The sequence below is a fragment of the Mesorhizobium sp. B1-1-6 genome, assembly GCF_006443035.1.
GTDB lineage: Bacteria > Pseudomonadota > Alphaproteobacteria > Rhizobiales > Rhizobiaceae > Mesorhizobium.
In genome coordinates, this window is the sequence record NZ_VFWR01000022.1 from 1 (window position 1) to 55,814 (window position 55,814).

A 55,814-nucleotide genomic window follows, 5' to 3' on the forward strand; every position below is an offset into this window, starting at 1 on the left:
TCATAGCACGTGTAGATGTCGTGGGCGCCGTCCATCAGCACTTCCGGCTCGACGATCGGCACGATGCCGGCTTCCTGGCAAAGGGCCGCATAGCGGGCGAGCGCATGGGTGTTCGCGCTGATCGAGGTGACCGACGGCACGCCCTTTGCCTTGTCGATGTCGATCACGGCACGCCATTTGGCGAAGCGGGCGCCGAGCTTGTAATAGTCGGCGAGCCGCTCGCGCAGGCCGTCGAGGCCCTCGGTGACCGTGTCGCCGGGAAAGCCGGCCAGGGGCTTGGCGCCGGCATCGACCTTGATTCCGGGGATGGCGCCTGAAGCCTTGATGATATCGACCAGCGGCGTGCCATCGGCCGCTTTCTGCCGAATGGTCTCGTCGTAAAGGATGACGCCGGAAATATACCTGGTCATGGCGTCACTGGTGCGGAACATCATCTCGCGGTAGTCGCGCCGGCTGTCCGCGGTCGATTCGACGCCGATGACGTCGAAGCGCTTCTTGATGGTTCCCGAGCTTTCGTCGGCGGCCAGCAGGCCCTTGCCGTTGGCCACCATCGCGGCGGCAATGTCTTCGAGACGTTCGCTCATCGTGCTTCTCCTTGACGGTGTTGTTCTGCGCCTGACAGGACACTACCGCCAAAGGAATGACGCCGGAAAGCTCCAATCGATCGAAACTCCCGGCAACGCCGCGCGCTCGCCTCGAGTTGATCGTCTCAATGCTTGAGCACGTCGACGCCCGGCAGCGGCTTGCCTTCCATCCATTCGAGGAAGGCGCCGCCGGCAGTCGAGACATAGGTGAAATCGTCGGCAACCCCGGCCTGGTTGAGCGCCGCCACGGTATCGCCGCCACCGGCCACCGAAACCAGCTTGCCGGCCTTGGTGCGCGCCGCCGCATGCCTGGCTGCCGCCATCGTCGCGCGATCGAAGGGTTCGATCTCGAACGCGCCGAGCGGCCCGTTCCAGACCAAGGTCGCGGCGCGGTCGATCCAGTCGGCAACGGCCCTCACGGTCTTTTCGCCGACATCGAGGATCATGCCATCCGCAGGCACGTCGGCGATGGCCACGGTTTCGCTGGCCGCACCCGCCTTGAATTCCTTCGCCACGACGCCGTCGACGGGCAGGATGATGGCGCAGCCGGCCTCGGCCGCCTCGATCATGATCTGCTTGGCGGTAGCGGCGAGGTCGTGCTCGCACAGCGACTTGCCGACATCGGTGCCGCGTGCGGCGAGAAAGGTGTTGGCCATGCCGCCGCCGATGACCAGCGCGTCGACTTTCTTGACCAGGTTCATCAGCAGGTCGATCTTGGTCGAGACCTTGGCGCCGCCGACGATGGCGATCACCGGGCGAACAGGATTTCCAAGGCCCTTCTCCAGCGCTTCCAGTTCGGCTTGCATGGTGCGGCCGGCAAAGGCTGGCAACAGATGCGCCAGTCCCTCGGTCGAGGAATGCGCCCGGTGGGCAGCGGAGAAGGCGTCGTTGACGAAGATATCGCCATTGGCGGCGAGCCGTTCGGTGAAGGCCGGGTCGTTCTTCTCCTCGGCCTTGTAGAAGCGGGTGTTCTCGAGCAGCAGCACGTCGCCCTTGTTCATGGCGGCGACCGCACTTCCCGCCGTGTCGCCGACGCAGTCGCCGGCAAAGCCCACGGGACGGCCAAGCACCTCGGCCGTCGCCCTGGCGATCGGCTCCAGCGAGAATTCCGGCGAGGGACCGTCCTTGGGCCGGCCGAAATGGGCGAGCAGGATGACCTTGGCGCCCTTGCCTGACAATTCAGCGATGGTCGGCGCGATGCGTTCGATGCGGGTCGTGTCGGTGACCTTGCCGTCAGCGACGGGAACGTTGAGGTCGACGCGCACCAGCACGCGCTTGCCATTGATGTTGCCGATATCGTCCAGTGTCTTGAAGCTGGCCATGCTGGTTCCTTTCGCTGAGAAATCGCCGGGACCATACCCCGCACCGACGACGATGCAAGACTTGGCTGGGGAGGGCGCGAAATTTTCAAGGCGAAGGCGAAGGCGAAGGCGAAGGCGTCGACGTCGCGAAGCGTCACGGCAGGCGGATGGGTGCGGCGCAAAGGATCGCCGTGTCAGCTTTCGGTCGTTGCCTTTTCCACCGCCGGCTCCGGTTTCTCGTCCGCGTGTGCCTCTGCGATCGGTGTTTCCACCGGCTTGCGCCAGGTTTGGACGAAAGCTTTGATCCGGTCGGCGATCTCGCCGGCGCTGAGGAAGACCGGTACCCGCGCCACGGGCGCGGTCGGTTCGAAGGAGAGGCCCAGGCCTGTGATCCTGCCCTTGTCGTCGACGTCACGCACGATCAGCTCGATCGGGCCGATCAGCACGCGGTCGGCGTATTCGACGTGGCCGCCGAGCCGCGCCGTGACCAGAGCGCCGACGGTCAGGTTCTGTTCCGCCTCGCTCAGGCCCGGCGCGTATGCGGCTTCCAGTTCGGCAGCGGAACGCGCCGGATCGACGGCGAAGGCGCCGAAGAAATCGGCGTCCTCGGGGTCGACGACGGCGCGGCTGGCGAACAGCTTGTCGAGCAGGCGTGGATAGCGGTCCGGCACGAAGATGTAGACCTGGTCGCCGGCGGCAAGCCTGCCCATGTCCTGGAAACGCATCGAGCGTCCATCGCGCAACACCAGCGAGGGCCGCGCCCAGCGAGGGATGCGCTCGCCGCGCGCCACCGGGCTGCCCGGCGCGACGCGGTAGGCGAGGAGCTCGTGATGGGCCGAGCCCGGCAGTTCGAGCTCGACCTTGTCCAGAGGTCCGAGCCGCGCCGGCACGATCAGGCCGAGACGGCGCGCCAGCGGACCAACGGTCCAGCCCTGGATGACGAGCGACACCAGGACGATGATGAAGGCGGCGTTGAAGATGGTGCGGCCATTCTCCAGCCCGCCGAGCAAGGGAGTGATGGCAAGCAGGATCGAGACGGCGCCGCGCAGGCCGACCCAGGAAACGAAGGCGACTTCGGGGCGCGGCAGACGAAACGGGACCAGGCAAAGCCAGACCGCGATCGGCCGGGCGACGAACATCAGGAACAGGCCAAGCAGCACCGCCGGCACCATGATCGCCGGGAATTGCGAGGGCGTCGCGAACAGGCCGAGGATCAGGAACATGATGATCTGCGCCAGCCAGGACATGCCGTCCTGGAAGCGCTTGAGGATGGTGACGGCGCGGATGTCGGAATTACCCGCGATGAGACCGGCAAGATAGACCGCCAGGAAACCGGAGCCGCCGATGGCGCCGGCGGCGGCGAAGACCATCAGCGATAGGGTCAGCACGAAGATCGGCAGCAGGCCATGGTCGAGATTGAGCCGGTCGACGAGGCGCACGATGGCGAGGCCCCCCAGCACGCCGACAATGGCGCCCAGGCCCATGTTAATGAGGAAGCCGAGGACGAGGTTGGTGACCAGGACATTGGCCTCGGGGTCGGCATGGGCGGCTATGATCTCGACCAGGGTGATGGTCAGGAAGATGGCGATCGGATCGTTGGTGCCGGACTCCACCTCCAGCGTGGAGCGCACGCGCTCGCGCAGATTGATCTCGCCGGCGCGCAAAAGGAAGAACACGGCGGCCGCGTCGGTGGAGGCGACGGCGGCACCGAGCAGGAAGGATTCCAGCCAGGTGAGATCGAGCATATAGTAGGCGGCGGCGCCGAACAGGCCGGTGGTGAGGATCACGCCGAATGTGGCCAGCGACAGCGCCGGCCCGGCTGCCTGCCGCAAGGCATTGAGCGGCGTGCCGAAGCCGGAATCGAACAGGATCACCGCCAGCGCCAGTGAGCCGGCAAAATAGGCGATGCGGGCATTGTCGAACTCGATGCCGAGGCCATCGGTCCCGGTGGCGAGCCCGATGCAGAGAAACAGAAGCAGCAGCGGTGCGCCGAAGCGGAAGGCGATCAGGCTCGAAAACGCGGCGACGACGACAAGCGCGGTGCCCACCAGCGTGACGAGATAGATCGCATGCTCCATCCGTGACTTGTCCCCTGCCTCTTCTCTCGATTCAAGGAAGAGTGGGGCGAAGGCATGGCCGGCGCAAGGCGGGAGAGCGGTTTTTTGGGCCGAAGCCCCACAGCTTCATCGTCCTTGGGCTTAGCAGGAGCGAAGCGACGCGTTGCCGAGCACTCCGACGAAAACGCCCGGACGAAACCGGGCGTTTCAAGTCTCTGGAAGATGGGCCCGCGATCAGGCGATGGTCTTGCCGAAGGCGACCGCGGTATCGCCCATGCGATTGGAGAAGCCCCATTCATTGTCGTACCAGGACAGCACCGAAACGAAGTTGCCGTCCATCACCTTGGTCTGGTCGAGCGCCACGATCGAGGAGTGCGGGTCGTGGTTGAAGTCGATCGACACGTTCGGATGATGGGTAACCGACAGGATGCCCTTGAGCTTGCCATTGGAGGCGGCGATCACCGCCTCGTTGATCTCCTGCGCCGACGTCGAGCGCTTGGCGATGAACTTGAAGTCGACGAGCGAGACGTTCGGCGTCGGCACGCGGATCGAGATGCCGTCGAGCTTGCCCTTGAGCTCGGGCAGCACCAGGCCGATGGCCTTGGCGGCACCGGTCGAGGTCGGGATCTGCGAGAGTGCCGCGGCGCGGGCGCGGTAGAGATCCTTGTGCATGGTGTCCAGCGTCGGCTGGTCGCCGGTGTAGGAATGGATCGTCGTCATCATGCCCTTTTCGATGCCGACCGTCTCGTGCAGGACTGCGGCCAGCGGCGCCAGGCAATTGGTGGTGCAGGACGCGTTCGAGATGACGATGTGGTCCTTGTTCAGCTTGTCGTGATTGATGCCGTAGACGACGGTGAGGTCGGCGCCTTCACCGGGCGCCGAAACGAGGACGCGCTTGGCGCCGGCGGTCAGGTGTGCGGCTGCCTTGTCGCGGGCGGTGAAGATGCCGGTGCATTCGAGCGCGATGTCGACGCCGAGCTCCTTCCACGGCAGCTGGGTCGGATCCTTGATCGCGGTGACCTTGAACGTCTCCTTGCCGACGGTGATCTGGTCGCCGGAAACCGATACCTCGTGCGGGAAGCGGCCGTGTACGCTGTCGTAGCGCAGGAGGTGGGCGTTGGTTTCAACCGGGCCGAGGTCGTTGACGGCGACGACGTCGATGTCCTTGCGGCCGGATTCATGGATGGCGCGCAGGATGTTGCGGCCGATGCGGCCGAATCCGTTGATGGCAACTCTGACGGTCATTTTTCTCTCCTTGGGAGCTGGAGGGCAGACGATTGGTCCGCAGCTTCATAGCGGCGGAAGCGGAAAGAATCCAGCCGCGGCGACGTGGATTTAAATCGATTAGGTCAGGCCAGTCCGGCGGAACCGCTGTACGCGGTTTCGCCGAGCGTTCTTGTTTCATACATGTCGCTGTCCCAAAATCGAGATACACTTTTGGGCAACAAGCACGGCCTTACTTGCCATGCAGGCGGGCTTCCGCCGCCTTGGCGGCCGCCTCGGCGGTGATGCCGAAATGCGGATAGAGCTGCTCGATCGTTCCCGAGGCGCCGAAGCCGGTCATGCCGATGAAGATGCCATCGGAGCCGATGAGGTGATCCCAGCCCTGGCGGATGCCGGCTTCGATCGCCATCTTCACCTTCGCATTGCCGATCGTCTTGCGGCGGTAGTCCTCGCTCTGCTTATCGAACAGTTCGAAGCAAGGAACCGAGACGACGCGGGTCGGATGGCCGTGCTTCTCCAGGAGGTCGCGGGCGCCGAGCGCGATCTCGACTTCCGAACCCGTGGCGAAGATCGTCACCGCGGCTTCGCCGCTGGCGGCGGCGAGCTCATAGGCGCCCTGGCTGCTCAGGTTCTTCTCTGTGAATTCGGTGCGCACGGTCGGCAGGTTCTGTCGGGTCAGCGCCAGCGTTGACGGCGTCTTTTCCGATTCAAGGGCCAACTGCCAGCATTCGGCGGTCTCGACCGCGTCCGCCGGACGGAACACGTTGTGGTTGGGGATGGCGCGCAGTGCCGCCACATGCTCGACCGGCTGATGGGTCGGGCCGTCTTCGCCGAGACCGATGGAGTCATGAGTCATGACGAAGATCGAGCGGATGCCCATCAGCGAGGCCAGTCGCATCGAGGGGCGGGCATAGTCTGAGAAGCACAGGAAAGTGCCGCCATAGGCGATCAGGCCGCCATGCAGCGTCAGCCCGTTGATGGCGGCAGCCATGCCGTGTTCGCGGATGCCGTAGTGGACATAGCGCTGGCCGTAGTCGTCCGGGGTGATGTTCTTGGTCTGGCTGGTCTTGGTGTTGTTGGAGCCGGTGAGATCGGCCGAGCCGCCGATGGTTTCGGGCACGGCGCCGTTGATGACTTCCAGCGCCATTTCGGAAGATTTGCGGGTGGCGACCTTCGGCTTGTCGGCGGAGAGCTTCTTTTTGTAGTCGGCAATGACGGCGTCGAAGTTGGACGGCAGCTTGCCGGCAACGCGGCGCTCGAACTCTGCCCTGAGCTTGGCGTCGGCCTTGGCGAGGCGACCTTCCCAGTCGGCGCGCGCCTCGGCGCCGGCCGTGCCGGCCGTGCGCCAGGCATCGAGGATGTCGGCTGGAACCTCGAAGGGGGGTGACTCCCAGTTGAAGAACTTGCGCGCGCCGGCGATCTCGTCGGCGCCGAGGGGCGAGCCGTGCGCCTTGTTGGTGCCGGCCTTGGTCGGGGCGCCGAAGCCGATGGTCGTCTTGCAGGCGATCATCGTCGGCTTGTCGGAATGGCGGGCGGCTTCGATCGCATAGGCGATGGCTTCCGGATCCGTGCCGTCGATGTGGCTGGCGTTCCAACCGGAAGCCTGGAAGCGCGCGACCTGGTCGGTATTGTCAGCCAGCGACACCGGGCCGTCGATCGAGATGTTGTTGTTGTCCCAGAACACGATCAGCTTGTTGAGCTTGAGGTGCCCGGCAAGCGCGATCGCCTCCTGGGAGACACCTTCCATCAGGCAGCCGTCGCCGGCCAGCACATAGGTGTAGTGGCTGACGAGGTCGTTGCCGAAGGCGGCGTTCATGATGCGCTCGCCGAGCGCGAACCCGACAGAATTGGCAAGGCCCTGGCCGAGCGGGCCGGTGGTCGTTTCGATGCCGGCGGCGTGGCCATATTCGGGATGGCCGGCGGTTTTCGAGCCCAACTGGCGGAAGTGCTTGATCTGGTCGATCGTCATGTCTTCGTAGCCGGTCAGGTAGAGCAGCGAGTAGAGCAGCATCGAGCCGTGGCCGGCCGACAGGATGAAGCGGTCGCGGTCGGCCCAATGCGGCGCCTTGGCGTCGAATTTCAGGAAACGGGTGAACAGCACCGTGGCAATGTCGGCGCAGCCCATGGGCAGGCCGGGATGGCCGGAGTTCGCCTTCTCGACCGCGTCCATGGAGAGAAAGCGGATCGCATTGGCCATCCGGTCATGTTGTTCACGCGACGTCATGGTTCCTCCGGGGTGGGGTTTGGGGCCTTGGGAGAGCCCTTGAAAAGCGTGCGCGACACATAGCAGGCGCGCACTTTTAGTCAACAAACCGGTGCGCATTTGCCGGCCTTGTGATGCCGCGGGCAGGCCTATATTAGCGTTAGCAGGGGACAGTCGCGAGAGCTTTGTTGACGTCGCCTTCACCCGGTGCCTAATGTTTCAGAGATAACGCGTTCTGAACGCGAGCGATTCGGTGATGGGCAGGGCACAGGACGAGGCCATGACCGGGGAAACGACACTCAAGGAAGTCATCGCAAGGCTGGGCAAGGCCATGGAAGGCCTGGAAAACGCCGTCGCGGCCAAGCTCGAGCATGAGCGCGATTATTCGGAAGCCGAGGCCGAGGTGCAGCGGATGAATGCCGACCGCTCGCGGCTGGCGCAGGAGCTCGACAGTTCCGAGGCGCGCGCCGAGCGGCTGGAGGAAGCCAACAAGGAAGTGTCGCGACGACTGGTGACCGCCATGGAAACCATCCGCGCTGTGTTGGATAGGTAGGCTGATGGCACAGGTCACGGTTTCCATCGACGGCAAGCAGTATCGGATGGCCTGCGACGAAGGCCAGGAAGAGCATCTGATCGATCTCGCCGAGCGTTTCGACCGCTACGTCTCGCATCTGAAGGATTCATTCGGCGAGATCGGCGACCAGCGGCTGACGGTCATGGCCGGCATCATGGTCATGGATGAACTCTCGGAGCTGCAGAAGCGCGTCAAGGGCATGGAAAGCGAAGTGCTAACCTTGCGCAAGACCCGCGACGAGGCGCTGACCAAGGCCGACAAGAGCGACAGCGTGCTGACCAACGCGCTTGGCGCGCTGGCGCAGCGCATGGAAGATCTTGCGGCGACGCTGGCCGTCAACAAGGCATAAGCGGTCTCCTCGGAAATTCCTGCCGAACTTGGCGGCAAGAAGAGAAATTTTTTCGCGGGCGTGACGGGCGCCTGTGGCTTTAGGCATTTGTGGGTTGCCGCCGAGGTGTTAAAAAGATTTGAGCGCTCGCCAGCCGTTGCCGGCAACATTTCAAGGGTAGGGAAACAACATGAGCCTTCGCATCAACGATATCGCCCCGGATTTCACCGCCGAGACCACGCAAGGACCGATCAGCTTTCACCAGTGGATCGGTGACGGCTGGGCGGTGCTGTTCAGCCACCCGAAGAATTTCACTCCCGTCTGCACGACCGAGTTGGGCACGATGGCGGGGCTCGAGGGCGAGTTCAAGAAGCGCAACGTCAAGATTATCGGCATTTCGGTCGATCCGGTCGAAAGCCACGGCAAATGGCAGGACGACATCAAGACGGCCACCGGCCATTCGGTGAACTATCCGCTGATCGGCGACAAGGATCTCAAGGTCGCCAAGCTCTACGACATGCTGCCTGCTGGTGCAGGCGAGACGTCGGAGGGCCGCACGCCCGCCGACAATGCCACCGTGCGTTCGGTCTATGTCATTGGGCCCGACAAGAAGATCAAGCTGGTGCTGACCTATCCGATGACCACGGGCCGCAACTTTGACGAGATCCTGCGCGCGGTCGATTCCATGCAGTTGACCGCCAAGCACCAGGTGGCGACGCCGGCGAACTGGAAACAGGGCGAGGACGTCATCATCACCGCGGCCGTTTCCAACGAGGACGCCATCAAGCGCTTCGGCGCCTACGAGACCATCCTGCCCTACCTCAGGAAGACCAAGCAGCCTTCCGCGTAAAGCGGCTCTCCGGTTCACGGAAACGGCGAACCATCTCTTTGTTTTTGCGCAATTCCTTGGGCAAAGCGCCACGCGCTTTCCCGGGAAACCGCTTGGAATTGCTCCAGTTGCCTGGCCGGGATTTTTCGACTTCCGTCGCTTTTCTGGCAAGGCGTGCTTGACGGCAGGGCCCCGCTAGACAAGCATGCTCGTATGTTGCTCTGGCAGAGAAAATCATTCCTGTCTGGCTAACGGAGGGGACGTCGGATTGGACATAGGTTCGGCAAAGCCTGAGGTCACCGGTTTCCACGACAAGCCGACCGGCGCCATCCAGTATGTCGTCGCCGACCGGGTGACGAAGCGGTGTGCCATAATCGATCCGGTCCTCGACTTCGACGAGAAGTCCGGCGCAGTTTCGACAGCCAATGCCGATGCGCTGCTGGATTTCGTCAGGGCGGAGGGACTGAGCGTCGAATGGATTCTCGACACCCATCCGCATGCCGATCATTTCTCGGCCGCGCAGTACCTGAAGCAAAGGACCGCGGCGCCGACGGCGATCGGCGAGAGGATCGTCGAGGTCCAGAAATTGTGGAAGGCGATCTACAACTGGCCGGATTTCCCCGCCGACGGCTCGCAGTGGGACCGGCTGTTCGGCGACGGCGAGGTTTTTCGGGTGGGAACGCTTCCAGCAAGGGTGCTTTTCTCGCCCGGGCACACGCTGGCGTCGATCACCTATGTGATCGGGGATGCAGCCTTTGTTCACGACACGCTGTTCATGCCCGACAGCGGCACGGCAAGGACGGATTTTCCCGGCGGCAGCGCCGCGCGCCTGTGGCACTCGATCCAGGGCATTCTGGCCCTGCCGGAGGACACGCGCGTCTTTGTCGGCCATGATTATCAGCCCGGCGGGCGCCAGGCATTATGGGAGAGCACGGTTGCCGCGCAGAAAGCCGACAACATACATCTTGCCGCCGCGCGCGGCGAGGCCGAATTCGTTGCCCTGCGCGAGGCGCGCGACCGGACATTGCCGATGCCGAGGCTGATCCTGCATGCGCTGCAGGTCAACATGAATGGCGGACGCCTGCCGGAACCGGAAGCCAATGGCCGACGGTATCTGAAATTTCCGCTGGATGGGCTTTGAAGCAATCACGGCACCCGCTGCGGTATACAAAAAGGCGGCGCCAGTCTCCTGACGCCGCCGTTCTATCTTGTTGCCGATGCCGGCTTTAAGCCGCCGGCTGCGCCTCGATGGTGCGCAGCGCCTGGGTCTGGCGCTTGGCGGCGGCCTTGACGGCATCCTGAACCTTCTCGAAAGCGCGCACTTCGATCTGGCGCACGCGCTCGCGGCTGATGTCGAACTCAGCCGACAGTTCTTCCAGGGTCAGCGGCTCATCGGCGAGGCGGCGCGCCTCGAAGATGCGCCGTTCGCGTTCGTTGAGCACCGCAAGAGCACCCGACAGCATGCCGCGCCGGTTTTCCAGCTCGTCCTGCTCGATCAGCATCTCTTCCTGGCTTTCGTGGTCGTCGACCAGCCAGTCCTGCCATTCGCCGGACTCGCCTTCCGTCGCCCGGATCGGCGCGTTGAGTGAGGCGTCGCCCGACAGGCGGCGGTTCATCGACACGACTTCCGCTTCCGAGACGTTCAGCCTCGTGGCGATTTCGGCGATCTGGTCGGGCTTGAGGTCGCCGTCGTCAAGCGCCTGGATCTTGCCCTTCACCTTGCGCAGGTTGAAGAACAGACGCTTCTGGTTGGCGGTCGTGCCCATCTTGACCAGGCTCCACGAGCGCAGGATGTATTCCTGGATCGAGGCCTTGATCCACCACATGGCGTAGGTCGCGAGGCGGAAGCCACGCTCTGGCTCGAATTTCTTGACGGCCTGCATCAGGCCGACATTGCCTTCCGAGATCACTTCGCCAATCGGCAGGCCGTAGCCGCGATAGCCCATGGCGATCTTGGCGACGAGCCGCAAATGGCTGGTGACGAGCTTGTGCGCTGCGGAAGTGTCCTCATGCTCGGCATAACGCTTGGCGAGCATGTACTCTTCCTGCGGCTGAAGCATCGGAAAGCGGCGGATCTCTTCCAGGTAGCGGCTGAGGCCGCCTTCGCCGGAAACGATACTGGGTAGTGACTGGGCCATGATAGCGCCCCCTCTCTATTGGAGTGATGCCCCCGAAACGCGGCGGGCATGTGACGCGAGCACCAAAGGCTCGCTCGCGACATCAGATATATACAGGAACAAAACCAGAAAAGACAGGCATTTGTTCAACACGAAACAGTGTGTCACGCTGAAGTGAACAACGCCAGTCAGGTTTGTTGATGGTTGATTTGAAGCTTGCCGGGCGGCGGATTCAAAGACTGCGAAAGCCGCCGACGAGTTCCTCCATGTCCCTCGGTATCGGTGCCTCGAACCTCATCGATAGATGGGTAGTCGGATGGCGAAATTCAAGGAGCCAGGCGTGCAAAGCTTGCCGGGAGAAGGCCTTGACCTGGCTTCTCAGCGGTTCGGGCAACCGGTTGGCCTTGGTGCGAAAGGCTTGGCCGTAATCGGGATCACCGAGCACCGGATGACCGATATGGGCCATGTGGACGCGGATCTGATGGGTGCGGCCGGTCTCCAGCCGGCATTCAACCAGACTTGCGGTTGCGAATTCCTTTTGGTTTTCGCCGAAGCGCTCCTGCACCGCAAAATGGGTGACGGCGTGGCGGGCATCGTCGCGTCCTTCGGGTACTACGGCGCGACGTACACGGTCGGCGGCGCGGCCGAGTGGGGCATCCACCGTTCCGGCCGGCCGCTGCGGTATGCCCCAGACCAGCGCCAGGTAGGCGCGCTCGAGATCGCCTGTCAGGCCGTGATCGGCAAAGGCCTCCGAAAGCGCCTTGTGGGCGCGGTCGGTCTTGGCCACGACCATGACGCCGCTGGTTTGCTTGTCGAGGCGATGAACGATGCCCGGCCGGCGCACGCCGCCGATGCCGGACAGGCTGTCGCCGCAATGATGGATCAGCGCATTGACCAGCGTGCCGGTCCAATTGCCGGCGCCGGGATGGACGACAAGCCCGGCGGGTTTGTTGATGACGATCAGTTCGTCATCTTCATAGAGGATATCGAGGGCGATGTTTTCCCCCTGTGGCTCCGCCGGTTCCGGCTCCGGCATGGCGACCGAGACAGTTTCGCCCGGCGACATCTTGCACTTGGTCTCGACAACGGCCTTGCCGTCGACCAAGACCGCGCCCTGCCTGATCAGCATCTGCACGCGGCTGCGCGACATTTCCGGGCCGAGCCTGCCTGCCAGCCACTGATCGATGCGCTGGCCGGCATCGTCGGCGCCGGCCACGAGCACGATCGGTTCTGCCTGCATGAATTGGTCCTCTATCAATCCGGGGGCCTCTTCGTTATGAGCGCTCATCGAGAATCGTTCCGGAATGTTTGCCATGGCCCGCCCCGCCGCCGACGAAGACGCCGTTGTTGAAGGCGGGGAAAAGCCGCTCAACCCCGAGATCGAAAAGGTGCGCGGCAGGCTCATCCGCTTCATGGCCATCAATCTCGGCCTGCTCTTGCTGGCCCTTATGGTGGTGATCGCGGCGATTGTCTACAAATCACGCAAGGCAGCGCCGGTGAGCCCGCCGCTGGCCGGCGACATCCAGGTGCCCGCCGGCGAACCGCTCAGCGGAGACATCGTGCTGCCGGTCGGCGCCAGGGTGGTCAGCCAGTCGCTATCCGGCAATCGCGTCTCGATCGAGGCCGAACTTGTCGATGGCAGCCGCACGATCTTCGTCTACGATATGGGCGAGCGGCGCATAATCGGCCGCTTCGCGATCCGCAACAAATGAAGCCCGGCGCGCAATGACCGGCTTTGCCGAAAACCGTCATATCGCCACCGTTGCGCTGGTCGTCGACAGCTATGACGAAGCAATCGACTGGTATGTCGAGCGAATGGGCTTTGTGCTCCTGGAGAATGTGGACCTTGGCGGCGGCAAGCGCTGGGTGACGGTCGCGCCGGCCAGCGGGCGCGGCGCGCGGCTGCTTCTGGCCGAGGCCTCCGACGAGGCACAAAGGAAGAGCATCGGCAACCAGACCGGCGGGCGGGTTTTTCTCTTCCTGGAAACCGACAACTTTGCCCGCGATCATGCGGCGATGGTGGCGAAGGGCGTCGAATTTCGCGAGCCACCGCGCTTGGAGCCCTACGGCACGGTGGCGGTTTTCGCCGATCTCCACGGCAATCTATGGGACCTGATCGAGCCAAAACGCTAGCAGCAGCCAGCTTTTTCTTGATCCCGGGAAAGCCGGCGGACCCCAGTTGCTTTTTCTCCGCCGCCAGCCTATATCGCCGGTTCTTGAACGCGCCCATCGTCTAGCGGTCAGGACACCGCCCTCTCACGGCGGGAACAGGGGTTCGATTCCCCTTGGGCGTACCAAGAAGGCGACGGCTCAGCCGTTGATGATCCCTCCAGCATCAAACAATGTTCAAGGCCTCCGCGGAAGCTTCGTCATATGCGCGCATATGACCGCATGGAGCGCTGGCAAAAGCCGGGCTCGGAGCTATGGCATGGCGGCTTCGATTAACGTTTCGTTTACCTATAATCTGTCTATTGGAGACAATTCACCCGCGACCACGGATGTACTGGCGCTGCGGTGAAAACAAAGGTCGGCCCACTGCCGGCCTTTTGTTTTTTGGCCGGCCGCTGCGGGCAGGGCTGCCTCCAATGCTTTCGGCAAGAGCTTTCGCCAAAGCATATTGCCCTTGCCATCTCCAGCCCTACCATCAATCCTGACGATCGCACGCGGGCGGCCGGAAGGGTCGACGGTGGAGGAATTGCAATGAAAAGAACCGCTGGAATGCTCCTGATTAGCGGCGCATTGGCGATTGGCGCCACCTGCCCGTCGGCTGCCGCCCAGCTCAACACGATGGAGGAAGTTGGCACGGCGATCCAGGCATGCTGGACGCCGCCGGCGGATGCTGGAAATTCCATCGTCACTCTGAGCTTCAGCTTCAAGCGCGACGGCACGCTGCTTGGTCCGCCACGGCCGACCGCCGCCAAGGTGGCCGGCGACGACAAGGCGCGAAAGTCGTTCATCGACGCCGCAATGACCGCGGTGAAGAATTGCACGCCGCTCAGCCTTTCGCCGCAACTGGCGCAAGGGATTGCCGGCAACGTGTTCACCTTGCAATTCGTATCTCCCAAGATCGGCCAATAGCTGTTTTCCGCAACTCTCCGCGCAGGGCGCGCCGCGGCTTAATGCGCTAGAGCCGTTCGGCGTTCGGATCGCCGATCCCGCTTCAATTTTTTACGCAATCCTGACGGAAAACGTCTGCCAGCCAGCCGCTCAGGTAGCGACTACCACCAAACCATCTCGCCCAGCACCGCCTTCACCGGTCAGTGGCTGGTACGCCGCGCCTCGGCGTGCCGCGCCAGGTCGGGTGTCTCGAAGACGTAGTCGTTCCAGGCCGATTCCGGGATTTGCCCGGCCAGATAGCATTCCAGCAGCAGGTTTTGCTCGGCGCTCAGGGGCCTCGGATCAAGTCCCAGGGAATGAAAAAGATTTCTTGTCAGTTCCGATACCGTGACCTGGATCGACATCTGCGTTCTCCTTTGCGCTTCAACGCGAAAGGACGGGCAAAGGTTTCAGGGCCCGTTTCCGGTAACGCCGGAGTGATTCGGCAGGCCTGCCAGCCGTCGGTCCGGCTGCATTGTTTTGCAGTTCGTCTCAATCTTGAAATAAAAATGCAATATTGAATTCACAGAGGTTCTTCTATTAAACTAAAGACAAGTCTCTCAATGCATGGAGACTAGAAAGATTAGATAAAACTCATTTAGCGAAAGCTTACCGAAGTCGAAAGAGTTGTCATTCCAGGTTCTCAGCAACAAGGACCGCGTCCTTCCGATGATCCGTTTCTGGTCCCCCATGATGATCGCGTTCGTCACCCTGACCGTGCTCGCGCTCGGCATGTCCAGTTCTTATGCCGACAGTTGCAGTGCAATAAGAAATCAGTTGTCTTCGGCCGGCCGTGGCGGCGGCACGAGCCCCGAGCTTGCCCAGTTGCACCGCCAGCTTGCCGCGATCCAAGGCATCGAGAGGCAGCGCAAGTGTACGGCGAAAAATTCCCTCGGTGGTTTCTTCAACGCATGCGCCGATCTTGCCAGGAACAGGAGCGAGGTGCAGCGCCAGATCGCTGCGGCCTCCAATTCAGGCCGGGACATGTCGGGGCTGCGGGCACGCTTTGTCGCGCTTGGCTGCGCGCCAGCGGCAAAGCGCGCGGCGGCGAAGACCCAATCGGTGTCTGCGGCGGCGCCAGCGGCGAGGGCAACGGGCGCCGGCAACGCGATGCTGTTCTGCGTGCGCCTTTCGGATGGATATTTCTTCCCAGCACCCAAGTCGCAGTTCGCCGGCAGCGACGATGTGAAGGATATGGCCGATCAATGCCGCTACATCTGCGACGAGCCGGGCGTCGACCTCTATACGCTCAGCGACGTCAGCCTCGAAACCGAAAAGATGGTCTCTCTCGACACGCGCAAGCCCTACACCGATCTGCCGACCGCATTCCGCTACCGCGACGACGTCAATTTCAAGGCATGTGACCTAAAACGCTACTACAGCAGGGTCGCCGAATTGAGGGCCCGAACGGTAACGCCCACAAACATGACCAATGCCATCATCCCCTTGCCGTCGGCCAAGCCGGACCTCGGCAGCGTCGCGGCAATTCCCGCGGCGGACGCCGAAGCCTCCGGGGCGGCCCAGCATCAGTCGATAGAGGCCGGCAAGCGGCCGGTGAGAATAGTCGGCCCGGCCTTCTTCCCAGCCGAATGATCATCCGCCCCCGGTTGTAGGCGCCGGTTTCTCAGCCAAGGTCAGTTTTGGGTGGCACCCATCAGTCGCAGACCATGCGAACCCTCTTTCCGGGTTCGCTGACATTCCTGCATGCCAGGGGCTTTTCCTCATCGGAGGACGGCGGAGGTGGCCTCGAAACTCTTGAAAGATGACGTCTCGGTGCGGCGCGCGGCGCGGGCCTGCGCTCGGAAAACCGGGTTGGCGGTTGTGGCGGCGCCGGAAAAGCGCCGTTTTCCATTCCGGACGGCCCGTATTCCACATTGGGCGGCGGCCGGTCCCAGAAACGCCGGGCATCGAGCGGGCGCGGAATGACGACGGTGCCGTCATAGCTGCGCGAACAGCCGCTGCCGAAAAGCAGCGCCGCGCTCAGCAAGCAAGGCACAATCCGTCCAAACATCAGCAACACCCCAATATTGGCTTATAGCGCGGCTTCGATCAGGCCGACAACCGGGCGCAATGGCGCAGGCCAGGGCCCGTCCGGTGCGCAACGGCTTGTTAAGGTTAGCGGATCGTTAATGCTTCTCGGGCACATTCCGCCGACGAACCGCGGAGGGAGGGTTCGGCCTTGGATTCGGGGTGGGGACGGCATGGCTGAAGCGAACGAGACAGCCGGCGTGCGCGGCGAGCGCGGGTCGGGCGAAATGGCGGTGAACGACGCGGCTTCGTTCACCGCAGGCATGGATTTGGCCATGCTACGCCAGCTGGTCGAAACGGGCTCGGACTGGATCTGGGAGACCGACGCCGAGCTGCGCTTTTCCTGGCTTTCGCACAACTACCAGGCGGTCACGGGCATCGACCCGGCCGCCGTGCTCGGCCGCTTCCGTTTCGATTTCCTGAAGCAGGTCCTGAACGGCAACCGCAGCGCGGCAATGCATCTGGAGGATCTGCAGGCACATCGGCCGTTCCGTGACTTTGTCTACGAACTGAAGGGAGGTCGCGCCGATTGCCGCTGGGTGCTGACCTCAGGCTTTCCACGCTTCGATGACGAGGGGAAATTCGCCGGCTATCGTGGCATTGGACGCAATGTCACGGGATTGGCCGTCGCCTTCGAAGAACTGGAGCAGAAGCAGCAAGGAGAGGCGTCTTCGGGAGGCCTTCCCGACCTTCGAACGATGGTCGATTCGATGCCGATCGGGATCATGGTCCTCGACGCCGACCTGCGCGCCGAAGTGATCAACCAGGCCTTCTACAATTTGTGGAAAATCGATCCCCAGCGCGCCGGGATCGGCTCGGGCTTCCGCGAGTTGATGGAGGCCAGCCGCGCCGCCGATTCCTACGGCGCCGACGACGTTGCCTGGCAGCGTCATACCGCCGAGCGCGAGGCCGAGATCAGGGCCGGCGTCGCCGGCTCGAGACAATTGCCGCGCAATGACGGGCGTACCCTGGTTGCATCGCTGGCCCCGCTGGCCGGCGGCAAGCGGCTCATCTCCTATGTCGATGTCACCGACATGAAGGATCGCGAGGCCGAGCTGGCCGACGCGCTGGAAAAGGCGCGACTGGCGGAAGCGGTGATCAACGGCGTCAAGGATCCGATCTTCGTCAAGGACGACGATCTGCGCTTCGTCTTCGTCAACGAAGCGTTTGCGGGCCTGTTCGGCCAGACGCCGCAAACCATGCTTGGCAAGCCCGGCGGCAATTTTCTCGCGCCCGCCGAGGTCGCGCTGTTCGAGGAAAGCGAGCGCGCGGTGCTGGCGACCGGGCGGCCTTACGAGGTGGAGGAAAGTTTCCAGGTCGACGGCGTCAACCGCTCGCGCGTCGTCAGGAAGAACCGCGTTAGAATGGCAAGCGGCCGCAACTACGTGGCCGGCTTCCTCTTCGACGTCTCGGACATGAAGGGCCGTGAGACCGAGGCGCAGGACGCCCGCAAACACCTGGCCAGCGTGCTGGAATCGCTGCCGGCCGCCGTGATCATCTACGACCGCGACGACAATTTCGTTTTCGCCAACCGCAAGATGCAGGACACGCTGCCGGCGCTGAAGCCGGCGTGGCAGCCCGGCCGCACCTTCCGCGACGCGCTGGCACTCGGTCATTCGGCCGGCTATTTCCGCTCGAGCGGCGATCCGCAGGTCGATGCGCTCTATGATGGCGATCTCGATCCCTGGCTGGACAGCATCCTCGCCCGCTACCACCTGCCATACTCATCCTTCGAACGTCTCAATCCCGACGGTCGCTGGTACCAGGTCTACGACATGCGCACCGACGACGGCACGTTCATCGGCGTGCGTGTCGATATCTCCGAGATCAAGAGCCGCGAAAAGGCGCTGCACGATTCGATGCGGCAGATCGACCTGTTCCGGCACGTGCTGGACGAACTGCCCGTGGCCGCCTTCATCAAGGCGCAGGACCTCAGCATCGAGTTCGTCAACAAGGCCTGGTGCGCGATCACCGGGCTCGCCAAGGAAGACGTCATCGGCCGCACCGATCGGCAGCTGTTCGGCGACGGGGATGGAAAGAGCTACAGCCTGGACGACACCGAGGTCGCCCTCACGGGCAGCGTCAGGGAGGTCGAGGAGCCCGTCACCCATCGCGACGGCACGGTGCGGCAGTTGATGACGCGCAAGAACCGGCTGGTGGCGCTGGACGGATCGGTGCATCTGGTCGGCTCCAGCACCGACATCACCGAGGTCAAGGCGCGCGAGCGGGCGCTGGAAGAAAGCATGCGCGAGAACGAGGTATTCCGCAGCCTGATCGACAACGTGCCGGTGTCGATCTATGCCAAAAGCTCCGATCTCAGGCAATTCTACGTCAACAAGGGGTGGTGCGATCTCACCGGCTTCAGCAAGCAGGACGCGATCGGCAAGACCGATATCGAAATTTTCGGGCCCGACGGCGAAGCCTTCGTCAATGGCGACCTCGCGGTGCTGCGCAGCGGCGAAACCCAGGAGGTCGAGGAGACGGTGATGCTCCCGGACGGCAGCGTGCGCCACCAGTTCGCCCGCAAGGGCGCGATGATCGCGTCCGACGGGTCGCTCTACCTGATCGGGTCGACCACCGACATCACCGAATTGAAGCTGCGCGAGGCGGAACTGCGCGAGGCGCGCCAGCGCGCCATACTTGCCGACCGCGCCAAGTCGGAATTCCTCGCCAATATGAGCCATGAGATTCGCACCCCGATGAACGGCGTGCTGGGCATGGCCGAACTCCTGGCCAAATCCGATCTCGATCCGAAGCAGAAGACCTTCACCGACATCATCGTCAAATCGGGCAACGCGCTGCTCACCATCATCAACGATATCCTGGATTTCTCCAAGATCGATGCCGGCCAGTTGGTGCTCGATCCCGCCCCCTTCAATCTCGCCGAGGCGATCGAGGACGTGGCGACGCTGGTGTCGACGCGGGCCAAGGAAAAGGACCTCGAGCTCATCGTGCGCATCGAGCCTGGGCTCGAAAGCCTGTTCATCGGCGATGTCGGCCGCATCCGGCAGATCGTCACCAACCTGCTCGGCAATGCGGTGAAGTTCACCGAAGAAGGCCATGTGCTCGTCGACGTCACCGGCGAAAGTGTGCCGGACGGAACCAGGCTGACGATCTCGGTCACCGACACCGGGATCGGCATCCCTGAGGAAAAGCTGAAACAGGTGTTCGAGAAATTCAGCCAGGTCGACACCTCCTCGACGAGGCGGCATGAGGGCACTGGGCTCGGGCTCGCGATCACCTCGCGGCTGGTCGAATTGATGGGCGGCGACATCGGCGTGGAAAGCGCCGAAGGCAAGGGGTCGACCTTCTGGTTCACGGTCACGCTGCCCAGGGCCGGACAACAGAACGCGCAGCGCATCATGCCGGTGGACGTGACCGGCGCGCGGGTGCTGATCGTCGACGACAATGCCGTCAACCGCGCCATCCTGACCGAGCAGATGACGTCATGGACCTTCGATTCCTGCGCGGCCGAGAGCGGCGCCGAGGGACTGAAAGTGCTGATCGCGGCCGCCGCCTACGGCGTGCCGGTCGATTGCGTCGTGCTCGATTATCAGATGCCCGAGATGAGCGGCGCCGAGATGGCAGGTGTCGTGCGCAACACCGCCGGGCTTGCCGACACGCCGATCATCATGCTGACCTCCGTCGACCAGTCGCTGGCCAACACCAGTTACCGCGATCTCGGCATTGATGCCCAACTCATCAAGCCCGCACGCTCCTCGGTGCTCCTGGAAACGCTGGTCGCCACCATCCAGCGGCATCGCCACGCCACGGATGTCGCCCGGCCGCTTGCTGTCGAGGGAGGCGGCGGGAACAATCCGCAGTCACCGCCACCGGCGGCAGGGCAACGCGCGTTGCTGCAGCCGCCGCCGGTCAGGCCTCGGCTTGCCGCGACTGGCGGCGAGCAGCGGCTGGACATCCTCGTGGCCGAGGACAATGAGGTCAACCAGATGGTCTTCACCCAGATCCTCGGCGAGACCGGCTACGGTTTCGAGATCGTCGGCAATGGCCGCAAGGCGCTGGACGCTTTCGGCAGGCTCAATCCGTGCATGATCCTGATGGACGTCTCGATGCCGGAGATGAACGGGCTCGAGGCAACCGCCGCCATCCGCCGGCTGGAAGAGGAAACCGGCACGCATGTGCCGATCGTCGGGGTCACCGCGCATGCGCTCAAGGGCGATCGCGAACGCTGCCTGGACGCCGGCATGGATGATTATCTGCCCAAGCCGATCAGCCCCAGGGCCCTGCTCGAAAAGGTCGAGCGCTGGGTCGGCGCTGGTCGCCAGGCCCGGCGCAACGCGGGATAGACTTTGCGCCTTCGGCCGGATTGCGGCGAGAATCACCCGGGGCCGGCTGCAGCCCTTCGAGCAAGACTATGGTGCGATCGCACCATATCAAAGCCGGCGTCCAGCCGGGACAATGACGGCATCGAATTTCCGCTCTCTTCTAGTTACGGGCGGGAGCAGCGACCGCCAGTATGAAGCAGCGTCAATCTACCCCAACGGACCTGTTTTTGGCGATGGCCCGGCCAAGACATCCTCTGGCCTCGAGCAACGCGCTCCCGTCCGGCTTTTCTTCGATCAGCGATCCATGCCGAATCCGATGGCTGTTTGGGTGGCCGGATAGCGCAAGTCCCTGATTCCCGAAGGCAAACCGGCGCCATGCCGCAGCCGCTAATCGACATCGCCTTTCCAGGCGCCGGCGACGCGTTACCGGGCTGACACGAAACTGTCATGCGACTGTTATAATCGAACGCTATTGGCCTCAGCGGGCGCTGGCAAGGAATGGCGCCGAGAGACCATCTTCCGAACAGGAGCAGGCCATATGAGACATTTCATCCGCTCGGCGGCCGTTGCGATCGCAATGGCTGCGGCGTCCACCCTCACCCTTTCCGCGGCAATGGCAGCTGACATCTCCGGTGCCGGCGCCACCTTCCCTTACCCGATCTATGCGAAGTGGGCCGATGCCTACAAGAAGGAGACCGGCATCGGTCTCAACTACCAGTCGATCGGCTCGGGCGGCGGCATCAAGCAGATCAAAGCCAAGACCGTCACCTTCGGCGCTTCCGATGCGCCGCTGAAGGGCGAGGATCTCGAATCCACCGGACTTGCACAGTTCCCGATGGTGATGGGCGGCATCGTTCCGGTCGTCAATCTCGAAGGCATCAAGCCGGGCGAACTGGTGCTCGACGGCCCGACGCTGGCCGATATCTTCGTAGGCAAGATCACCAATTGGAACGACGCGGCGATCGCCAAGCTCAATCCCGACGTCAAGCTTCCCGACCAGGCGATCGCCGTCGTGCATCGCTCCGACGGTTCGGGCACCACGTTCAACTTCAGCTACTATCTGGCCGACGTCAGCGCCGACTGGAAGTCGAAGGTCGGCGTCAACACCGCGCTCGAATGGCCGGTCGGTATCGGCGCCAAGGGCAATGAAGGCGTCGCCAACAACGTCTCGCAGACCGGCGGCTCGATCGGCTATGTCGAATACGCCTACGCCAAGCAGAACAAGCTGACCTATGCCGACATGATCAACAAGGACGGCAAGAAGGTCGAGCCGACGGCGGCGGCGTTCTCGGCGGCGGCGGCCAATGCCGACTGGAGCTCGCAGCCGGGTTACGGCGTCATCCTGGCCAACCAGCCGGGCGCCGAATCCTGGCCGATGACGTCGGCGACCTGGATCCTGGTCTACAAGAAGCCCGGCGACGTGGCGGCGACCGGTGAAGCGCTCAAGTTCTTCGCCTGGTCCTACGCCAAGGGCGACGACATGGCCGGCGCGCTGGACTACGTTCCGATCCCCGACGCGGTCGTCAAGAGCGTCGAGGACATGTGGGCCAAGGACATCGTCGGCGAAGACGGCAAGCCGCTCTATTCCGCCATGTAATCCCTGCTGAACGAGGAGGGCGCTTCACGGCGCCCTCCCTGTCTTCCTTGAAACGTGAGGGCCAGATGACCGCCGTCTCCGAAGCCATGCCATCGTCGGCCGCCATGCGGGCCAGGGAAGCGACGGTCCGACGCTTCGCGCTCACCGATACGATTTTCCGAACGGCGACACGCTTTTCCGCCATCCTCGTCCTGCTCATCCTCGGCGGCGTGGCGATTTCGCTGTTTGCCGGCTCGTGGGAAGCGCTGTCGAAATTCGGGTTCTCCTTCCTGACGACCGAATCGTGGAACCCGGTTACCGAGAATTTCGGGGCGCTGGCCCCGATCTACGGAACCATCGTCACCGCCGCCATCGCTATCCTGATCGCCGTTCCCATCGGCATCGGCATCGCCATCTTCCTTACCGAACTCTGCCCGCGGCCACTCCGGCGCCCCATCGGCATCGCCGTCGAGCTGCTTGCCGGCATACCCTCAATCATCTACGGCATCTGGGGCCTGTTCGTGTTCGCGCCGTTCCTGCAGACGACGGTGCAGCCCTTCATCATCAAGCTTTTCCACGACGTGCCGGGACTCTCCAGCCTGTTTGCCGGCCCGCCCTACGGCATCGGCCTTCTGACCTCGGCGATGATCCTTGCCATCATGGTCCTGCCCTTCATCACCTCGATCACCAAGGATGTCTTCGACACGGTGCCGGCGGTGCTGAAGGAATCGGCCTACGGCATCGGCTGCACGACCTGGGAGGTCACGCGCCGCGTCGTCATCCCCTATACCCGCGTCGGCATCATGGGCGGCGTCATGCTCGGCCTCGGCCGCGCGCTCGGCGAAACCATGGCGGTAACCTTCGTCATCGGCAACGCCCACCGCATCAGCGGCTCGCTGTTCGCGCCCGGCACGACGATCTCGGCGACCATCGCCAACGAGTTCACCGAAGCCGACGGCGATCTCTATACGTCTTCGCTGGTGGCGCTCGGCCTGATCCTGTTCGTCATCACTTTCCTGATCCTTGCCCTTGCGCGCTACATGCTGCTGCGCATGGACAGCCGCACGGGAGCCTGACCGATGTCGACGGCCACATCGCTTCACAATCGACGCAAGCGCAGGAATGCCGTGATGATGACGCTATGCGTCACGGCGGCGGGCATCGGCCTGGCCTGGCTGGCGCTCATCCTCGGCGCACTGCTCTATAAGGGCCTGTCGGGTGTTTCGCTCTCTGTGTTCACCGAAATGACACCGCCGCCCGGCGATGCCGGCGGCCTGCTCAATGCCATCTACGGCAGTATCATGATGACAGTCATCGCCGTCATCGTCGGCACGCCGATCGGTGTCCTCGCTGGGACCTACATGGCCGAATATGGCCGCTTCTCGCGCCTCACCACCGTCGTGCGCTTCATCAACGACATCCTGCTGTCGGCACCCTCGATCATCGTCGGCCTGTTCGTCTACGAGCTGCTGGTGCGGCCGATGGGACATTTCTCGGCGATCGCCGGTGCCGTCGCACTGGCCATCCTGGTCATCCCGGTCGTCGTTCGCACCACCGAGGACATGCTCAACCTGGTGCCGAACGCCTTGCGCGAGGCCGGCGCCGCGATCGGCGCGCCGCGCTGGGTGGTCATCCGCTCGGTCGCCTACCGTGCGGCGCTGTCGGGCATCGTCACAGGCATATTGCTGGCCATCGCCCGCATTTCCGGCGAGACGGCGCCGCTGCTCTTCACGGCGCTCAACAACCAGTTCTGGTCGAGTAATCTCAATGCGCCGATGGCCAGCCTGCCCGTCACCATCTTCCAGTTCGCTCTCAGCCCCTACGAGGAATGGCAGCAGCTGGCGTGGACCGGCGCACTCATAATCACCCTTACGGTTCTCGGGCTGAGCATCTTCGCCCGCAGCCTTACCGGACGCAGAGAGGACAGATGAAACCGATGTTGTCCACCGAGTTGAATACGCCCGAAGTCGCGGTCGAGAAAGCCAAGATCGAGGTCAAGGGCCTCAATTTCTACTATGGCCAGTCGAAGGCGCTGAAGGATATCAGCCTGTCGCTGCCCGAGCGCAGCGTCACCGCCTTCATCGGGCCTTCGGGCTGCGGGAAGTCGACGCTGCTGCGCGTCTTCAACCGCATCTACGAGCTCTACCCGAGGCAGAGCGCCGAGGGCCAGGTGCTGCTCGACGGCCAGAATATCCTCGACCGCTCGCAGGACCTCAACCTGCTCAGGACCAAGATCGGCATGGTGTTCCAGAAGCCGACGCCGTTCCCGATGTCGATCTACGAGAACATCGCCTTCGGCGTCAGGCTCTATGAGAAGCTCAGCAAGGCGGAGATGGACGGCCGTGTCGAGCAGGCGCTGAAGCGCGCGGCACTGTGGAGCGAGGTCAAGGACAAGCTCAACGCCAGCGGCCTCAGCCTTTCGGGCGGCCAGCAGCAGCGCCTCTGCATCGCCCGCACGGTGGCGGTGAAGCCGGAGGTCATCCTGCTCGACGAGCCTGCCTCGGCGCTCGATCCGCTGTCGACCGCCAAGATCGAGGAGCTGATCGATGAGCTGCAGGCCGACTATACGATCGTCATCGTCACCCACAACATGCAGCAGGCGGCGCGCGTGTCGAAGCAGACCGCGTTCATGTATCTGGGCGAGTTGGTCGAGTTCGACCGCACCGAGAAGATCTTCACATCGCCCCGCGAGAAGCGCACGCAGGACTATATCACCGGCCGCTTCGGCTGATCCCAGGCATACGAGGACCAAGATCATGGCCGAACACACAGTCGCAGCCTTTGACGAAGATCTCGGACAGATCAGCAGGCTGATCCGCGACATGGGCGATCTCGCCTCATCGATGGTCGGCGGCGCCACCAAGGCGCTCCTGAATTCCGACAACGCGCTCGCCCAGCGCGTCGTCTCCGACGACGCCATCATGGACGCGCGCCAGCGCGAACTCGACGACCGCGCCATCACCCTGATCGCCAAGCGGCAGCCCATGGCGGACGATCTGCGCCATGTCGTCGGCTCGATCCGCATGGCGGGCGATCTCGAACGCATCGGCGATCTCGCCAAGAACATCGCCAAGCGCGTCGGCACCGTCGGCCTTGCCGCCACGCCGCGCGACCTGTCGCACTCCATCGACGCCATGGCGCAGCTTGTGCTGATCCAGGTCCAAGGCGTGATCGAGGAGTATGCGGCGCGCGATGCCGCGGCACTTGCCAAGCTGCGCGCCGACGATGAACGCATCGACGTCAAATACACGTCGGTCTTCCGCGAGCTGCTGACCTACATGATGGAGGATCCGCGCAACATCACCGCCTGCACGCATCTTTTGTTCTGCGCCAAGAATCTCGAGCGCATCGGCGATCACGTGACCAACATTGCCGAAAATGCCTATTATGTGCTGACCGGCACGCAATTGCCCGCCAATCGCCCGAAGCAGGACGAGACGGCGATGTCGGCGCCAGCGGCTTGACGGCAGGGGTGACCAGTCGATGATCGCGCCACGCATCATGGTGGTGGAGGACGAGGAGCCGCTGGGTGTGCTGCTCCGTTACAATCTGGAATCGGAGGGTTATCAGGTAGAGGTGGTGACGCGCGGCGACGAAGCCGAGATCCGCTTGCAGGAGAATGTCCCTGACCTTCTTGTGCTCGACTGGATGGTGCCGGCGGTGTCCGGCATCGAGCTCTGCCGCCGTCTCCGCATGCGGCCCGATACCGAGCGGCTGCCGATCATCATGCTGACGGCGCGCGGCGAGGAAAGCGACCGGGTGCGCGGTCTCTCCACCGGCGCCGACGACTATCTGGTCAAGCCGTTCTCAACGCCGGAATTCATGGCACGCGTCAAGGCGCTGCTGCGCCGCGCCAAGCCCGAAGTTCTGTCCAGCGTGCTCAAGGTCGGCGACATCGTGCTCGACCGTGAATCGCACCGGGTCTACCGCAAGAAAAGCGAGATCCGGCTCGGGCCGACCGAGTTCCGCCTGCTCGAATTCATGATGCGACATCCCGGCCGCGTGTTCTCGCGCAGCCAACTGCTCGACAATGTCTGGGGCGAAACGATCTATATCGACGAGCGCACCGTGGACGTGCATGTCGGCCGGCTGCGCAAGGCGGTCAACAATGGCCGCATGCCTGACGTGATCCGCACCATTCGGGGCGCGGGGTATGCGATTCGCGAAGACTAGGGATATGTCACGCAACGTTCTCGCCCACGCCTGATTTCGCCTGTGCCCCCGGCGCGAAAATCTCCTGGTCGACGAAGGTCAGCGCGCGCATGGCGCAGCCCTCGCGGATCAGTGGCAGTTCGTTCGGCTCGGTGTCGAAGGAAATCGATTTCGAGTGCTGGCCGCCGGCGGTCTGGGCAATCGCCTCGCGCAGAGCCGGCTCGATCAGGTCGAAGGCGGCGGCGCTGACGCCGACCATGGCGACCGGCGCCGGATCGATCAGCGCGAACAGGCTGCCAAGGCCGTAACCCAGCGCCTCGCCGGCCTTGCGGTAGGCTTCGCGCTCCGGCCCGTCCTTTTCGCGCGCCGAGGCCGCCAGGGTGCGCATGTCGGCGTCGCTGACGTCGACAGGCTCGGTGTCCTCGCCAAGCTGCCTCGCGTTGCGCCAGATGGCATAGTTGCCGGCATAGGCCTCGACGCAGCCGCGCCGCCCGCAGCGGCAGAGCGCCCCGCCGGGGCGATGGATCATGTGGCCGAACTCGCCTCCGGATGAATGGGTGCCGGTGAACAGTTCACCCTTCAGCACCAAGCCCATGCCGATGCCGTGCGACAAAAGTATGGCGATGAAGTCGTCGCGGTAGCGCTGGGGATCGCGCCAGCGCAGCGCCACCGCCATCATGTTGCAATCGTTCTCCATGGTGGCGGGAATGCCGAACTCGGCCTCCAGTATGTCGGCGAAGGCGATGTCGGTCTGCGGCGTGATCGGCGACCACAGCATGGCGCGCGCATCCGTGTCGGTGATGCCCTGGATCGCCAGCGCGATACGGGCGATGCTGCCGACGTCGAGGTCGGGATCCTCGAACCGCCGCCTGACGATGGCCACGCATTCGCCGATCAGCGCCTCGCGCGACAGGGTCAGCGTGTCCAGCCGGCGCTGCTCCTCAGATATCACCTGGCCGGCATAGTCGATGACTGCGACGGAGAGGAAATTCAGCGACAGCACAACGGTCATCACCGCCGCGGCTTCAGGGTTGAGGCTGAGGCCGACCTGCGGCCGACCGCGTTTCAGCGCACCGGCCTCGCTCGGCTTGCTCTGCGCCAGGATGCCTTCGCCAATCAGGTCGGAGGAGATCGCCGATATGGTGGAATGGCTGAGCCCGGTGGTCGCGGCAATCTCGGTGCGCGAGGGCTGCCCGGCACGGCGCACGGCCGCGATCACCATCGCCCGGTTGCGTCGGCGCAAATCGTCGTGGCGGATTCCGACCGACATGTTTCTCGCATCCTCCCCGTCGCCGCGTTCTCTCCCCAGGATCCCGACGACCGTCAAATACTGGCAGAACCGGCCTTGGCTGTCATTATTTATTCCGGAGCTCGAAAAAAATTCACGAGGACATCAAAATACATCAGAATCGACGTTGACAGCGTTCCGACGATGGACCAGTGTTTTTTCGAGGCTCGAAAAAATAGAGCCTTTGTGCCGGCCTACGGGCCTGTTTGGTCGCGCCATACGCGGCGCAGGGAGGATTAAGATGAAGAAATTCACAGCCGCCATCCTGGCGGGTGTCGCCATGTCGCTGACGCTCGCGTCGATCGCGCAGGCGAAGGACAAGGTCATCGGCGTTTCCTGGTCGAACTTCCAGGAAGAGCGCTGGAAGACCGACGAGGCCGCCATGAAGAAGGCGATCGAAGCCGCCGGCGACAAGTATATTTCCGCCGACGCCCAGTCCAATCCCGGCAAGCAGCTCACCGACGTCGAGAGCCTGATCTCCCAGGGCGCCAATTCGCTGATCATCCTGGCGCAGGACGCCTCCGCCATCGGCCCGGCGGTGCAGAAGGCGCTCGACGAAGGCATTCCGGTCGTCGGCTATGACCGCCTGATCGAGAACAAGGACGTCTTCTATCTGACCTTCGACAACAAGGAAGTCGGCCGCATGCAGGCCCGCGAAGTGTTCAAGGTGAAGCCGGAAGGCAACTACGTCTTCATCAAGGGCTCGGGTGCCGATCCGAATGCCGATTTCCTGTTCTCGGGCTCCATGGAAGTGCTCAAGGACGCCATCGACAGCGGCAAGATCAAGAATGTCGGCGAAGCCTATACGGATGGCTGGCTGCCGGCCAACGCGCAGAAGAACATGGAGCAGTTCCTGACCGCCAACGACAACAAGGTCGACGCGGTGGTCGCGGCCAATGACGGCACTGCCGGCGGCGTCGTCGCGGCGCTGACGGCTCAAGGCCTGGCCGGTACCGTTCCGGTCTCGGGCCAGGACGGCGACCACGCGGCGCTGAACCGCATCGCGCTCGGCACGCAGACCGTGTCGGTGTGGAAGGACGCGCGTGAACTCGGCAAGAATGCCGCCGAGATCGCCTCGCAGCTGGCCGACGGCAAGAAGATGACCGACATCGCCGGCGTCAAGGACTTCACCACACCCGGCGGGAACACCGTCAAATCGCTGTTCCTCACCCCGGTTGCGATCACCAAGGACAATCTCAACGTCGTCATCGACGCCGGCTGGATCAAGAAAGACGAGGTCTGTGCCGGCGTCGCGGCGGGCAGCGTCGCGGCCTGCAACTGATCTTCCATTTCATGCGATGAACGCCGCGGCTGCCAAGCCGCGGCGTTTTTTCAAGAAGATTTGTTTTTCCGCCCCGGGCGGGTAACTTCTAGGTTGGCTTCCGGCATCCGCATCGGATGGGCAGGCCGGTGGGAGAAAATCATGACCGATACGACGTCCAACCCGCAGGCCGACACCGCGCGTGCGTCGGAACTCGGCGCCGTCGCCCGGTTCCTGAAGGCGACCGAGATCGACACGCGCATGCTCGGCATGATCGGCGCGCTGCTGCTGATCTGGATCGGGTTGCATGTCCTGTCCAGCCTGCGTCTCGGCGTCAATCCGCTCGATTTCGACAGCCGTACCTTCCTCACGCCCCGCAATCTGTGGAACCTGTCGGTGCAGACCTCGGCCGTCGCCATCATGGCCTGCGGCATGGTGCTGGTCATCGTCATGCGCAATATCGATCTGTCCGTCGGTTCCGCCGAAGGGTTGATCGGCATGGTCATGGGTTTCGCCCAGGTGCATTTCCTGGTGCGGATGGTCGGTCTCGAGCTCGGCAATCCATGGATCTGGGTGCTCGCGCTGGTCATCGGCCTGGTGCTCGGCCTTTTGATCGGCGCCTTCCAGGGCTTCGTCATCGCCTATCTCGAAGTGCCGGCCTTCATCGTGACGCTGGGCGGGCTTCTGGTCTGGCGCGGTGCGGCATGGTGGGTTACCAGCGGCCAGACGGTGGCGCCGCTCAACGCGACGTTCCAGCTGATGGGCGGCGGCCCGGCCGGATCGATCGGCGCGACCTGGAGCTGGGTGGTCGGCATCGCCGCCTGCCTTGCGGTGGTGCTTGCGCTGTTCAACGGGCGGGTACAGCGCAAGCGCTTCCGTTTCCCGCTGCGTCCGATCTGGGCCGAGACGCTGATCGGCGTGGTCACCTGCGCCGTCATCATGGGCGCGGTTTGGCTGGCCAATTCCTATCCATGGCCTGTCGGCATCGTGAACAGATATGCAGCCGCCAACAACATAACCGTGCCCGAGGGCGGCCTGTTCATCGCCCACGGCATCGCCATACCGGTGCTGATGGCCATCGCCGTCGGGCTGGTCATGACCTTCATCACCAAACGCACCCGTTTTGGTCGCTATGTCTTTGCCATTGGCGGCAATCCGGAAGCAGCCAACCTCGCCGGCATCAATACGCGCTGGATCACGATGAAAGTGTTCATGATCATGGGCGTGCTGGCCACGATCGCCGCCGCGATCTCGTCGGCCCGGCAGAACTCGGCCACCAACGTGCTCGGAACGCTCGATGAATTGCTGGTGATCGCGGCGGCCGTCATCGGCGGCACGTCGCTCGCCGGCGGTTCGGGAACGATCATCGGCGCCATGCTGGGCGCGCTTCTGATGCAGTCGCTGCAATCCGGCATGGTGCTGCTCGGCGTCGACTCGCCTCTGCAGAGCATCGTCGTCGGCGCCGTGCTGGTCATCGCGGTGTGGCTCGACACCGTCTATCGCAAACGCGTTTGAGGGAGGAGGACAATCATGGCTGACAGGATCGCTCCCGCCGGCAACCCGCTGGTCGACATGCACAACATCTCAATCGCGTTCGGCGGCATTCGCGCCGTCGACGATGCCTCGATCGATCTTTTCCCCGGCGAGGTCGTGGCCCTGCTCGGCCATAACGGCGCCGGCAAGTCGACACTGATCAAGATCCTGTCGGGCGCCTACAAGCGTGACGCGGGCCAAATCTTCGTCAACGGCGAAGAGGCTTCGATCTCCAACCCGCGCGATGCCAAGAAATACGGCATCGAGACGATCTACCAGACCCTGGCGCTCGCCGACAATGTCGACGCCGCCGCCAACCTGTTCCTCGGCCGCGAGCTGAGGACCGCCTGGGGCACGCTCGATGATGTCGCCATGGAGGCCGAGGCGCGCAAGGTGATGGGCAGGCTCAATCCCCGCTTCCAGCGCTTCAAGGAGCCGGTGATCAAGCTGTCGGGCGGACAGCGGCAGTCGGTGGCGATCGCACGCGCGATCCTGTTCAACGCCCGCATCCTGATCATGGACGAGCCGACGGCAGCACTTGGACCGCAGGAAACGGCCCAGGTCGGGGAACTGGTCAGGCAGCTCAAGTCCGACGGCATCGGCATCTTCCTGATCAGCCATGACATTCACGACGTATTCGAACTGGCCGACCGGGTGTGCGTCATGAAAAACGGCCAGGTCGTCGGCACTGCCCGCACCACCGATGTGACCCAGGACGAGGTGCTGGGCATGATCATCCTGGGCAAATGTCCGCCTGGCGCCATTCCCGGACCAGGCGCGTTGAAGATCGCCGCCTGAAGCCTGCTGGCCTGAGCCCGTTACCGATCTGCCGATCAGGTGATATGCCAGCCGGCGGGATGGCTTGGCCTTGCCATTGTGTTGACCGGGCGACTTGCCCATAAAGGGCTCACATGCTGATAGGCCGCATTGTCCGTTGAAGAAGCTTTTTCCAATCGTCGCTTTCGTTGCCGTTGCGCTGATCAGCATGACAATGGCGGGGTTCGCCTATTTCGCGACGCAAGAGGCGGCTCGCATCAAGTTCGACGCGACCGCGGACGATGCGCTCAACCGTATCGAGAGCCGGATCGACCTGCAGCTGTCGCTGCTGCGCTCGTCGCAAGCCTTGTTCGACGCCCGCAATGGCGACATCTCGCAGAGCGAGTTCAAAGCGTTCTTCAATGCCCTCAATGTCGATACCAATTTCGCCGGCCTGCGCGGCATCGGCTTTCTCCGGCTGGTGAAAGCAGGCGACGAGGCAACGGTCGAACGCGACATGCTGCATGACCAGGGCGTCAGGCGTGCGATCTATCCGGATACGACGCAGCCATGGCGCACGCCCGTTGTGCTGTTCGAGCCGCTCGATCCGTCCAACAAGGCCAGCATCGGCTATGACATGTTCACCGAGCCCGTGCGGCGCGCGGCAATCGAGAAGGCAATGGCAGATGACCAGCAGCACGCGAGCGGGCTGGTGCAACTCGGCCAGGACACGGGTGCAGCACAGACCTTCACCGGCTTTCTCGTCTTCGTGCGGCTCAACGTCGAGACCGCACCTGATGCCATAAACGCATCGCGATCCTCGACGGTAGGCTTTCTCTACGCGGCCTTCCGGGCCAGGGAGTTGTTCCAGATCGCGCTCAGCCGCGCGCCGCTGCTGCCGGTCAACACCGAAATCTACGATGGCGGCGTCGATCCGGATCATTTGCTGTTCCGGTCGGAGACGCCGCCCGTGTCGGGCTTTGGCGACAGGCTGTTGGTCACCCGCAAGATCAGCGTGGCGGGCCGTCCGTGGACCGTGCAGTTCAGGCCGACAAGCGCCTTCTCGCAGCCATCGTCGCGGGCCATCCCAGTCATGCTCGGCCTGTTCGGGTTGCTGCTGGCCGGCGCCATCGCGCTTGTCGCGCGCTATCAGGAGCGAGCCTACGAGGCAGCATCGCTGCTGCATGAGACGACGGAAAAGAGCCTGCTCGAAAAGGATTTGATGCTGCAGGAGATGAAGCATCGCATCAAGAATTCGATCACGCGAGTGCTGGCGATCGCGCGCCAGACCGCGTCACGTGCCAGCGACGTCAATGAGTTCTCGGCATCTTTCTCGGCCCGGCTACAGGCAATGGCCGCGTCCCAGGACATGCTGACGCGCTCGCGCTGGCAGAAGGCGGATCTCGGCGATCTCCTGCGCATCGAGCTTGGCCAAGTGTTCGGAAAGGAGCTGCCGGAAGAGCTTTTGTCCGGGCCGGAGGTGCTGCTTGACGAAACCACGACGCAGGCACTGGGCCTCACCTTCCACGAACTGGCAACGAATGCGCTGAAATATGGCGAGGCCGGCAATACGGTCGGCGCCCTCAGGATCGAATGGTCGGTCGAAGGGCGCGGGCGTGACCGGGTCTTGGCTCTGAGCTGGCAGGAAACCGGGCAGAAGAAGGTCGACGCCCCGGCCACGACCGGCTTCGGCACCAAATTGATCGACCTCAATGTCACGCGTGAGCTGCGTGGCACGATCCACCGCGATTATCGCGATGACGGATTGAATGTGGAAATCAGGATTCCGCTGCCGGCGTGAATGCCATCGGGCCTTGGCGGAATCGCTCCAGGCTTCCCGCGGCGGCCAATAAATTGCCGCACCGCTGCCGGGTTCGCGAATGAGCCCGACAGCGGCGATTCAAGTTGCTCGGAGCGGTTCAGCGTCTGATAGATCGCCGATCCGCTCCTTGCTCGCAATTCCGGCGGGAAAACCGCTCCGCGCTTTTCCCGCCCGAATTGCCTTAGTTGCAGCGAGCCGTGTAGATGCGACCCCGATGATCGCGATACTGGCAGTATCCATTGCGCAGGTTGCGGACCAGCAGGCCGGAGCCGGCACCGACGGCCGCGCCGATCAGCGCGCCCTTGCCGCCGCCGACCAAGCCGCCCACGCCGGCGCCGATCAAGCCGCCGCCGACGACATCCTGCTCGGTCGAGGTACAGCCGCTGACGGCGACCACGGCAGCCATGGCAATAAGAATTTTCCGCATAGGGTCACTCCTCACTTCGTGTCCTCACTTTAATAAGCTCCAGCCGTCACTTAGCATGAAAAAACGACCTTTGCTGCTCCAATTTATTGTTGGTGAAGAGAGTCTTTTTCTGGGCGCAGCTTTCCGATGCCTCGGCCGCCGAAAACCCGAGCGATGTGCGCGCGCGAACGTGGGGGCGGGATCAGGCCAGCTGGGACAGGGCGATCAGGACAATTGCCGCGGCCAACGCCGGAGCGACGATGGGCAGGATGCCATGAGCAACCGGCGATGCTGTGGATGTCTCGGGATCCTGGATTTCGCCCATCGAAATGCGAGCGGCATGCTCGAGTCTGTTGATATCGGCGACCGTCAAGGCGCTCCTCCCCACTATGCTGCGGCAAAGCCCTCGAAAGCATGCTCGTCGGCTCGGCAGTTCCATCGGTATCTGGCAAAAACAGCATCTGCTTCTATGGTGAACAGCCGGTTAAAAAATGGCGGTCGCCTACTCCGTCTCGAAATTGCCGTGCGGAACAACGAGATGGTATTCGAGGCGACCATCCGCGATCTCGAGGCGCGCCGTTCCGTTCAGGGAAGAGGGCACTACGCGTTCCAGTGCGACGCTGCCGAAGCGCTTTTTGCCCTCTTGGTTGCTGTCGGTTCCTATGGTTTCGGCCCAGGTCAGCGACAGGGCAATGCCGCCATCGGCGGCGGTGTCGAGGACGGCGGTCACTTCGACGAAGCCCTCCGGCCGCGACAGGGCGCCATAGCTGACCGAGTTGACGGCCAGTTCATGCATCGCAAGGCCGATATGCAGCGCGGCGTTGGGGTTGAGGTAAGGATTTGCGCCGCGGAAGCGAAGGCTGTGCGACGCGTCCGTCCCGTAGCGGCCGACCTGACCGGCGACGAGTTCGCGAAGGGCAGCACCGCGCCAGTTGGAGGAGGTTACCAAATCCTGGGAGGAGGCCAGCGACTGGAGCCGGCCGCGAAAGCGGGTCAGGAAATCGCCGATGCTGTCGGAATAGCGCCCCGTCTGGGTGGCGATGCTCTGGATGATTGCCAGCAAATTCTTCGAGCGGTGCGTGACTTCGCGCAACAGCGTCGTCAGCGTCTGTTCGCGGCGTCGCTGCTCGGTCGTCTCGACCATGGTGGTGACGACACCTTGCACGTCGCCGGCCTCGCCATGGTCGGCGTCGATCCAGACCTGAAACCAGCGCATGCCGTCCTCCATCGGGACGCCGATCTCGAGGCGCTGCGGATCGCCGCTTGCGACGACGTTGCGCTTGGCAGCGCCAATGCGGTCGGCCTGTGCCGGCGGCAGGATGCCGTCGCCCTCGCTGCTGTCGGCGGCCCAGGGCGCACGCATGTTCCGCGCCCAGACCGTTTTCATGTCGCGGTCCTGGTAGAGGACGGAAATGCCGGCATTGTGCAGTGCGTGGAGAAGCGCCCGGCCAAGTTGCATGCCGCTTTCGGCGGGATGCAGGGCGATGACCTCGTCGCCCCGCTCGTTCTTCTTGGTATCTCGAGCCCTGGAACGCATCCGACCTGTTCACCCAACTCAGGCTGAACGGCTCACCGTCCAATGGGTTCCAAGGCAGGTTTTACGGGAACCAGACGCCCAAAAGCGGTCCGCCGGGCGGCGTCCTTGTGGGACACCACCCGGCGGTGGCTGGAAACCGTTTGAGGGGTGCGGCTTCCAGTGTTCGCCTGATAACTCTCAGGCCCGTCTGAACAGGCCGGCGAGAAGCGAAATGATGAGGAAAGCGAGAAAGATGAAGAACAATATCTGCGCTATCCCGGCAGATGTACCGGCAATGCCGCCGAAACCAAGCGCGCCGGCGATGATTGCCACGACAAGAAATACGAGCGCCCAGTAAAGCATGGTTCCATCTCCTTCCAACTATGTGAGAAAAACGTGGGTGGATGCGGTTTGTTCCACTTTTTGCCGAAAAAGACGATCCCCCCGCGCGCCACCGTGGCGCGCAAAAGCAAGGCGCGGCCAGCGGAACCTTCCGGCTGGTCGCGCCCTGCTTTTGCGCGCGTTTGCGGCGACTTCAGTTGCGCATCGCTATGCGGCTGCTTTCGCCTGCCGGTCGAAGAACAGAGCCTGGCTGATCAACGCCTTGACCATGTCCGGGTTGAACGGCTTCGTCACCAGGAAAGCCGGTTCGGGCCGCTCGCCGGTCAGGAGACGCTCGGGAAAGGCGGTGATGAAGATCACCGGCACGGAAGTCGACGACAGAATCTCGTTCACCGCCTCGATGCCCGAGCTGCCGTCGGCGAGTTGGATGTCCGCGAGCACCATCTTCGGCCGCGTCTTGCCGAACATCGTCACCGCTTCGGCATGGGTGCGGGCGGTGCCGACGACCCGATGGCCCAGGCTCTCGACCATCTCCTCTATATCCATGGCGATGAGCGGTTCATCCTCGATGATCAGCACGTCGGTCGCCACCTGGCGGGAAATCTCGTTGCTCGCCTGGGCAAGCAGTTCTGAGAATTCCTGTTCGCCGACGCCAAGAATTTCGGCCGCCTCATCCTCGCTGAAACCCTCGACGGCCACCAGAAGGAAGGCCTGGCGGGGAAGCGGCGCGATCGCATTGAGATTGGCCGCGGCGCGCTGTTCCCATGCCGATTGCGCCTGTTCTTGTGGAACGCGGATGGCGACGGACGTGAACAGTTTGGCGAAGACCTTGTACAGCGCGATTCGGTCGCTGGATGCCTCGGGAAAAATGTCGACATCGGCGATGATGGCCTCGAGCATCGCGGCAACCAGCGCGTCGCCGCTCTCCTGCGATCCCGATACGGCACGCGAGAAGCGGCGCAGGAACGGCAGGTGCGGAGCGATGGTGGCGGATAAACTCATGACGGACGTCTCCCTCAGATGACGTGATTGACTAAAAATGCAGGTCAAGCCCCATTGCAAGCCCCAACGACACAAACGCGGGCTTTCGCAAAAAGTTCCGGCCCCGGGAACTAATACGCCTGAACGGCGTTTGAATTGGGGATGGGCAACCAGACGAGGATGCCGCTTGTGTTGTGTTGAGTTATGTTGAGCGGCTATGGGGCTGGATTAAAGGGCGAAATGAAGGAAATGACGAAAGATGTCTTGACTGGCGCCTCAATCAGGCGCCGGAACGGCGTGGGCGACCCGCTCGGGCCGAATTCCGAAATCGGACGCAAACTCAAGCAGTATTACGACGAGCTGGTCTCCGACGATGTGCCGGATCGTTTCGCGCAGTTGCTCAGCCAACTGGAGCGGGCCGAGCCCGCACAGAAAAAGGACTGAGGCATGGCAACGGTCTCACAAGGCTTCAAGACCGATCTGCTTGGGGCAATACCGAGCTTGCGTGCCTTCGCAGTGTCACTGACGCAGAATGCCGACAAGGCCGACGACCTGGTGCAGGAAACGCTGGTCAAGGCCTGGGACAAGCATGAGAGCTTTCAGCCCGGTACCAACCTGAAGGCATGGCTCTTCACCATCCTGCGCAACGAGTTCTATTCGCAGATGCGCAAACGCGGCCGCGAGGTGCAGGACAGCGACGGCATCATGACAGCCAGGCTTGCGGTGCATCCCGCCCAGCACGGCCAGCTCGACCTCAAGGATTTCCGCGGTGCGCTCGAGCAGCTGCCCGAAGACCAGCGCGAGGCCATCATCCTCATCGGCGCCTCGGGCTTCTCTTACGAGGAGGCGGCCGAGATTTGCGGTTGCGCGGTCGGGACGATCAAGAGCCGCGTCAGCCGAGCCCGCACGCGCCTGCAGGAGATACTGAAAATCTCCGGCGAGGACGAGTACGGTCCCGATGCGATCTCAGCACAGGTCACTGGCACGGCGGCGCACTAAAAAAGCGTCGCATCGAAACGGCTGACAGAATCGCCATCGCATCCGCTCTGACTCTTACGCGATGCGACGTCGTCAGGCGGGCGGGACTCGTCCGCAGGCCCGGGCCACCGCTTCCACAAGATCTTCGCCCGAATAAGGTTTGCTGACCAGCCTTATCCCTGGAAAGGCAACCTTGATCTCGTCCGCATCCGAATAACCGGAGGCAAAGACGAAGGGCACGCCCGTTTCACGCAGGCGCGATGCAAAGTCGAAAGTCGGAGTGCCCCCCAGCATGAGGTCGACGATCGCCGCATCGAATTGGGTGGCAACCTGTCGGCCATCGATCTCGGCCAGGTCACGGACAAGCACCACGTCGTCGGCGCCGTGATCACGGCAAAGCTGCTCGACATCCATGGCGATGAGAAATTCATCTTCCAGGACAAGAATGCGCAATCCGTCAAGCAAAGGCGACACAGGCAATGGCTCCTTGAAACGCAGCGAGTCATGATCGCTATTTGACGCGCTGTCATTTAAAAAAGACATGCCACCGCAGCGGCTGAGCCCGCGGCTCTCGAGGAGCGGTCGAAATGTCAATCCAGAACGGCCTTGCTTCCTCCAGCCGCCGGTACGATTGCGAGAATTGCCCACTGCGGCCGCTGCCGGGTTTCCGCAAATTCGAGAGATCGGAACTGGCCTTCATCGACAAATTGAAGAAAGGCGAGCTCGCGGTCGACAAGGGCGCAACGGTGCTGGTGGAAGGACGCCGCAGCGCCCATCTCTACACGGTGCTGTCGGGCTGGGCTTTCCGTTACAAGCTGTTGTCGGATGGCCGCCGTCAAATCCTCAACTACGCCGTCCCTGGAGATCTCATCGGGCTGCAAGGCGGCGTGATGGGCGAAATGCAGCATTCCGTCGAAGCCTTGTCGCCGATGCTGCTTTGCGTGTTCGAGCGGGAGTCCCTGCATGAGCTTTTCCGCAACCATCCGGGCCTGGCCTATGACATCACCTGGATCGCGTCGCGCGAGGAGCGGATGCTGGACGAGAACCTGCTCAGCGTCGGCCGCCGCAGCGCGATCGAGCGCACCGCCTATCTCATCGCCTTCATCGGCAGCCGGGCCAAGGCCGTTGGCCTCAATGGCGGGCGGTTCACCCGGATCGCGTTCACGCAGCAGCACATCGCCGATACGCTCGGCCTGTCTTTGGTCCATACCAACAAGACGATTCGCAAGCTGATGGATCGCAAGTTGATCGCGTGGCGCGATGGCGGCTGCGAGATCATCGATCATGAAGGGTTGAAGCAGCTTGCCGGCTGGGAGGGGCTGGGCAAGGAACGACGGCCGCTGATCTGACCGGATGCAGGAGGCCCCGTTTTGAGCTAGGGTCCAGATCGATGGAACCGGGACGGCCTCTATCCATTGGATTGAGCGTGATCTTTTGGCAAACCGACACCCGCTTTGCGGGATCATGCCCGTTTATCCGAGGGGCTCGGAACTTTGAGACATGCAGCGCGTTGAAACCAAAGCAATCACAGGGAGTTAAGCGATGGCAGCTGCCGCAGGAAAGAACGCAGGCGAAGCGCGGGCGAACTCGGACCTCGAAGCCGATATCAGGCAGTTGAAGACCGATATCGACAAGCTTACGAAGCAGTTGGCCAAGACAGGCGAGCATGGATACGGCACCGCCCGCCGTGCCGCCGCCGAAGGTGTCGAGCATCTGCGCGCGCAAGGCGAGGCAGCCTTTGACAGCCTGCGCAGCAACACCAGGGATATAGAGGCGCAGATAGCGGCAAGCGTGCGCGAGAAGCCGGTGACTTCATTGGCGATCGCCGCCGGCGTCGGCTTCCTGTTCGCGCTCCTGGCGCGCCGCTAGTCCCGCCCAAATGGGATTGCTGGCTTCCCTTGTCTCGGGCCTGGCTTCGGGCGAAACCGTTGCAGCCATGCGCCGCGCGCGCACGGCTGCAATCGTCTATGCGCTTGCCGCGCTCGCGGCGCTGTGCGGCCTCGGCTTCCTGATCGGGGCCGGCTATATCTGGGCTGCGGGCCGCTATGGTCCGCTCGCGGCGGCGTTGGGATTCGGCGTGGGCTTTCTGATCATCGCGGGCCTGATCTTGCTGATCTATCGCTTCTCGGCCAGCTCCCGCGCACGGCGCCGGGCAGAACGGCGCAAGGCCGACATGACGGCAATCGGCGTCACCGCCGCGCTGGCCGCGCTGCCGGCGCTGCTCAAGGGAAAGGGCGGCCTCGGAGCCATTCTCGGTCCCGCCGTGGCGTTGGCGGCCTATGCCATCTACCGCGAGAACGTGAAACCAGGTCCCGGCGAGCCGGCTGGCGGCGATCCTGATTGAGGCTGAGCTGGATTAAGGCTGGGCCCGGATTAAAGCTGGGCCGGTCACTTGGAGAGATCCTCCAGCGGCATGGATATTTCGGCAAAGACGCCTTCCGGCCGGAACTCGTGCGCCACTTCGCTGGAGATGACCTTGGCCAGGCTGCGGCGGATCAGGATCGAGCCGAAGCCATGCCGCTCGGGCGGGGCAACCGCAGGACCGCCGCTTTCGCGCCAGGTCAGCACAAGGCGCCGGTCGCTTTTTCTGCCTTGTGTCTTCCAGCTCAGATCGACCTTGCCGGATGTCGCCGACAGCGACCCATATTGTAGGGCATTGCTGGCCAGTTCGTGCAAGATCAGGCCCAGCCCCACTGCCTGGTCCGGCGACAGCAACAGATCGGGACCGGTGATCGTCATGCGCAGTTGCTCGGCGGTGTCGAAGGGCCTCACCTCGATCTGGACGAGTTCATGGATGCCGATGCCGCGCCATTCCCGGTCGGACAGCAGATTATGGGCGATGCCGAGTGCCTGGAGCCGGGCGCCGAAGGCTTCCAGGAAAGCGCTCGGCTGCCGGGCATGGCGCACGGTCTGCGTCGCCAGCGCCTGAACGGTCGCCAGCGTGTTCTTGACGCGATGATTGAGTTCGCGAAGCAGCAGCCTTTGCCTTTCCTCCCCAAGCTTGCGTTCGGATATGTCGTAATTGACCCCGAAGATCAGCGTCGGCTTGCCGTCGCCATCGCGCTCGATGACGCGGCCGCGCGTCGCCAGCCAGCGGGGTGGATGGAAGCCTTTCACGCGGTACTCGCCGAAATAGTCGTCGCCGCCGGCCAAGGCGTCGCGGAAGCGGGTTTCGGTTTGATAGACGTCGCGTGGATCTATTGCCATCAGGATGTCGCGCGCCCGCAACCGGTTCGATCGCGGCAGATTGAACAATTCCGGCAGCAAACCATCGCATTCGATCATGTCGGTGCGGATGTCCCAGGCCCAGCTGGCAAGCGATGCCGCGTCGAGCGCTATGGCGCGCCGTTTTTCTTCGCGAACCAGCGCCGCCTCGGCGATGGCGCCGCTGCGCGTCGCATCCTTCAGCGTGAACAGGCTGGCGGCTAGGCCGGCCAGCGCCTTCAACTGGTCGAGCCTGACGCGCGATGGAAAGGGACGGGGCTTGCGGTCGAAAACGCAGAGCGTTCCGATCCTGGCGCCGGCGACGGTCACCGGCGCGCCCGCAAAGAAGCGGATGTGATGCTTGCCCGTGACCAGTGAGTTGGCTTTAAAACGCGGATCCAAGGTCGCGTCGGGTACCACCATCAGTTCGCCGCCCGCGGCAATCGCATGGGCGGAGAAGGAGATGTCGGTTGCGGTCTCGATCTCGTCCAGGCCGACACGCGACTTGAACCATTGCTGCTCGACGTCGACGAGCGTAACCAGCGCGATCGGTGCGCGCATGGCGGCCGCGGCAAGGCGGCTGACGCCGTCGAAGTCGGCGTCAGCCATCGTATCCAGCGCCTGCAAGCCGTGCAGCACGGCCAGCCGGCCGGCGTCGTTGACGACGTGCATTACTTCGGCCGGAAGGCCCGGCGCCAATTTCGCCGCCTTGTTCACCAGCGCCCCCGACGCTTCCTCGCGAGCCCTCCGACTTCGCCTTCCCGACTTGCCGGCGAAGGGCTTGGCCAAACGCGGAACCTTCGTAGCAAGGAACCGTTACCCGAAGATGTTTTGCCAGAGACGCTCAACGCGTCCACATCGCATCGAGGCCGGCTATGCCCAAGACCATTCCTGAAAACAAAGCGCGTCAGGGACACTGGGGCTGGCACGGCTTGCGGATCCTGATTGCGGGACTTCTCCTGGCCTTTGTCGTTTGGGGCATCGTCGAGATTTACGGCGAGTACACGAAATCCCCGACCACCGAACAAGGCAGCGCTCCGAGCGGCTAGTCTTCTGTTCCTCGTCGGCTGCCCCTGCATCAGGCCGCCTTTGCCCGCATGGCGTGCCGCGGCACCAGCACGTTCAAGGCGCCCGGGTGGATTTCGATGGTAATTTCGTCCTCGAGCTTGATAAGTTCACCGTCGAGGACGGCGCGGTATTTCCTGGCCGCCGACCGGATCTTCAGCACAGCCCGCTCTGTCTGATGGATTTCGACATGTTCATTGTCCCGCCATTTGCCACGCGCGACGTTGAAGAAGAACTTGACCAGTTCGGCGCGCTGCCGCGCGACCGTGACATAAATGCCGAGCACGCCGCCCGCCGGATTGTCGGCAAAGGGCAGGTGACCCTCTCCAAACAGGTTGTTGGTGACGCCGACGCCGGTGGTTCGCGCCGTGATCTCGGCCTCGCCAATGGTCAGGGTGACCGTCATCGCCGGCGGATTCTTGATCGTCTGCCAAGCCGCTTTCGCGGATGCCCGCATCTTGCCCAGCCGGGAGCCGAACTCCATGTTCTGGCGTAGCTGCACCATCTTGGCGTGCATGCCGATCGAGAACTGATGCACGAAAGGCCGGCCATTGGCGGTGGCGATGTCCACCGCCATCACCTCGCCATCGGCGAAGGATCGCAAAGCCGCATCGAGCGTCTGCGGGATGCCGAGCCCGCGCGCGAAGAGGTTCATGGTGCCTGCGGGCAATATGGCCAGCGCCTTTTTCTTGCCCATCAGCCGCGCCGCCGCCGCCGATATCGTGCCATCGCCGCCGCCGGCGAGAACCACGTCGATGCCGCGACGCGAAGCCGCGTTGTCCAATGCCGGCACGATGTCCTTGCCGGCAACCACGTCGATATCAATGGAATGGCCTGCCGCCTCCAGCAGGTCGCGCATGCGATCGCGAAAGCCATCCAGGTCGGTGGTGCGCAAGGTGCCACCGTCCCGGTTCAGCACCGCCGCAAACCGCATGTCCCCTCCGTGCTCTCAAAAAAACTCCGAGCCGGAGAAGCTCCAGCCGCCGGCTGAACGGCGCAAGTGGCAAAAAGGTTCCGGATGATGCGGCGAATTTCCCTTTGCAGCACGCAAGTTGCGAGCCGCGTGTGCGGAGAATATGCGTCCTGGCTTTTGTCGGAACAATGGGCGCAGTCACGACGTTGTGATCAGGCGAATGCCGCGTTCGCCCGTCGCCGGTGACGGCGGAGGCCGGTGCGGCATGCATGAAATCAGGCACGAGGAGACACCATCATGATCCGCAATCTTTTAGCCACGACTGCTCTTGCCATGTTCGTGGCGACGGGCGCGCATGCGCAGACAACTCCGACACCGGCTGCGCCTGGCGCGGAGCAACCCGCCGCTCCTGTGGTGCACGCCGAGGGCAGCATCGCCACCAACATCATCGGTGAATCGGTTTATAACGGCACCGGCGACAATGCCGAGAATATCGGCAAAGTAACCGACATCGTCTTCGACAAGGACGGTCAGGCCAAATCCATAGTCATCGGCGTCGGGGGCTTTCTGGGCGTCGGGACGAAGAATGTCGCGTTCGATTACGACAAGCTGCAGTGGGCCGAGAAAAACGGCGACCGCTGGCTGGTCGCCCAGACGACCAAGGACCAGTTGACGGCGCAGCCGGAGTTCGACACCAAGCCCTATGCTCCGGCACCGGCCGCATCGACAGCGGCACAGGCGCCGTCAACATCCGCGCCGAGCGATACCGCCCAGGCGCCAGTCGACATGAACGCGGCTCCGGCGGAACCGGTGAAGCGCGCCGACGGCAATCTCGCCACCAATATCATCGGTGAGAGCGTCTATAACGGGACCGGCGACGATGCGCAGAACATCGGCAACGTCAACGACATCGTCCTGACCAAGGAAGGCAAGGCGCAATCACTGGTCATCGGCGTCGGCGGCTTCCTCGGCATCGGCGAGAAGAACGTCACCTATGATTTCGGCAAGGCCCAGTGGGCCGAGAAAAACGGCGACCGCTGGCTGGTGGCCCAAACCACCAAGGAAGAGCTGCAGGCATTGCCGGACTTCAACCGCAAGGCTTATGATCCGGCTCCGGTCACGACGGCATCGAACGCACCTGCTGCGTCCACCCCGGCCGTCGCGCCGACAACCAATACGGCTCCGATGGACAAGACGGCGCAGGCCCCGTCCGCCTCCACCCCTGATGCGACCGCTCCCGACCAGACGAAGACCGCAGCGATCGACAAATCGAAACTGACCGAAATGCCTGTCGGCGAGGTCAGGGGCGACGATCTCAAGGGTACCACAGTTTATGGCGCCAACGACGTCAAGGTCGGCGAGATCGGCGATGTCGTGCTGACGCCCGACAACAAGACCGACGCGGTCATCGTGGATGTCGGCGGTTTCCTCGGCGTCGGCGAGAAGGAAGTCGCCGTCGGCATGGACAACCTGAAATTCATGACCGACAAGGACGGTAACAAATATCTCTACACGACCTTCACCAAGGAGCAGCTCGAGGCCCAGGCCGCCTATGACAAAGGCAGCTATGCGCAGAACCGCGAGCAGCAGCGGATGATCGTGAGATAGCAACAACGGCAGTAGGGCAGTAGGGCAGTAGGGATTCCCTATTCCCCTACTGCCCTACTTACATAGCCCACAACGCCATCCCTGGTCAGCTCCGCCAGCGCCAGCGACTGGTCGAGATGTTCGGTCCGCCAGGCAAGCAGCCGTTCGGCGAACTCGAGCCTGATCGGGAGATAGGCGGGATCGGCGGCGAGATTGGCGAGCTCGGCGGGATCCTTTTCCAGGTCGAACAGCAATGGCGGCAGGCCGCCGCCGAAATGCACATATTTGAATTTTTCCGTGCGGATCACGGCGAGATTGCACTGGCGCGAGGCAAGGCCGAAATGCCGTTCGGCTTCGCCTTCCGCGATCGAACGGAAATCGAATTCCCAATGCGCGGCGTCGCGCCAGTCCGGCGGCTCCTCGCCGGCGATGAACGGCCGCAGCGAATGACCGTCGAGGTGCGGCGCCGGTTCGCCCCCCAGCAGGTCGAGCAAGGTCGGCAATATGTCCACCGCCTCGGTAAAGCGGTCGACGGCCACGCCTGCGGTGCGGCCGTGACGCGGGTCGCGGATGACCAAGGGGATATGATAGCTGGCGTCGAAGAAGCCGCCTTTGCCCAGCATGAAATGGTCGCCCATCATCTCGGCATGGTCGGAGGTAAGCACAACGATGGTGTCGTCCCACGCGCCCGCCGTCTTGACCGCCTGCCAGATTCGGCCGAGCTGCGCATCGACTTCCGAGATCATGCCGTAATAGATCGCGCGGATGCGGCGGAAATCATCCTCGCTCCAGTCATGTACACTGCCTGCGGCGCCAGGTCGAAACTTGTGCTTTTTCTGCCTGCCGAAATCGTAGGCGAGATAGGGATGGCTGTCCGCCTCTTTCTGCCAGTCTGCCGCACGGCGAAAGTCGGGGCCGTCGGCGGGGTCGTACACGGTGTCGTATGGTGCAGGCACGATGAAAGGCGGATGCGGGCTGATGAAAGAGAGATGCGCGAACCAGGGCGCGGCATGCTCCTGTTCGCCCAGCCATCGGATGAATTCGCCGGCAAGAAAAGCGGTCGGCGTCTGCTCCTTCGAATAGACGGGCGGCGCACTCGTCACGGAGCCGGCATCGCCTGCCCCGTTCGCCGGTCGATGGATCGCGGGGGAGCCGGCGTCGGTATCGATGCCCTGCATTCCCAGCCATGACAGCCACTGCTTCTGATGCTCTGGCAGCAATTGGCGCACCGTGAAACCAGGAAGCACGCCTTCATAGCTTCGCAGCCGCGGATCAGCCGGAGCGAGCCGGCGCGGATCCAGCGATACGTCGGTGTAGCCGAACAGCGTCGGATCGTAGCCCAGCGCGCGCGCCGAAAGCGCTATATTGCCGTGACGGGCATCGAGCGGCGTGCCGTTGCGGCAAACCCGGTTATTCATCTGGTAGAGGCCGGTATAGAGGCAGGCACGGGCCGGCGAGCAGGGTGCCGCGCCGCCATAGTGCCGCTTGAACAATACGCCTTCCGCTGCCAATGCGTCGGCATTCGGCGTCTTCACCAGGGGATGGCCGGCCGCCGAAAGGCAATCGCCGCGCCACTGGTCGCAGGTGATCAGGAGAACGTTCGGACGCCTGCCTTTTCCGGTCACTGGCGATAATCCTTGGCTAATGTTTCGAGCGTCGCTCATGGAACCGAAATCCCGCCCCGGCGCAAGCCCGGGCTGCTGGTGGATCGGTGAACAAATTGCTTTCGATTGTTCACTTCCAGAGTACAGTCCATCCCGCCTTTGCCGCCTTTGACGGGGACAGGCCGATGCTCATATTGGCGGGGGCAGCGGCAGGGGCCGCAATAGAACAAGGGAGCAGCACTCATGCTCGACCAGATCAAGGGTTTGCATCACGTCACCTCGATGGCCAGCGATGCCCGCCAGAACAATGAGTTCTTCACTGGGAAGCTCGGCCTGCGCCGGGTCAAGAAAACGGTCAATTTCGACGCGCCCGACGTCTACCATCTCTACTATGCCGACGAGCTCGGCACGCCGGGTTCGGTGATGACCTATTTTCCGTTTCCCAATATCGGCAAGGGCCGTCACGGCGTCGGCGAAGTCGGCACCACCGCCTATTCGGTGCCGGAAGGCACGCTCGCCTATTGGGAAAGGCGCTTCGCCGAGGAAGGTATCGCCGGCCTTTCGCGCGAAGAGACCTTTGGCGAGAAGCGTCTGGCCTTCGCCGGACCGGACGGCGACGGTTTCGCGCTCGTCGAGGACAGGGCCGACACGCGCGCGCCATGGGCGAAGGGCGGCATTCCCGCCGACGAGGCGATCCGGGGCTTTCACTCCGTGTCGCTGCGCCTGAAGGATGGCGGCGCCACCGAGGAACTCTTGAAGTTCATGGGCTATGAGGAGCTCGACAAATCCGGCAATGTCAGGCGGCTGGCGATCAGGAACGGCAATGGCGCCGACGTCGTCGACATCGAATCGCTACCCGGTGCCGCCTTTGCCGATCTCGGCGCGGGCTCGGTCCATCACGTCGCTTTCGCCGTCGAGGATCGCGCCAGGCAGCTCGAAGTGCGCAAGGCGCTGATGGATACCGGCTACCAGGTGACGCCAGTGATCGACCGCGATTACTTCTGGGCGATCTATTTCCGCACGCCGGGCGGCGTTCTGTTCGAAGTCGCCACCAACGAGCCGGGCTTCGACCGCGACGAGGACACCGCCCATCTCGGTGAAGCTTTGAAGCTGCCGGCGCAGCATCAACACCTGCGGCCCTATCTCGAACAGCATCTGCAGAAGCTGGAAGACCGAGGGGCGGGGTCATGAGCACAGACAGCTACATCCACAAGGTGCTGCCCGGTTCGCCGGGCGGTCCGCTGCTCTTCGTCTTCCATGGCACCGGAGGCGACGAGGGCCAGCTCGTCTCGCTGGGGCGCGATCTCGCGCCCCAGGCAACCATCATCTCGCCACGCGGCGATGTGTCTGAACAAGGCGCTGCGCGCTTTTTCCGTCGCACCGGCGAGGGCGTCTATGACATGCAGGACCTGGCGCGCGCGACTCGGAAGATGGCGGGCTTCGTCAAGGCGCAGATAGCAGCGGCAAAACCGTCGGCGGTCTACGCTCTCGGCTATTCAAACGGCGCCAACATCCTGGCGTCGCTGCTGTTCGAAGCCCCTGACCTGTTCGACGCGGCGGTGCTGATGCACCCGCTGATCCCGTTCGAACCGCAGGTGAACGGGAGTTTTGCCGGGCGCCGCATTCTGGTGACCGCCGGCAGGCGGGATCCGATCTGTCCGCCGAACCTGACTTCGCGGCTCGAAGCCTATTTGCGCGCCGATGGCGCCGATGTCACAGTGGAGTGGCATGAAGGCGGGCACGAAGTGCGGCCGAACGAAATCGAGGCGGCGCGGCGGCTCTTTGCCGGCGTGGCCCAAGGAGTAAGCGATGCCTGACCAACTGCCGGAGATCGAACTCGAAGATCGTGGTTCCAAGGGCCGCTACGTGCTGCGCGGTCCGGGCGGCGCCGAGGCGGAGATGACCTTCACCAGGATCGGCGAGCACCAGATCATCATCGACCACACCGAAGTGCCCGACGCGTTTCGCGGCCAGGGTGCCGGGCTTCGGCTCGTCACCCGCGCCGTCGAGGACGCGCGCGCGGCGGGCAAGAAGATCATCCCGCTCTGTCCCTTTGCCAACGCCCAGTTCCGCCGTCATCCGGAGTGGGCCGACGTGCTGAAGGGGTAGGATCAGCCGGCGCTTTGCCAGTCCGGACCCTCGGGAGTAAAACAGTGTGATAGGCCAGCACGGCTTTGGCATTTGCACGCTCGGCCCATCTTGCCTAAGTAGATATGATATATCGCGGGCGGCGTGCGCACATCGAACCGAATGATCCCTTCATGACCGAAACCGATCTCGTTCCCGTCTTCGACGGCCATAACGACACGCTGCTCAGACTCTATCAGTCGAAAGACCCGGACGTCGAAAAGCTGTTCATGGAAGGGAAATCGGGCGGCCATATCGACCTGCCGCGCGCACGGGCCGGCGGGTTCGCCGGCGGCATGTTCGCGATCTTCCCGCCCCCTGTCGAGAGAGGCCGGCGCGGCGCTGTCCCGTCGACGCCCAGCGATGCCGAGCCGTTGCCGCCCGAACTCCCGCACAGCGATGCGCTGGCCTCGACGATCGCGATGGCCTCGATCCTGTTCAGGCTGGAACGGGCCGGAGCGCTGAGCGTCTGCCGCAATGCCGCAGATGTGCGCGGCGCCATGGTGCGCGACTCGATCGCTGCGGTATTCCATATCGAAGGGGTCGAGGCGATCGATCCCGAACTCACCATGCTCGACGTGCTGCATGCCGCCGGCTTGCGCTCGCTCGGCATCGTCTGGAGCCGCCCGAACGCTTTCGGCCATGGCGTGCCGTTCCGCTTTCCGTCCTCGCCCGATACCGGTCCCGGCTTGACCGATGCCGGCAAGGCGCTGGTCAAGGCCTGCAACCAACTCAGGATCATGATCGACCTGTCGCATCTCAACGAGAAGGGCTTTCGCGATGTCGCCGCGCTCAGCGATGCGCCGCTGGTCGCGACCCATTCCAACGTGCATGCGATCTGCGGCCACTCACGCAATCTCACCGACTGGCAGCTCGGCGCGATTCGCGAAACCGGCGGCATGGTCGGGCTGAACTTCGCCACCGGCTTCCTGCGCGAGGACGGAAAGATGAATGCCGATACCGGCCTCGACATCATGGTGCGCCACATCGATTCCCTGCTGCAGGCGCTGGGTGAGGATGGGGTTGGCCTCGGCTCCGATTTCGACGGAGCCATGATCCCGGCCGTCATTGGCGACGCCGCCGGTCTGCCGAAGCTCATCGATGCGCTCGCCGCACGCGGCTTCGGCCGCGCGCTGATCGAAAAGATCGCCTACCGAAACTGGCTGGCCATGCTGGAAAGAACCATAGGATAGGCAGGTCAGCCGAACCCCATGCGCTTCAGCCAGTCCTTGCCGACGCCGCGGTCGCGGATGATCGGCAGCGGGTTTTCCGAATCGAGCCGCGCGCAGATGCGGTAGACCTCAAGCGTCTCGGCGCTCATCTCGCCGCGCTTGTAGAAGAACATGGCGGCGGCATAGCGTGTGCGGCCCGACCATTTTTCGCCGAGCGGCGTGTTGACCAGTTCCCACTGTTCGGCCGCCTCTTCTTGCTGCTTGTCGGCTTCCTCGTCCATGGTCAGAAATCCGCCGGCGGATTGGCGGTGCGGCGATCGAGCTTGATGAACGGCCGCGGCACCACCTTGGCCCGCTTCATCAGCTTTTGGTATTGCAGCTCGCGCATTGCGTAGATCTCGACCCAGAGGTCGTCGACGACAGTATCACCATATGGTCGCACCAGCGAAGCGATGGCGATGTTGCGCTTGGCCATCGGCGACCACATGGCGGCGCTGACCAGCCCGACCTCCTGGCTCTTTCTGTGATAGACGATGGCGTGTTCGGCCGGGATGTTGCCTTCGATCTCCAGCCCGACCAGCACATGCCGCAGCTTGCGCTTGGCGCGCGCCTCGAAGATGGCGCGACGGCCGTTGAAATGGGCCTTTTCCAGATCAATCATGAAGCCGAGCCCGATCTCGTCGGGCATGCGCAAGCGGTCGGCGCGGATGGCGTGTTCGGCTGTCGTGAAGTCGGCATTGGCGACGATCAGCCCGGCTTCGAGCCGGGCGCGGTTGAGCGCGGTGTAGCCGATGGCGCGGATGCCGCGCAGTTCGCCGGCCGCCATCAGCCGGTCCCACAGGCTAAGCGCCTTGTCGACCGGCATGAACAATTCATAGCCGAGGTCGCCGGTGAAGCCGGTGCGCGAGATGGTGACGGTTTCGCCATCATGCGGGAATTCGGCGAGGTCGAATGCCTTCAGCTTTTCGACATCGGCAAAACCGGCATCACGCAGCACGGCGAAAGAGGTCGGACCTTGCAGTGCCAGGCCCGCGACGGCTTCGGTCTCTTCCTCCACCGTCACATCGAACCCGATGGCGCTGTCGAGCAGCCAAGGCAAATGCCGCTCCTGCGAGCACAGCCGGAACCGCGTTGGCGAGAGCCGGAACAGCGTGCCGTCATCGAGGACGAAGCCCTCGTCGTCGCACCACGCGGTATAATGGACGCGGCCCGGCTTCAGCCTGGTCACGTCGCGCAGCGTGACGCGGTCGAGGAAGGCCTCGGCGTCCGGTCCCTCGACGCGGTATTTGGTCATCGGCGAGATGTCGAAGAGCGCCGACTGGCTGCGAATGGCGAAATATTCGAGCTCCTCGTCCCACAGCGAATGGGGGGCGCGGTAGCCCGCCCAGTTGTACCAATCCTGGGTCTTGGCCAGAGCATCGATGCGCGGCTGGAACGGCGTGCCGAGACGCAACGTGCGGAAGTGGGATTGGGCGGCGATGCGGGCGGATGATGGTTGCTGATTCATGCTGGCGATCCTTCGCCGTAGAACGCGACTGCCGCCAACTGAAACATCGCCTTACCCCTTCATCGCAATGATGCGTCGAGCGGCGTTCAATCCAGGTGCGCCGGAGATGCCGCCGCCGGGATGTGAACCGGCACCGGCGAGAAACAGCCCGTCGAGCGGTGTGTCGTAGCCGGACCAGCCCGAGACCGGGCGCGAGATCAGCATCTGGTCGGCCTGCAACTCGCCGTGGTGCCAGTGGCCGCCCGGCATGCGGTAGCGCGTTTCGATGTCGGCGGGCGTCAAGAGCTCGGTGTGGCGCACCGTCTTGCCGATGCCTGGCGCGTAGGCTTCGAGCTGAGCCATGATTGCCTCCAGGAATTTCGCCTTGCCGGCGCCCCATCCCTCTTTCAGAGCATAGGGCGCGTATTGCACCACCGCCGACAGCACGCAGGCGCCGTCGGGCGCGAGCGATGGATCGGCGAGGCTTGGCAGCGTGATCTCCATCACCGGTTCGGGCGAGAACGCGCCGTATTTGGATGGATTGAAGGCGCGCTCGACATGATCGGGCGAGGGGGCGATAACCAGCCGCCCCCTGTGGCCGGCGGCATCGACATTTGTGAATTGCGGCGGCCTGTCGAGCGCCAGGTGAAGCTTGGCGACATCACCCTTCATGCGGATGTTGTTCACCTTGCGCACGAAGCCGGTGTCGAGTTCGCGTGGACCGACAAGGTCGAGCAAAGTCGTCGCCGGATTTGTCGCGGAGACGATCGTCCTGGCGCGCAGCACCTCGCCATTGTCCAATGCGATACCGACGGCACGGCCTTTCTCGACAATGATCCTTGCGACAGGCGCCGATGTGCGGACGTTCACGCCGGCCTTTTCGGCCGAGGCGCGGATGGCGGCGATCACCGCGCCCATGCCGCCCTTCGGCACTGTCTGCGCGCCGGCCGCACCGCCGGCCTCGCCGGCCAGCCGGTAGTAGAGGCCGAGCAACGAGGTGGGCGAGCGCGGACCGAGATGGCTGCCGAGCGTCGCGTCGAAGGCCAGCAGCCCTTTCAGCCTGATGTCGGCAAGCTGCTCGTCGAGCAGGTCGGCGACGTTCATCAAAAGCACACGCAGGAAATCGCGCATGTCTTCCTTGCCGAGCCTTTTCAGCGCCAGTGCGGCCTGGCCGAACGCCGCCGCCTCCAGCAGCGACATGCCGGCCAGATCGGGCGGACGACGCGAGAGGAGGGGTTCCAGGATGCCGGCGTAGCGAAGCAGTTGCGCGCGCAACTGCTTCCACGCGGATTGCTCGGACAAACTTGCGCCGGTCAGCGTTTCGCCATAGGCGCCGTGCAGGACCAGCGGGGAGCCGTCCATCGACAGCGCAACCGACGGCGCGAAGTCGTCTGGGGTGATCCGCAGGCCATGCTTCTCCAGTTCCAGCGTCTTCACCACGTCGGCATGCAGGCGGTTCAGCAGATGGGCGATCGACGAGACATGAAAACCCGGCGCGAATTCCTCCGTGCGCGCGGCGCCGCCGAGATCGGCTCCCGCTTCCAGCAGCAGCACCTTGCGCCCTGCCTTCGCCAGCGTGACAGCAGTGACGAGGCCATTATGGCCGCCGCCAATGACGATTGCATCATATGACGTCATGGGCCGGGCTCATATGCGAGGTCGATTTGGCGAGATCGCGCAGGATCTCGGCCGCGGCATTTCGGCCGGGCGCGCCCATGACGCCGCCGCCGGGATGGGTCGAGGAGCCGCACATATAAAGACCGCCGACCGGCGAGCGGTATTGCGCGTAGCCCGGCACCGGGCGGTTGAACAGAAGCTGGTCGAAGGTCAGTTCGCCCTGGAAGATGTTGCCTTCGGTGAGCCCGACCTCGGCCTCGATTTCGCGCGGCGTGCGCACCTCCATGTGGACGATGCGGTCGCGAAAGCCGGGCGAGTAGTCGGCAATCTGCGCGATCACGCTTTCGGCGAATCCGTCGCGATCGGCGTCGGACCATTCATGGCCGTTTACCTTGGGCGGCGCGTATTGCACGAAGCAGCTCATGAAGTGTTTTCCCGGCGGCGCCATCGTCGGGTCGAGCGTCGTCGGGATGACCATGTCGAGGAAAGGATCGGCCGACCAGCGCCCGGCCTTCCAGTCGTCATAGGCGCGCTCCATGCGCTCCATCGAATCGGTGAAATGCATGTCGCCGCGATAGACCGGGGAATCCTTCGGCAGAGCCGGGAATTCGGGCATCGAGTCCAGCGCGATGTTGACCTTGCCGGACGAACCTCGGATCTTGAAGTTCCTGACCCGGCGCAGGAAAATCTCGGGCAGTTCCTTTTCCTCGACCAGTTTCAGGAAGGTTCGCTTCACGTCGGCGTTGGAGACGACGAGCTTGCCACGGATCTCCTCACCGCCGGCCAGCACCACACCCTTGGCCTTGCCGCGGCTCACCAGAACATGGTCGACCTCGGCGCCGGTGCGAATGGTTCCACCCGACGCCTTGAAGGATGCCGCCAGCGCTTTTGTCACCGCGCCCATGCCGCCGCGCGCATAGCCCCAGGCGCCGACCGAGCCGTCGACCTCGCCCATATAGTGGTGCAGCAGCACATAAGCCGTGCCGGGCGACATCGGCCCGAGCGCCGTGCCGATGATACCGGACAAAGCGAAATTGGCCTTGATGACATCGGTCTCGAAATATTCATCGAGGAAGTCCGAGATCGACATGGTCCAGAAGCGCAGCGTCAGCGCCATTTCCTCCGCCGACAGGCCCGCGAATTTCTTGCCCAGATAAAGGAGCTCGCCCAGATCCCGCGGCCGCAGACTGGTCGGGTCGGGCGCGGTGCGCATCAACAGCGGCTGGATGAAACGGCACTGGCGCGTCACGTCGCGCGCATAACGGTCGTAGGCTTCGGCATCGCGTTTCGAGAAGCGCGCAAATTCGCGCCGGTGTGCATCATGGTCCCGGTAATTGGCGAGATAATCGCCATCCCTGGTGAACACCGCGCCGCCCTCATAGGAGATAACCTGCAGGCCGAAGCGCGGCAGTTCGAGGTCGCGCATGATTTCAGGGCGAAACAGCGAACAGACATAGGAACAGTTGGAATAGAGGAAGCCCGACGTCAATTCCCGGCTGGTGGCGGCGCCGCCGACCCAGGGATTCTTCTCCACCACCAGCACGTCGAGCCCGGCGCGCTGGAGATAGCAGGCGTTGACCAGTCCGTTGTGTCCGCCGCCGATGACGATCGCATCCCAAGCTTTCATTTTGGCCCAGTCTTTCCATGCGATCCGCTGTTCATTTTGGCGTAATCCGTCCCCTCAATGCGCGAAATTTGGCACGGTAGTCGTCGTTTTGTCCAGCCGTATTGAATGAATGTTCAACAAATAATGTTGCGTTTTCCCAGACCTGGGCTAGGCTTTGCAGGCGTTCGAGACGGACATTCGTCGATTGGGGATCGAGGGTTGATGATCGAAACGGCCGAGGCCGAGCCGGAGTACGACGGAGCCGCCATCCGCTTCCTCGAGGCGCTGTGGGGCGACGGCTACCTGTCGCCGGGCGGGCCCGACGAAGTCGACCGCGTGCTCGAGGGACTTTCGCTCGCAGGCAAGACCGTGCTCGACATCGGCTGCGGGTCCGGAGGCATCACGCTGCATCTGGTCGAACGGCATGGCGCCGCGCACGTCACCGGCTTCGATGTCGAGCGGCCGGTGATCGAAACGGCCAGGCGCCGGGCAGCCTCCCGCGGGCTTGCCGACCGCGCCAGCTTCATCCAGGCGCCGCCTGGGCGGTTGCCTTTCGAGGATCAGTCGTTCGACGTCGTCTTCTCCAAGGATGCGCTGCTGCATGTCGCCGACAAGGATGCGCTGTTTGCGGAGATATTCCGCGTGCTCAAGGCCGGCGGCGCCTTTGCGGCATCAAACTGGATGATCTCGCATGACGGCGAACCATCACCGGAGATGAAGGCCTATGTCGCCGCCGAAGGGCTGTCCTTCGCGATGGCCTCGCCGGCGCGCTACGCACAGGCGATGCGCCAGGCGGGCTTTGCCGAGATCGCGGTTCGCGACCGGAATCCCTGGTACCGCGAGGTGGCGCGGGGCGAACTGGAAAGGCTGAAGGGGCCGCTCTATCCGACGGTCGCGGCGGCAGTGGGCGCCGCCTATGTCGACAAGAACATACGAACCTGGGAGGCCATGCAGAAGGTGCTTGACAGTGGCGAGCACCGTCCCACTCATCTTCGCGGGCAAAAACCGAAGATGGTCGGCTAGCCGGCGATGTGGAGCATGACCGCACCCATGAAAATTGCAGCACGCCAAGAGCAGTCCGCCGAGGCATCGAGCGAACCCGAGAAACGCGGGCGTAAGGCTTCCAAGGAGGTCAGGCAGCTTCAGCTGATCGAGGCGACGATCGATTCGTTGGCCAAGCGCGGCTATTCGGAGACGACGATGGCCGACGTCGCCGATGGCGCGGGCCTGTCGCGCGGCATCGTCAATTTCCATTTCGAGAGCAAGGAAAAACTGCTGATCGCGACCTTGCAACATATGTATGACGAGTACTCGGCGCATTGGCGCAATGCCTTGGAGAAAGCGGGGAACGACCCCGCCGACCAGTTGCGGACCCTGGTCGCGGCCGATTTCGACCGTTCGATCTGCAACAAGCGCAAGCTGGCGGCCTGGTGCGCCTTCTGGGGCGAGGCCAAGTCGCGGCCGACCTATCAGGCGCTGAGCAGCGCCCGCGATGCCGTCTACCAGAACATCTTCATCGAGCTTTGCGCGACGCTCAAGCAAAGCGGCGGCTATGCCTATGAGCCGCAGGTCATGGCGCTGGCGCTCAGCGCGATGCTGGAGGGACTGTGGCTGCGCTTGATGATGGGCACCGAAGACACTACCCGCGAGAGCGCCTTGCAGGCAGCCAACGAATTCCTGTCGGCCGCATTCCCTAAACATTACCAGGGAGCAGCCGCCACCCGTCGCAAGGCATGAAGCAATCGATAAATAAAAGAGGAGGAACAGCAATGAAGACATCAATCCAGCGGCTGACATTGGCCCGACGCCTGACATTGACCCTGGCATTGACCGGCGTGCTGGCGGCCTCGGCCGCAGCCCTGGCGGTTGCCGCCGACAAGGACCTGGTCGTGTTCGACTGGTCCGGCTATGAGGATCCGAGCTTCCATCCGAAATATGTCGAGAAGAACGGCGATTCGCCGACCTTCGCCTTCTTTGGCGACGAGGACGAGGCGTTCGAAAAGGTGCGCTCGGGTTTCAAGGCCGATCTCGGCCATCCCTGCTCGCAGAGCGTGGTGAAATGGCGCGAGGCCGGCCTGCTGCGGCCGCTCGACACATCGAAGATCACAGGCTGGAAAGATCTCAATCCCGGAATCATGGCGATGAAGGATCTCGCCACGACCGCGGACGGCAAGGCCTGGTTCATGCCCTGGGAC

Annotated in this window: 55 protein-coding genes and 1 tRNA gene (1 of these 56 running past the window's edge); 34 read left to right on the top strand and 22 right to left on the bottom strand. The window is 63.4% G+C overall.

Going from position 1 to position 55,814, the window contains the following annotated elements; translation table 11 throughout:
- The 5 genes from FJ979_RS29755 to tkt form a co-directional block, all read right to left on the bottom strand.
- Positions 1–584 (bottom strand): class I fructose-bisphosphate aldolase (locus FJ979_RS29755; RefSeq protein WP_140584484.1); only part of this gene is annotated, 584 nt, incomplete at its 3' end.
- Positions 585–709: 125 nt separating this feature from the next.
- The gene (locus FJ979_RS29760) at positions 710–1,906 is read right to left on the bottom strand and encodes a phosphoglycerate kinase (RefSeq protein WP_140584485.1); all 1,197 of its coding nucleotides are present in this window, start codon (positions 1,904–1,906) and stop codon (positions 710–712) included.
- A gap of 173 nt (positions 1,907–2,079) precedes the next feature.
- On the bottom strand, positions 2,080–3,963 hold the full coding sequence (locus tag FJ979_RS29765; RefSeq protein WP_140584486.1) for a potassium/proton antiporter: 1,884 nt from the start codon (positions 3,961–3,963) through the stop codon (positions 2,080–2,082).
- Positions 3,964–4,176: 213 nt separating this feature from the next.
- On the bottom strand, positions 4,177–5,187 hold the full coding sequence (gene gap, locus FJ979_RS29770; RefSeq protein WP_140500546.1) for a type I glyceraldehyde-3-phosphate dehydrogenase: 1,011 nt from the start codon (positions 5,185–5,187) through the stop codon (positions 4,177–4,179).
- 211 nt (positions 5,188–5,398) lie between these two features.
- The gene (gene tkt, locus FJ979_RS29775; protein WP_140525465.1) at positions 5,399–7,390 is read right to left on the bottom strand and encodes a transketolase; all 1,992 of its coding nucleotides are present in this window, start codon (positions 7,388–7,390) and stop codon (positions 5,399–5,401) included.
- Between the two features lie 259 nt (positions 7,391–7,649).
- Here tkt and FJ979_RS29780 point away from each other — a divergent pair, with 259 nt between their 5' ends.
- From FJ979_RS29780 to FJ979_RS29795, 4 genes are all read left to right on the top strand, one after another.
- Complete coding sequence (locus tag FJ979_RS29780; RefSeq protein ID WP_140584487.1) at positions 7,650–7,922, top strand: DUF4164 domain-containing protein; 273 nt, start codon at positions 7,650–7,652, stop codon at positions 7,920–7,922.
- 4 nt (positions 7,923–7,926) lie between these two features.
- Positions 7,927–8,292 carry a cell division protein ZapA gene (locus FJ979_RS29785; protein ID WP_140500552.1) on the top strand — a complete coding sequence of 122 codons (366 nt, stop codon included), beginning with the start codon at positions 7,927–7,929 and terminating at the stop codon, positions 8,290–8,292.
- Between the two features lie 169 nt (positions 8,293–8,461).
- Positions 8,462–9,121: a peroxiredoxin gene (locus FJ979_RS29790; protein WP_140500553.1), complete on the top strand. Its 660-nt coding sequence runs from the start codon at positions 8,462–8,464 to the stop codon at positions 9,119–9,121.
- A 247-nt stretch (positions 9,122–9,368) separates the two neighbouring features.
- A complete protein-coding gene (locus tag FJ979_RS29795) occupies positions 9,369–10,241 on the top strand; it encodes an MBL fold metallo-hydrolase (protein WP_140500555.1) in 873 nt (290 codons plus the stop codon).
- Positions 10,242–10,326: 85 nt separating this feature from the next.
- Here FJ979_RS29795 and rpoH read toward each other — a convergent pair whose 3' ends face one another.
- The gene (gene rpoH / locus FJ979_RS29800) at positions 10,327–11,238 is read right to left on the bottom strand and encodes an RNA polymerase sigma factor RpoH (protein WP_027023478.1); all 912 of its coding nucleotides are present in this window, start codon (positions 11,236–11,238) and stop codon (positions 10,327–10,329) included.
- Positions 11,239–11,449: 211 nt separating this feature from the next.
- On the bottom strand, positions 11,450–12,505 hold the full coding sequence (locus FJ979_RS29805; protein ID WP_140517878.1) for an RluA family pseudouridine synthase: 1,056 nt from the start codon (positions 12,503–12,505) through the stop codon (positions 11,450–11,452).
- Between the two features lie 25 nt (positions 12,506–12,530).
- Here FJ979_RS29805 and FJ979_RS29810 point away from each other — a divergent pair, with 25 nt between their 5' ends.
- The 4 genes from FJ979_RS29810 (at position 12,531) to FJ979_RS29825 (ending at position 14,295) form a co-directional block, all read left to right on the top strand.
- Positions 12,531–12,929: a fimbrial protein gene (locus FJ979_RS29810; RefSeq protein ID WP_140517879.1), complete on the top strand. Its 399-nt coding sequence runs from the start codon at positions 12,531–12,533 to the stop codon at positions 12,927–12,929.
- Positions 12,930–12,942: 13 nt separating this feature from the next.
- The gene (locus tag FJ979_RS29815) at positions 12,943–13,350 is read left to right on the top strand and encodes a VOC family protein (protein ID WP_140525467.1); all 408 of its coding nucleotides are present in this window, start codon (positions 12,943–12,945) and stop codon (positions 13,348–13,350) included.
- An 89-nt stretch (positions 13,351–13,439) separates the two neighbouring features.
- Positions 13,440–13,514 (top strand) — tRNA-Glu (locus FJ979_RS29820).
- Positions 13,515–13,917: 403 nt separating this feature from the next.
- Positions 13,918–14,295 (top strand): hypothetical protein, encoded by a 378-nt coding sequence (locus tag FJ979_RS29825; RefSeq protein WP_140584488.1) that lies wholly within the window; start codon positions 13,918–13,920, stop codon positions 14,293–14,295.
- Positions 14,296–14,474: 179 nt separating this feature from the next.
- Here the strand turns inward: FJ979_RS29825 and FJ979_RS29830 are convergent, their stop codons facing one another.
- The gene (locus tag FJ979_RS29830; RefSeq protein ID WP_140500562.1) at positions 14,475–14,678 is read right to left on the bottom strand and encodes a hypothetical protein; all 204 of its coding nucleotides are present in this window, start codon (positions 14,676–14,678) and stop codon (positions 14,475–14,477) included.
- Between the two features lie 304 nt (positions 14,679–14,982).
- Here FJ979_RS29830 and FJ979_RS29835 point away from each other — a divergent pair, with 304 nt between their 5' ends.
- From FJ979_RS29835 to phoB, 8 genes are all read left to right on the top strand, one after another.
- The gene (locus FJ979_RS29835) at positions 14,983–15,906 is read left to right on the top strand and encodes a DUF2865 domain-containing protein (protein ID WP_140525468.1); all 924 of its coding nucleotides are present in this window, start codon (positions 14,983–14,985) and stop codon (positions 15,904–15,906) included.
- Positions 15,907–16,514: 608 nt separating this feature from the next.
- On the top strand, positions 16,515–20,648 hold the full coding sequence (locus FJ979_RS29845; RefSeq protein ID WP_181168632.1) for a PAS domain-containing protein: 4,134 nt from the start codon (positions 16,515–16,517) through the stop codon (positions 20,646–20,648).
- A gap of 517 nt (positions 20,649–21,165) precedes the next feature.
- Positions 21,166–22,224: a phosphate ABC transporter substrate-binding protein PstS gene (gene pstS / locus FJ979_RS29850; RefSeq protein WP_140517885.1), complete on the top strand. Its 1,059-nt coding sequence runs from the start codon at positions 21,166–21,168 to the stop codon at positions 22,222–22,224.
- Between the two features lie 65 nt (positions 22,225–22,289).
- Positions 22,290–23,279 (top strand): phosphate ABC transporter permease subunit PstC, encoded by a 990-nt coding sequence (pstC, locus tag FJ979_RS29855; RefSeq protein ID WP_140500571.1) that lies wholly within the window; start codon positions 22,290–22,292, stop codon positions 23,277–23,279.
- Positions 23,280–23,282: 3 nt separating this feature from the next.
- Entirely contained in the window at positions 23,283–24,134 is an 852-nt protein-coding gene (gene pstA, locus FJ979_RS29860) for a phosphate ABC transporter permease PstA (RefSeq protein ID WP_140500572.1), read from the top strand.
- Positions 24,131–24,934 carry a phosphate ABC transporter ATP-binding protein PstB gene (gene pstB, locus FJ979_RS29865; protein WP_140500574.1) on the top strand — a complete coding sequence of 268 codons (804 nt, stop codon included), beginning with the start codon at positions 24,131–24,133 and terminating at the stop codon, positions 24,932–24,934. The genes pstA and pstB overlap by 4 nt, the downstream gene beginning before the upstream one ends.
- A gap of 25 nt (positions 24,935–24,959) precedes the next feature.
- Positions 24,960–25,667 carry a phosphate signaling complex protein PhoU gene (phoU, locus tag FJ979_RS29870; RefSeq protein ID WP_140500575.1) on the top strand — a complete coding sequence of 236 codons (708 nt, stop codon included), beginning with the start codon at positions 24,960–24,962 and terminating at the stop codon, positions 25,665–25,667.
- Positions 25,668–25,686: 19 nt separating this feature from the next.
- Complete coding sequence (gene phoB / locus FJ979_RS29875) at positions 25,687–26,376, top strand: phosphate regulon transcriptional regulator PhoB (RefSeq protein ID WP_140584490.1); 690 nt, start codon at positions 25,687–25,689, stop codon at positions 26,374–26,376.
- Positions 26,377–26,383: 7 nt separating this feature from the next.
- Here phoB and FJ979_RS29880 read toward each other — a convergent pair whose 3' ends face one another.
- Positions 26,384–27,625, bottom strand: a complete 1,242-nt coding sequence (locus FJ979_RS29880) for an ROK family protein (protein WP_140584491.1) — start codon at positions 27,623–27,625, stop codon at positions 26,384–26,386.
- A gap of 259 nt (positions 27,626–27,884) precedes the next feature.
- Here FJ979_RS29880 and xylF point away from each other — a divergent pair, with 259 nt between their 5' ends.
- The 4 genes from xylF to FJ979_RS29900 all read left to right on the top strand — a co-directional run bounded on the left by xylF (position 27,885) and on the right by FJ979_RS29900 (position 32,994).
- Positions 27,885–28,925, top strand: a complete 1,041-nt coding sequence (xylF, locus tag FJ979_RS29885) for a D-xylose ABC transporter substrate-binding protein (protein WP_140584492.1) — start codon at positions 27,885–27,887, stop codon at positions 28,923–28,925.
- A 141-nt stretch (positions 28,926–29,066) separates the two neighbouring features.
- Positions 29,067–30,419, top strand: coding sequence for a sugar ABC transporter permease (locus FJ979_RS29890; RefSeq protein WP_140584493.1), 1,353 nt, complete (start codon positions 29,067–29,069; stop codon positions 30,417–30,419).
- A 15-nt stretch (positions 30,420–30,434) separates the two neighbouring features.
- The gene (locus FJ979_RS29895) at positions 30,435–31,235 is read left to right on the top strand and encodes an ATP-binding cassette domain-containing protein (protein WP_140584494.1); all 801 of its coding nucleotides are present in this window, start codon (positions 30,435–30,437) and stop codon (positions 31,233–31,235) included.
- 136 nt (positions 31,236–31,371) lie between these two features.
- Positions 31,372–32,994 (top strand): CHASE domain-containing protein, encoded by a 1,623-nt coding sequence (locus FJ979_RS29900; RefSeq protein WP_140517889.1) that lies wholly within the window; start codon positions 31,372–31,374, stop codon positions 32,992–32,994.
- A gap of 202 nt (positions 32,995–33,196) precedes the next feature.
- On the opposite strand, the gene FJ979_RS29905 is transcribed toward FJ979_RS29900, so the two are convergent.
- The 5 genes from FJ979_RS29905 to FJ979_RS29920 form a co-directional block, all read right to left on the bottom strand.
- On the bottom strand, positions 33,197–33,442 hold the full coding sequence (locus tag FJ979_RS29905; RefSeq protein WP_140500585.1) for a YMGG-like glycine zipper-containing protein: 246 nt from the start codon (positions 33,440–33,442) through the stop codon (positions 33,197–33,199).
- Positions 33,443–33,623: 181 nt separating this feature from the next.
- Positions 33,624–33,794, bottom strand: a complete 171-nt coding sequence (locus tag FJ979_RS32735; RefSeq protein ID WP_181165419.1) for a hypothetical protein — start codon at positions 33,792–33,794, stop codon at positions 33,624–33,626.
- Between the two features lie 129 nt (positions 33,795–33,923).
- Complete coding sequence (locus FJ979_RS29910) at positions 33,924–34,958, bottom strand: PAS domain-containing sensor histidine kinase (protein WP_140500587.1); 1,035 nt, start codon at positions 34,956–34,958, stop codon at positions 33,924–33,926.
- A gap of 177 nt (positions 34,959–35,135) precedes the next feature.
- A complete protein-coding gene (locus tag FJ979_RS29915; RefSeq protein ID WP_006203859.1) occupies positions 35,136–35,300 on the bottom strand; it encodes a DUF1328 domain-containing protein in 165 nt (54 codons plus the stop codon).
- Between the two features lie 186 nt (positions 35,301–35,486).
- A complete protein-coding gene (locus FJ979_RS29920) occupies positions 35,487–36,281 on the bottom strand; it encodes a response regulator (RefSeq protein ID WP_140500589.1) in 795 nt (264 codons plus the stop codon).
- Positions 36,282–36,500: 219 nt separating this feature from the next.
- On the opposite strand from FJ979_RS29920, the gene FJ979_RS29925 reads away from it, so the two are divergent.
- Positions 36,501–36,704, top strand: a complete 204-nt coding sequence (locus FJ979_RS29925; RefSeq protein ID WP_181165418.1) for a NepR family anti-sigma factor — start codon at positions 36,501–36,503, stop codon at positions 36,702–36,704.
- Between the two features lie 3 nt (positions 36,705–36,707).
- Entirely contained in the window at positions 36,708–37,259 is a 552-nt protein-coding gene (locus FJ979_RS29930; protein WP_140500591.1) for an RNA polymerase sigma factor, read from the top strand.
- Between the two features lie 72 nt (positions 37,260–37,331).
- Here the strand turns inward: FJ979_RS29930 and FJ979_RS29935 are convergent, their stop codons facing one another.
- Positions 37,332–37,781 (bottom strand): response regulator, encoded by a 450-nt coding sequence (locus FJ979_RS29935; protein ID WP_140500637.1) that lies wholly within the window; start codon positions 37,779–37,781, stop codon positions 37,332–37,334.
- Between the two features lie 44 nt (positions 37,782–37,825).
- Between FJ979_RS29935 and FJ979_RS29940 the strand changes: the two genes are divergently transcribed.
- From FJ979_RS29940 to FJ979_RS29950, 3 genes are all read left to right on the top strand, one after another.
- Positions 37,826–38,587, top strand: coding sequence for a Crp/Fnr family transcriptional regulator (locus tag FJ979_RS29940; RefSeq protein WP_140584495.1), 762 nt, complete (start codon positions 37,826–37,828; stop codon positions 38,585–38,587).
- 193 nt (positions 38,588–38,780) lie between these two features.
- Positions 38,781–39,107: a DUF883 family protein gene (locus tag FJ979_RS29945; protein ID WP_140561580.1), complete on the top strand. Its 327-nt coding sequence runs from the start codon at positions 38,781–38,783 to the stop codon at positions 39,105–39,107.
- Positions 39,108–39,117: 10 nt separating this feature from the next.
- Positions 39,118–39,582 carry a hypothetical protein gene (locus FJ979_RS29950; protein WP_140561582.1) on the top strand — a complete coding sequence of 155 codons (465 nt, stop codon included), beginning with the start codon at positions 39,118–39,120 and terminating at the stop codon, positions 39,580–39,582.
- Positions 39,583–39,626: 44 nt separating this feature from the next.
- On the opposite strand, the gene FJ979_RS29955 is transcribed toward FJ979_RS29950, so the two are convergent.
- Complete coding sequence (locus FJ979_RS29955; protein WP_246671781.1) at positions 39,627–41,159, bottom strand: HWE histidine kinase domain-containing protein; 1,533 nt, start codon at positions 41,157–41,159, stop codon at positions 39,627–39,629.
- Between the two features lie 158 nt (positions 41,160–41,317).
- Between FJ979_RS29955 and FJ979_RS32740 the strand changes: the two genes are divergently transcribed.
- Positions 41,318–41,491, top strand: coding sequence for a hypothetical protein (locus FJ979_RS32740; protein ID WP_181165417.1), 174 nt, complete (start codon positions 41,318–41,320; stop codon positions 41,489–41,491).
- A 29-nt stretch (positions 41,492–41,520) separates the two neighbouring features.
- Here FJ979_RS32740 and FJ979_RS29960 read toward each other — a convergent pair whose 3' ends face one another.
- Positions 41,521–42,441 (bottom strand): diacylglycerol kinase family protein, encoded by a 921-nt coding sequence (locus FJ979_RS29960; protein WP_140584496.1) that lies wholly within the window; start codon positions 42,439–42,441, stop codon positions 41,521–41,523.
- A 276-nt stretch (positions 42,442–42,717) separates the two neighbouring features.
- Here FJ979_RS29960 and FJ979_RS29965 point away from each other — a divergent pair, with 276 nt between their 5' ends.
- Positions 42,718–44,028 (top strand): PRC-barrel domain-containing protein, encoded by a 1,311-nt coding sequence (locus tag FJ979_RS29965; protein WP_140517892.1) that lies wholly within the window; start codon positions 42,718–42,720, stop codon positions 44,026–44,028.
- Positions 44,029–44,066: 38 nt separating this feature from the next.
- On the opposite strand, the gene FJ979_RS29970 is transcribed toward FJ979_RS29965, so the two are convergent.
- Positions 44,067–45,632 carry an alkaline phosphatase family protein gene (locus tag FJ979_RS29970; protein ID WP_140500597.1) on the bottom strand — a complete coding sequence of 522 codons (1,566 nt, stop codon included), beginning with the start codon at positions 45,630–45,632 and terminating at the stop codon, positions 44,067–44,069.
- Between the two features lie 222 nt (positions 45,633–45,854).
- Here FJ979_RS29970 and FJ979_RS29975 point away from each other — a divergent pair, with 222 nt between their 5' ends.
- The 4 genes from FJ979_RS29975 to FJ979_RS29990 all read left to right on the top strand — a co-directional run bounded on the left by FJ979_RS29975 (position 45,855) and on the right by FJ979_RS29990 (position 48,931).
- A complete protein-coding gene (locus FJ979_RS29975) occupies positions 45,855–46,802 on the top strand; it encodes a VOC family protein (RefSeq protein WP_140500598.1) in 948 nt (315 codons plus the stop codon).
- Positions 46,799–47,428, top strand: coding sequence for an alpha/beta hydrolase (locus FJ979_RS29980; protein WP_140584497.1), 630 nt, complete (start codon positions 46,799–46,801; stop codon positions 47,426–47,428). Before FJ979_RS29975 ends, FJ979_RS29980 begins: the two co-directional genes overlap by 4 nt.
- Positions 47,421–47,720 (top strand): GNAT family N-acetyltransferase, encoded by a 300-nt coding sequence (locus tag FJ979_RS29985; RefSeq protein ID WP_140500600.1) that lies wholly within the window; start codon positions 47,421–47,423, stop codon positions 47,718–47,720. The genes FJ979_RS29980 and FJ979_RS29985 overlap by 8 nt, the downstream gene beginning before the upstream one ends.
- A 152-nt stretch (positions 47,721–47,872) precedes the next feature.
- Complete coding sequence (locus FJ979_RS29990; RefSeq protein ID WP_140500601.1) at positions 47,873–48,931, top strand: dipeptidase; 1,059 nt, start codon at positions 47,873–47,875, stop codon at positions 48,929–48,931.
- Between the two features lie 5 nt (positions 48,932–48,936).
- Here the strand turns inward: FJ979_RS29990 and FJ979_RS29995 are convergent, their stop codons facing one another.
- Genes FJ979_RS29995 through FJ979_RS30010 form a run of 4 tightly spaced genes read right to left on the bottom strand, consistent with a single transcriptional unit; the run spans position 48,937 to position 53,640 of the window.
- On the bottom strand, positions 48,937–49,191 hold the full coding sequence (locus tag FJ979_RS29995) for a hypothetical protein (RefSeq protein ID WP_140500602.1): 255 nt from the start codon (positions 49,189–49,191) through the stop codon (positions 48,937–48,939).
- Positions 49,192–49,193: 2 nt separating this feature from the next.
- Entirely contained in the window at positions 49,194–50,417 is a 1,224-nt protein-coding gene (locus FJ979_RS30000; protein ID WP_140500603.1) for an aminomethyltransferase family protein, read from the bottom strand.
- Between the two features lie 51 nt (positions 50,418–50,468).
- A complete protein-coding gene (locus FJ979_RS30005; RefSeq protein WP_140584498.1) occupies positions 50,469–52,034 on the bottom strand; it encodes an NAD(P)/FAD-dependent oxidoreductase in 1,566 nt (521 codons plus the stop codon).
- The gene (locus FJ979_RS30010) at positions 52,021–53,640 is read right to left on the bottom strand and encodes an NAD(P)/FAD-dependent oxidoreductase (protein WP_140500605.1); all 1,620 of its coding nucleotides are present in this window, start codon (positions 53,638–53,640) and stop codon (positions 52,021–52,023) included. Before FJ979_RS30010 ends, FJ979_RS30005 begins: the two co-directional genes overlap by 14 nt.
- Before the next feature lie 201 nt (positions 53,641–53,841).
- Between FJ979_RS30010 and FJ979_RS30015 the strand changes: the two genes are divergently transcribed.
- The 3 genes in view from FJ979_RS30015 to FJ979_RS30025 are tightly spaced (at most 32 nt apart) and all read left to right on the top strand, a layout consistent with a single transcriptional unit that may run on beyond the window.
- On the top strand, positions 53,842–54,642 hold the full coding sequence (locus FJ979_RS30015; RefSeq protein ID WP_140517901.1) for a class I SAM-dependent methyltransferase: 801 nt from the start codon (positions 53,842–53,844) through the stop codon (positions 54,640–54,642).
- Positions 54,643–54,669: 27 nt separating this feature from the next.
- A complete protein-coding gene (betI, locus tag FJ979_RS30020; protein ID WP_140525480.1) occupies positions 54,670–55,356 on the top strand; it encodes a transcriptional regulator BetI in 687 nt (228 codons plus the stop codon).
- Positions 55,357–55,388: 32 nt separating this feature from the next.
- On the top strand, positions 55,389–55,814 hold the beginning of the coding sequence (locus tag FJ979_RS30025; protein ID WP_140525481.1) for an ABC transporter substrate-binding protein. The gene runs 675 nt beyond the window's last position; the window shows 426 of its 1,101 coding nt (coding positions 1–426); the start codon lies at positions 55,389–55,391; its stop codon lies beyond the right edge, outside the window.

What these genes read in the sequence shown, in the direction of transcription:
- FJ979_RS29960 (WP_140584496.1), bottom strand. Translation starts at nt 42,441, where the DNA reads ATGCGGTTTGCGGCGGTGCTGAACCGGGACGGTGGCACCTTGCGCACC.
- pstA (WP_140500572.1), top strand. Translation starts at nt 23,283, where the DNA reads ATGTCGACGGCCACATCGCTTCACAATCGACGCAAGCGCAGGAATGCC.
- FJ979_RS29835 (WP_140525468.1), top strand. Translation starts at nt 14,983, where the DNA reads ATGATCCGTTTCTGGTCCCCCATGATGATCGCGTTCGTCACCCTGACC.
- FJ979_RS29815 (WP_140525467.1), top strand. Translation starts at nt 12,943, where the DNA reads ATGACCGGCTTTGCCGAAAACCGTCATATCGCCACCGTTGCGCTGGTC.
- pstB (WP_140500574.1), top strand. Translation starts at nt 24,131, where the DNA reads ATGAAACCGATGTTGTCCACCGAGTTGAATACGCCCGAAGTCGCGGTC.
- betI (WP_140525480.1), top strand. Translation starts at nt 54,670, where the DNA reads ATGAAAATTGCAGCACGCCAAGAGCAGTCCGCCGAGGCATCGAGCGAA.
- FJ979_RS30010 (WP_140500605.1), bottom strand. Translation starts at nt 53,640, where the DNA reads ATGAAAGCTTGGGATGCGATCGTCATCGGCGGCGGACACAACGGACTG.
- FJ979_RS29785 (WP_140500552.1), top strand. Translation starts at nt 7,927, where the DNA reads ATGGCACAGGTCACGGTTTCCATCGACGGCAAGCAGTATCGGATGGCC.
- xylF (WP_140584492.1), top strand. Translation starts at nt 27,885, where the DNA reads ATGAAGAAATTCACAGCCGCCATCCTGGCGGGTGTCGCCATGTCGCTG.
- FJ979_RS29880 (WP_140584491.1), bottom strand. Translation starts at nt 27,625, where the DNA reads ATGTCGGTCGGAATCCGCCACGACGATTTGCGCCGACGCAACCGGGCG.
- FJ979_RS29780 (WP_140584487.1), top strand. Translation starts at nt 7,650, where the DNA reads ATGACCGGGGAAACGACACTCAAGGAAGTCATCGCAAGGCTGGGCAAG.
- FJ979_RS29910 (WP_140500587.1), bottom strand. Translation starts at nt 34,958, where the DNA reads ATGCGTTCCAGGGCTCGAGATACCAAGAAGAACGAGCGGGGCGACGAG.
- FJ979_RS29915 (WP_006203859.1), bottom strand. Translation starts at nt 35,300, where the DNA reads ATGCTTTACTGGGCGCTCGTATTTCTTGTCGTGGCAATCATCGCCGGC.
- rpoH (WP_027023478.1), bottom strand. Translation starts at nt 11,238, where the DNA reads ATGGCCCAGTCACTACCCAGTATCGTTTCCGGCGAAGGCGGCCTCAGC.
- FJ979_RS29805 (WP_140517878.1), bottom strand. Translation starts at nt 12,505, where the DNA reads ATGAGCGCTCATAACGAAGAGGCCCCCGGATTGATAGAGGACCAATTC.
- FJ979_RS29950 (WP_140561582.1), top strand. Translation starts at nt 39,118, where the DNA reads ATGGGATTGCTGGCTTCCCTTGTCTCGGGCCTGGCTTCGGGCGAAACC.
- FJ979_RS30015 (WP_140517901.1), top strand. Translation starts at nt 53,842, where the DNA reads ATGATCGAAACGGCCGAGGCCGAGCCGGAGTACGACGGAGCCGCCATC.
- FJ979_RS29760 (WP_140584485.1), bottom strand. Translation starts at nt 1,906, where the DNA reads ATGGCCAGCTTCAAGACACTGGACGATATCGGCAACATCAATGGCAAG.
- phoB (WP_140584490.1), top strand. Translation starts at nt 25,687, where the DNA reads ATGATCGCGCCACGCATCATGGTGGTGGAGGACGAGGAGCCGCTGGGT.
- FJ979_RS29940 (WP_140584495.1), top strand. Translation starts at nt 37,826, where the DNA reads ATGTCAATCCAGAACGGCCTTGCTTCCTCCAGCCGCCGGTACGATTGC.
- FJ979_RS29975 (WP_140500598.1), top strand. Translation starts at nt 45,855, where the DNA reads ATGCTCGACCAGATCAAGGGTTTGCATCACGTCACCTCGATGGCCAGC.
- FJ979_RS29890 (WP_140584493.1), top strand. Translation starts at nt 29,067, where the DNA reads ATGACCGATACGACGTCCAACCCGCAGGCCGACACCGCGCGTGCGTCG.
- FJ979_RS29905 (WP_140500585.1), bottom strand. Translation starts at nt 33,442, where the DNA reads ATGCGGAAAATTCTTATTGCCATGGCTGCCGTGGTCGCCGTCAGCGGC.
- FJ979_RS29935 (WP_140500637.1), bottom strand. Translation starts at nt 37,781, where the DNA reads ATGTCTTTTTTAAATGACAGCGCGTCAAATAGCGATCATGACTCGCTG.
- FJ979_RS32740 (WP_181165417.1), top strand. Translation starts at nt 41,318, where the DNA reads ATGCCCAAGACCATTCCTGAAAACAAAGCGCGTCAGGGACACTGGGGC.
- FJ979_RS29765 (WP_140584486.1), bottom strand. Translation starts at nt 3,963, where the DNA reads ATGGAGCATGCGATCTATCTCGTCACGCTGGTGGGCACCGCGCTTGTC.
- FJ979_RS29830 (WP_140500562.1), bottom strand. Translation starts at nt 14,678, where the DNA reads ATGTCGATCCAGGTCACGGTATCGGAACTGACAAGAAATCTTTTTCAT.
- FJ979_RS29920 (WP_140500589.1), bottom strand. Translation starts at nt 36,281, where the DNA reads ATGAGTTTATCCGCCACCATCGCTCCGCACCTGCCGTTCCTGCGCCGC.
- FJ979_RS29895 (WP_140584494.1), top strand. Translation starts at nt 30,435, where the DNA reads ATGGCTGACAGGATCGCTCCCGCCGGCAACCCGCTGGTCGACATGCAC.
- FJ979_RS29825 (WP_140584488.1), top strand. Translation starts at nt 13,918, where the DNA reads ATGAAAAGAACCGCTGGAATGCTCCTGATTAGCGGCGCATTGGCGATT.
- FJ979_RS29810 (WP_140517879.1), top strand. Translation starts at nt 12,531, where the DNA reads ATGGCCCGCCCCGCCGCCGACGAAGACGCCGTTGTTGAAGGCGGGGAA.
- FJ979_RS29790 (WP_140500553.1), top strand. Translation starts at nt 8,462, where the DNA reads ATGAGCCTTCGCATCAACGATATCGCCCCGGATTTCACCGCCGAGACC.
- FJ979_RS30005 (WP_140584498.1), bottom strand. Translation starts at nt 52,034, where the DNA reads ATGACGTCATATGATGCAATCGTCATTGGCGGCGGCCATAATGGCCTC.
- FJ979_RS29990 (WP_140500601.1), top strand. Translation starts at nt 47,873, where the DNA reads ATGACCGAAACCGATCTCGTTCCCGTCTTCGACGGCCATAACGACACG.
- gap (WP_140500546.1), bottom strand. Translation starts at nt 5,187, where the DNA reads ATGACCGTCAGAGTTGCCATCAACGGATTCGGCCGCATCGGCCGCAAC.
- FJ979_RS29925 (WP_181165418.1), top strand. Translation starts at nt 36,501, where the DNA reads ATGAAGGAAATGACGAAAGATGTCTTGACTGGCGCCTCAATCAGGCGC.
- pstC (WP_140500571.1), top strand. Translation starts at nt 22,290, where the DNA reads ATGACCGCCGTCTCCGAAGCCATGCCATCGTCGGCCGCCATGCGGGCC.
- pstS (WP_140517885.1), top strand. Translation starts at nt 21,166, where the DNA reads ATGAGACATTTCATCCGCTCGGCGGCCGTTGCGATCGCAATGGCTGCG.
- FJ979_RS29845 (WP_181168632.1), top strand. Translation starts at nt 16,515, where the DNA reads ATGGCTGAAGCGAACGAGACAGCCGGCGTGCGCGGCGAGCGCGGGTCG.
- FJ979_RS29985 (WP_140500600.1), top strand. Translation starts at nt 47,421, where the DNA reads ATGCCTGACCAACTGCCGGAGATCGAACTCGAAGATCGTGGTTCCAAG.
- FJ979_RS29980 (WP_140584497.1), top strand. Translation starts at nt 46,799, where the DNA reads ATGAGCACAGACAGCTACATCCACAAGGTGCTGCCCGGTTCGCCGGGC.
- phoU (WP_140500575.1), top strand. Translation starts at nt 24,960, where the DNA reads ATGGCCGAACACACAGTCGCAGCCTTTGACGAAGATCTCGGACAGATC.
- tkt (WP_140525465.1), bottom strand. Translation starts at nt 7,390, where the DNA reads ATGACGTCGCGTGAACAACATGACCGGATGGCCAATGCGATCCGCTTT.
- FJ979_RS29995 (WP_140500602.1), bottom strand. Translation starts at nt 49,191, where the DNA reads ATGGACGAGGAAGCCGACAAGCAGCAAGAAGAGGCGGCCGAACAGTGG.
- FJ979_RS29965 (WP_140517892.1), top strand. Translation starts at nt 42,718, where the DNA reads ATGATCCGCAATCTTTTAGCCACGACTGCTCTTGCCATGTTCGTGGCG.
- FJ979_RS30000 (WP_140500603.1), bottom strand. Translation starts at nt 50,417, where the DNA reads ATGAATCAGCAACCATCATCCGCCCGCATCGCCGCCCAATCCCACTTC.
- FJ979_RS29945 (WP_140561580.1), top strand. Translation starts at nt 38,781, where the DNA reads ATGGCAGCTGCCGCAGGAAAGAACGCAGGCGAAGCGCGGGCGAACTCG.
- FJ979_RS29930 (WP_140500591.1), top strand. Translation starts at nt 36,708, where the DNA reads ATGGCAACGGTCTCACAAGGCTTCAAGACCGATCTGCTTGGGGCAATA.